This is a genomic window from Nonomuraea rhodomycinica (genome assembly GCF_013363995.1).
In the GTDB taxonomy this organism is placed as follows: domain Bacteria; phylum Actinomycetota; class Actinomycetes; order Streptosporangiales; family Streptosporangiaceae; genus Nonomuraea; species Nonomuraea rhodomycinica.
The window spans coordinates 1,187,222-1,242,544 of sequence record NZ_JABWGO010000001.1 but is presented as its reverse complement, the minus strand read 5'-3'; the positions used below and the strand labels follow the sequence as shown (position 1 = coordinate 1,242,544).

Annotated in this window: 55 protein-coding genes, 1 tRNA gene and 1 pseudogene (1 of these 57 running past the window's edge); 22 read left to right on the top strand and 35 right to left on the bottom strand. The window is 71.2% G+C overall.

Going from position 1 to position 55,323, the window contains the following annotated elements; genetic code table 11:
* The 3 genes from HT134_RS05760 to HT134_RS05750 form a co-directional block, all read right to left on the bottom strand.
* Positions 1-815, bottom strand: partial view of an acyl-CoA carboxylase subunit beta gene (locus tag HT134_RS05760; protein WP_312888076.1) — the 5' portion only. 619 nt of this gene lie to the left of the window's left edge; 815 of the gene's 1,434 nt are visible here — the first part of the coding sequence; it begins with the start codon at positions 813-815; the stop codon falls past the left edge of the window.
* A gap of 266 nt (positions 816-1,081) precedes the next feature.
* Entirely contained in the window at positions 1,082-1,915 is an 834-nt protein-coding gene (locus HT134_RS05755) for an ABC transporter permease (protein ID WP_175599149.1), read from the bottom strand.
* Entirely contained in the window at positions 1,912-2,853 is a 942-nt protein-coding gene (locus HT134_RS05750; RefSeq protein WP_281387373.1) for an ATP-binding cassette domain-containing protein, read from the bottom strand. The genes HT134_RS05755 and HT134_RS05750 overlap by 4 nt, the downstream gene beginning before the upstream one ends.
* A 222-nt stretch (positions 2,854-3,075) precedes the next feature.
* On the opposite strand from HT134_RS05750, the gene rdmE reads away from it, so the two are divergent.
* Positions 3,076-4,698 carry an aklavinone 12-hydroxylase RdmE gene (gene rdmE / locus HT134_RS05745; RefSeq protein WP_217707200.1) on the top strand — a complete coding sequence of 541 codons (1,623 nt, stop codon included), beginning with the start codon at positions 3,076-3,078 and terminating at the stop codon, positions 4,696-4,698.
* Positions 4,699-4,717: 19 nt separating this feature from the next.
* Here the strand turns inward: rdmE and HT134_RS05740 are convergent, their stop codons facing one another.
* Positions 4,718-5,704, bottom strand: coding sequence for a helix-turn-helix transcriptional regulator (locus HT134_RS05740; protein ID WP_175599146.1), 987 nt, complete (start codon positions 5,702-5,704; stop codon positions 4,718-4,720).
* Positions 5,705-5,878: 174 nt separating this feature from the next.
* On the opposite strand from HT134_RS05740, the gene HT134_RS05735 reads away from it, so the two are divergent.
* From HT134_RS05735 to HT134_RS05725, 3 genes are read left to right on the top strand one after another with little or no spacing between them, the layout of a single operon-like run.
* The gene (locus tag HT134_RS05735) at positions 5,879-6,946 is read left to right on the top strand and encodes a glucose-1-phosphate thymidylyltransferase (RefSeq protein ID WP_175599145.1); all 1,068 of its coding nucleotides are present in this window, start codon (positions 5,879-5,881) and stop codon (positions 6,944-6,946) included.
* On the top strand, positions 6,943-7,896 hold the full coding sequence (rfbB, locus tag HT134_RS05730; RefSeq protein ID WP_246363547.1) for a dTDP-glucose 4,6-dehydratase: 954 nt from the start codon (positions 6,943-6,945) through the stop codon (positions 7,894-7,896). The genes HT134_RS05735 and rfbB overlap by 4 nt, the downstream gene beginning before the upstream one ends.
* 38 nt (positions 7,897-7,934) lie before the next feature.
* A complete protein-coding gene (locus HT134_RS05725) occupies positions 7,935-9,464 on the top strand; it encodes an FAD-binding oxidoreductase (protein ID WP_217707199.1) in 1,530 nt (509 codons plus the stop codon).
* 105 nt (positions 9,465-9,569) lie between these two features.
* Here HT134_RS05725 and HT134_RS05720 read toward each other — a convergent pair whose 3' ends face one another.
* Both HT134_RS05720 and HT134_RS05715 read right to left on the bottom strand, forming a co-directional pair.
* Entirely contained in the window at positions 9,570-10,787 is a 1,218-nt protein-coding gene (locus HT134_RS05720; protein WP_175599144.1) for a class I SAM-dependent methyltransferase, read from the bottom strand.
* 37 nt (positions 10,788-10,824) lie between these two features.
* The gene (locus HT134_RS05715; RefSeq protein WP_175599143.1) at positions 10,825-11,604 is read right to left on the bottom strand and encodes a cyclase family protein; all 780 of its coding nucleotides are present in this window, start codon (positions 11,602-11,604) and stop codon (positions 10,825-10,827) included.
* 189 nt (positions 11,605-11,793) lie between these two features.
* On the opposite strand from HT134_RS05715, the gene HT134_RS05710 reads away from it, so the two are divergent.
* Genes HT134_RS05710 through HT134_RS05700 form a run of 3 tightly spaced genes read left to right on the top strand, consistent with a single transcriptional unit; the run spans position 11,794 to position 14,500 of the window.
* Positions 11,794-12,969 (top strand): acyl-CoA dehydrogenase family protein, encoded by a 1,176-nt coding sequence (locus HT134_RS05710; protein WP_175599142.1) that lies wholly within the window; start codon positions 11,794-11,796, stop codon positions 12,967-12,969.
* Positions 12,966-13,574: a dTDP-4-dehydrorhamnose 3,5-epimerase family protein gene (locus HT134_RS05705; protein ID WP_175599141.1), complete on the top strand. Its 609-nt coding sequence runs from the start codon at positions 12,966-12,968 to the stop codon at positions 13,572-13,574. Before HT134_RS05710 ends, HT134_RS05705 begins: the two co-directional genes overlap by 4 nt.
* The gene (locus HT134_RS05700; protein ID WP_217707198.1) at positions 13,562-14,500 is read left to right on the top strand and encodes an NAD-dependent epimerase/dehydratase family protein; all 939 of its coding nucleotides are present in this window, start codon (positions 13,562-13,564) and stop codon (positions 14,498-14,500) included. The genes HT134_RS05705 and HT134_RS05700 overlap by 13 nt, the downstream gene beginning before the upstream one ends.
* Positions 14,501-14,581: 81 nt before the next feature.
* Here HT134_RS05700 and HT134_RS05695 read toward each other — a convergent pair whose 3' ends face one another.
* The 3 genes from HT134_RS05695 to HT134_RS05685 form a co-directional block, all read right to left on the bottom strand.
* On the bottom strand, positions 14,582-15,691 hold the full coding sequence (locus HT134_RS05695; RefSeq protein WP_175599140.1) for a DegT/DnrJ/EryC1/StrS family aminotransferase: 1,110 nt from the start codon (positions 15,689-15,691) through the stop codon (positions 14,582-14,584).
* A gap of 12 nt (positions 15,692-15,703) precedes the next feature.
* On the bottom strand, positions 15,704-16,495 hold the full coding sequence (locus HT134_RS05690) for an AfsR/SARP family transcriptional regulator (protein WP_175599139.1): 792 nt from the start codon (positions 16,493-16,495) through the stop codon (positions 15,704-15,706).
* Between the two features lie 529 nt (positions 16,496-17,024).
* Positions 17,025-17,993 (bottom strand): GlxA family transcriptional regulator, encoded by a 969-nt coding sequence (locus tag HT134_RS05685; RefSeq protein WP_175599138.1) that lies wholly within the window; start codon positions 17,991-17,993, stop codon positions 17,025-17,027.
* A gap of 97 nt (positions 17,994-18,090) precedes the next feature.
* Here HT134_RS05685 and HT134_RS05680 point away from each other — a divergent pair, with 97 nt between their 5' ends.
* Entirely contained in the window at positions 18,091-18,909 is an 819-nt protein-coding gene (locus tag HT134_RS05680) for a hypothetical protein (RefSeq protein ID WP_175599137.1), read from the top strand.
* A 14-nt stretch (positions 18,910-18,923) separates the two neighbouring features.
* Here the strand turns inward: HT134_RS05680 and HT134_RS05675 are convergent, their stop codons facing one another.
* Positions 18,924-19,337: a VOC family protein gene (locus HT134_RS05675; RefSeq protein WP_175599136.1), complete on the bottom strand. Its 414-nt coding sequence runs from the start codon at positions 19,335-19,337 to the stop codon at positions 18,924-18,926.
* Positions 19,338-19,406: 69 nt separating this feature from the next.
* Complete coding sequence (locus HT134_RS05670; RefSeq protein ID WP_175599135.1) at positions 19,407-20,264, bottom strand: helix-turn-helix domain-containing protein; 858 nt, start codon at positions 20,262-20,264, stop codon at positions 19,407-19,409.
* Positions 20,265-20,311: 47 nt separating this feature from the next.
* On the opposite strand from HT134_RS05670, the gene HT134_RS05665 reads away from it, so the two are divergent.
* A complete protein-coding gene (locus HT134_RS05665; protein WP_175599134.1) occupies positions 20,312-21,076 on the top strand; it encodes a DUF429 domain-containing protein in 765 nt (254 codons plus the stop codon).
* A gap of 111 nt (positions 21,077-21,187) precedes the next feature.
* Here the strand turns inward: HT134_RS05665 and HT134_RS05660 are convergent, their stop codons facing one another.
* The 3 genes from HT134_RS05660 to HT134_RS05650 all read right to left on the bottom strand — a co-directional run bounded on the left by HT134_RS05660 (position 21,188) and on the right by HT134_RS05650 (position 24,571).
* Positions 21,188-21,841, bottom strand: a complete 654-nt coding sequence (locus HT134_RS05660; protein WP_175599133.1) for a hypothetical protein — start codon at positions 21,839-21,841, stop codon at positions 21,188-21,190.
* 138 nt (positions 21,842-21,979) lie between these two features.
* Positions 21,980-23,653, bottom strand: coding sequence for an L-glutamate gamma-semialdehyde dehydrogenase (gene pruA, locus HT134_RS05655; RefSeq protein ID WP_175599132.1), 1,674 nt, complete (start codon positions 23,651-23,653; stop codon positions 21,980-21,982).
* Positions 23,654-24,571 carry a proline dehydrogenase family protein gene (locus HT134_RS05650; protein ID WP_175599131.1) on the bottom strand — a complete coding sequence of 306 codons (918 nt, stop codon included), beginning with the start codon at positions 24,569-24,571 and terminating at the stop codon, positions 23,654-23,656.
* Positions 24,572-24,646: 75 nt separating this feature from the next.
* Between HT134_RS05650 and HT134_RS05645 the strand changes: the two genes are divergently transcribed.
* Positions 24,647-25,699, top strand: a complete 1,053-nt coding sequence (locus HT134_RS05645) for a PucR family transcriptional regulator (protein WP_175599130.1) — start codon at positions 24,647-24,649, stop codon at positions 25,697-25,699.
* Between the two features lie 4 nt (positions 25,700-25,703).
* Here HT134_RS05645 and HT134_RS05640 read toward each other — a convergent pair whose 3' ends face one another.
* The 3 genes from HT134_RS05640 to HT134_RS05630 form a co-directional block, all read right to left on the bottom strand.
* Positions 25,704-26,297: an FMN-binding negative transcriptional regulator gene (locus tag HT134_RS05640; RefSeq protein WP_175599129.1), complete on the bottom strand. Its 594-nt coding sequence runs from the start codon at positions 26,295-26,297 to the stop codon at positions 25,704-25,706.
* Positions 26,298-26,371: 74 nt separating this feature from the next.
* Positions 26,372-27,475, bottom strand: coding sequence for a glycosyltransferase (locus HT134_RS05635; RefSeq protein ID WP_175599128.1), 1,104 nt, complete (start codon positions 27,473-27,475; stop codon positions 26,372-26,374).
* A gap of 234 nt (positions 27,476-27,709) precedes the next feature.
* Positions 27,710-29,542 (bottom strand): SpoIIE family protein phosphatase, encoded by a 1,833-nt coding sequence (locus HT134_RS05630; protein ID WP_217707196.1) that lies wholly within the window; start codon positions 29,540-29,542, stop codon positions 27,710-27,712.
* Positions 29,543-29,600: 58 nt separating this feature from the next.
* Between HT134_RS05630 and HT134_RS05625 the strand changes: the two genes are divergently transcribed.
* On the top strand, positions 29,601-30,320 hold the full coding sequence (locus HT134_RS05625; protein ID WP_175599127.1) for a GAF and ANTAR domain-containing protein: 720 nt from the start codon (positions 29,601-29,603) through the stop codon (positions 30,318-30,320).
* A 14-nt stretch (positions 30,321-30,334) separates the two neighbouring features.
* Here the strand turns inward: HT134_RS05625 and HT134_RS05620 are convergent, their stop codons facing one another.
* Positions 30,335-30,667: an STAS domain-containing protein gene (locus HT134_RS05620; RefSeq protein ID WP_312887986.1), complete on the bottom strand. Its 333-nt coding sequence runs from the start codon at positions 30,665-30,667 to the stop codon at positions 30,335-30,337.
* Positions 30,668-30,867: 200 nt separating this feature from the next.
* Between HT134_RS05620 and HT134_RS05615 the strand changes: the two genes are divergently transcribed.
* Together HT134_RS05615 and HT134_RS46755 are read left to right on the top strand one after the other, a co-directional pair.
* Positions 30,868-31,638 (top strand): SigB/SigF/SigG family RNA polymerase sigma factor, encoded by a 771-nt coding sequence (locus HT134_RS05615; protein ID WP_175599126.1) that lies wholly within the window; start codon positions 30,868-30,870, stop codon positions 31,636-31,638.
* Positions 31,639-31,654: 16 nt separating this feature from the next.
* Positions 31,655-32,074 carry an ATP-binding protein gene (locus tag HT134_RS46755; protein ID WP_175599125.1) on the top strand — a complete coding sequence of 140 codons (420 nt, stop codon included), beginning with the start codon at positions 31,655-31,657 and terminating at the stop codon, positions 32,072-32,074.
* A gap of 58 nt (positions 32,075-32,132) precedes the next feature.
* Here the strand turns inward: HT134_RS46755 and HT134_RS05605 are convergent, their stop codons facing one another.
* The gene (locus HT134_RS05605; protein ID WP_175599124.1) at positions 32,133-32,330 is read right to left on the bottom strand and encodes a hypothetical protein; all 198 of its coding nucleotides are present in this window, start codon (positions 32,328-32,330) and stop codon (positions 32,133-32,135) included.
* 7 nt (positions 32,331-32,337) lie between these two features.
* Positions 32,338-32,913 carry a hypothetical protein gene (locus HT134_RS05600; protein ID WP_175599123.1) on the bottom strand — a complete coding sequence of 192 codons (576 nt, stop codon included), beginning with the start codon at positions 32,911-32,913 and terminating at the stop codon, positions 32,338-32,340.
* Between HT134_RS05600 and HT134_RS05595 the strand changes: the two genes are divergently transcribed.
* Positions 32,914-33,492 (top strand): hypothetical protein, encoded by a 579-nt coding sequence (locus tag HT134_RS05595; protein ID WP_175599122.1) that lies wholly within the window; start codon positions 32,914-32,916, stop codon positions 33,490-33,492.
* Here HT134_RS05595 and HT134_RS05590 read toward each other — a convergent pair.
* Positions 33,441-33,986, bottom strand: a complete 546-nt coding sequence (locus tag HT134_RS05590; protein ID WP_175599121.1) for a hypothetical protein — start codon at positions 33,984-33,986, stop codon at positions 33,441-33,443. The two genes, HT134_RS05595 and HT134_RS05590, sit on opposite strands and share 52 nt — an antisense overlap.
* 228 nt (positions 33,987-34,214) lie before the next feature.
* A complete protein-coding gene (locus tag HT134_RS05585; protein WP_175599120.1) occupies positions 34,215-34,643 on the bottom strand; it encodes a hypothetical protein in 429 nt (142 codons plus the stop codon).
* A 90-nt stretch (positions 34,644-34,733) separates the two neighbouring features.
* Between HT134_RS05585 and HT134_RS05580 the strand changes: the two genes are divergently transcribed.
* Positions 34,734-34,810: transfer RNA gene (locus HT134_RS05580), tRNA-Pro, on the top strand.
* Between the two features lie 75 nt (positions 34,811-34,885).
* Here the strand turns inward: HT134_RS05580 and HT134_RS05575 are convergent.
* The 3 genes from HT134_RS05575 to HT134_RS05565 are packed head-to-tail and all read right to left on the bottom strand — an operon-like array spanning position 34,886 to position 37,757.
* Positions 34,886-36,031 carry a tyrosine-type recombinase/integrase gene (locus tag HT134_RS05575; RefSeq protein ID WP_175599119.1) on the bottom strand — a complete coding sequence of 382 codons (1,146 nt, stop codon included), beginning with the start codon at positions 36,029-36,031 and terminating at the stop codon, positions 34,886-34,888.
* Positions 36,028-36,228, bottom strand: coding sequence for a helix-turn-helix domain-containing protein (locus HT134_RS05570; RefSeq protein WP_175599118.1), 201 nt, complete (start codon positions 36,226-36,228; stop codon positions 36,028-36,030). Before HT134_RS05570 ends, HT134_RS05575 begins: the two co-directional genes overlap by 4 nt.
* Entirely contained in the window at positions 36,225-37,757 is a 1,533-nt protein-coding gene (locus HT134_RS05565; protein WP_312887985.1) for a replication initiator, read from the bottom strand. The genes HT134_RS05570 and HT134_RS05565 overlap by 4 nt, the downstream gene beginning before the upstream one ends.
* A gap of 67 nt (positions 37,758-37,824) precedes the next feature.
* Between HT134_RS05565 and HT134_RS05560 the strand changes: the two genes are divergently transcribed.
* Positions 37,825-38,670, top strand: coding sequence for a GntR family transcriptional regulator (locus HT134_RS05560; RefSeq protein WP_175599117.1), 846 nt, complete (start codon positions 37,825-37,827; stop codon positions 38,668-38,670).
* A 153-nt stretch (positions 38,671-38,823) separates the two neighbouring features.
* Here the strand turns inward: HT134_RS05560 and HT134_RS05555 are convergent, their stop codons facing one another.
* Both HT134_RS05555 and HT134_RS05550 read right to left on the bottom strand, forming a co-directional pair.
* Positions 38,824-39,111, bottom strand: a complete 288-nt coding sequence (locus tag HT134_RS05555; RefSeq protein WP_175599116.1) for a hypothetical protein — start codon at positions 39,109-39,111, stop codon at positions 38,824-38,826.
* Positions 39,112-39,127: 16 nt separating this feature from the next.
* A complete protein-coding gene (locus tag HT134_RS05550; protein WP_175599115.1) occupies positions 39,128-39,700 on the bottom strand; it encodes a pentapeptide repeat-containing protein in 573 nt (190 codons plus the stop codon).
* Positions 39,701-41,133: 1,433 nt separating this feature from the next.
* On the opposite strand from HT134_RS05550, the gene HT134_RS05545 reads away from it, so the two are divergent.
* The gene (locus tag HT134_RS05545) at positions 41,134-41,910 is read left to right on the top strand and encodes a hypothetical protein (RefSeq protein WP_312887984.1); all 777 of its coding nucleotides are present in this window, start codon (positions 41,134-41,136) and stop codon (positions 41,908-41,910) included.
* A 114-nt stretch (positions 41,911-42,024) separates the two neighbouring features.
* Here the strand turns inward: HT134_RS05545 and HT134_RS48020 are convergent, their stop codons facing one another.
* The 4 genes from HT134_RS48020 to HT134_RS05525 all read right to left on the bottom strand — a co-directional run bounded on the left by HT134_RS48020 (position 42,025) and on the right by HT134_RS05525 (position 44,370).
* Positions 42,025-42,372: a tyrosine-type recombinase/integrase gene (locus tag HT134_RS48020; RefSeq protein ID WP_217707194.1), complete on the bottom strand. Its 348-nt coding sequence runs from the start codon at positions 42,370-42,372 to the stop codon at positions 42,025-42,027.
* 800 nt (positions 42,373-43,172) lie between these two features.
* The gene (locus tag HT134_RS05535) at positions 43,173-43,790 is read right to left on the bottom strand and encodes a multicopper oxidase domain-containing protein (protein ID WP_217707193.1); all 618 of its coding nucleotides are present in this window, start codon (positions 43,788-43,790) and stop codon (positions 43,173-43,175) included.
* The gene (locus HT134_RS05530) at positions 43,787-44,155 is read right to left on the bottom strand and encodes a hypothetical protein (protein ID WP_175599113.1); all 369 of its coding nucleotides are present in this window, start codon (positions 44,153-44,155) and stop codon (positions 43,787-43,789) included. Before HT134_RS05530 ends, HT134_RS05535 begins: the two co-directional genes overlap by 4 nt.
* 8 nt (positions 44,156-44,163) lie before the next feature.
* A complete protein-coding gene (locus tag HT134_RS05525; RefSeq protein WP_175599112.1) occupies positions 44,164-44,370 on the bottom strand; it encodes a hypothetical protein in 207 nt (68 codons plus the stop codon).
* A gap of 116 nt (positions 44,371-44,486) precedes the next feature.
* Here HT134_RS05525 and HT134_RS48015 point away from each other — a divergent pair.
* Positions 44,487-44,813, top strand: a pseudogene (locus HT134_RS48015) (DUF2255 family protein); the annotation flags it as partial.
* A 9-nt stretch (positions 44,814-44,822) separates the two neighbouring features.
* On the opposite strand, the gene HT134_RS05515 reads toward HT134_RS48015, so the two are convergent.
* Positions 44,823-47,489, bottom strand: coding sequence for an AAA family ATPase (locus HT134_RS05515; RefSeq protein ID WP_175599111.1), 2,667 nt, complete (start codon positions 47,487-47,489; stop codon positions 44,823-44,825).
* A gap of 110 nt (positions 47,490-47,599) precedes the next feature.
* On the opposite strand from HT134_RS05515, the gene HT134_RS05510 reads away from it, so the two are divergent.
* The 3 genes from HT134_RS05510 to HT134_RS05500 are packed head-to-tail and all read left to right on the top strand — an operon-like array spanning position 47,600 to position 50,708.
* Positions 47,600-48,934, top strand: coding sequence for an MFS transporter (locus tag HT134_RS05510; protein WP_217707192.1), 1,335 nt, complete (start codon positions 47,600-47,602; stop codon positions 48,932-48,934).
* Positions 48,934-50,271, top strand: a complete 1,338-nt coding sequence (locus HT134_RS05505; protein ID WP_175599109.1) for a carotenoid oxygenase family protein — start codon at positions 48,934-48,936, stop codon at positions 50,269-50,271. Before HT134_RS05510 ends, HT134_RS05505 begins: the two co-directional genes overlap by 1 nt.
* Positions 50,268-50,708 carry an SRPBCC family protein gene (locus tag HT134_RS05500; RefSeq protein ID WP_175599108.1) on the top strand — a complete coding sequence of 147 codons (441 nt, stop codon included), beginning with the start codon at positions 50,268-50,270 and terminating at the stop codon, positions 50,706-50,708. Before HT134_RS05505 ends, HT134_RS05500 begins: the two co-directional genes overlap by 4 nt.
* A 225-nt stretch (positions 50,709-50,933) precedes the next feature.
* Here HT134_RS05500 and HT134_RS05495 read toward each other — a convergent pair whose 3' ends face one another.
* The 3 genes from HT134_RS05495 to HT134_RS05485 form a co-directional block, all read right to left on the bottom strand.
* Positions 50,934-51,371, bottom strand: coding sequence for a VOC family protein (locus HT134_RS05495; RefSeq protein WP_175599107.1), 438 nt, complete (start codon positions 51,369-51,371; stop codon positions 50,934-50,936).
* Positions 51,372-52,026: 655 nt separating this feature from the next.
* On the bottom strand, positions 52,027-52,665 hold the full coding sequence (locus tag HT134_RS05490; protein WP_175599106.1) for a hypothetical protein: 639 nt from the start codon (positions 52,663-52,665) through the stop codon (positions 52,027-52,029).
* Between the two features lie 367 nt (positions 52,666-53,032).
* On the bottom strand, positions 53,033-53,236 hold the full coding sequence (locus HT134_RS05485; protein WP_175599105.1) for a hypothetical protein: 204 nt from the start codon (positions 53,234-53,236) through the stop codon (positions 53,033-53,035).
* Positions 53,237-53,928: 692 nt separating this feature from the next.
* Here HT134_RS05485 and HT134_RS05480 point away from each other — a divergent pair.
* Positions 53,929-55,119, top strand: a complete 1,191-nt coding sequence (locus HT134_RS05480) for a cytochrome P450 (RefSeq protein ID WP_175599104.1) — start codon at positions 53,929-53,931, stop codon at positions 55,117-55,119.
* The last annotated feature ends 204 nt before the right edge of the window (positions 55,120-55,323 follow it).

Below are 55,323 nucleotides of genomic sequence, written 5' to 3'. Positions count from 1 at the left end.
GCGAAACGCGACTGCAGCTCCAGAAAACTGTCGGAGTCCACGATTCCCGCGATCACCTGCCGGACGTCATAGGGGACGCGGGGGCTGTCCGGCAGCCGGGGCATCGCCCCGGGAGGCGCCGGCATGCCCATCGGCACCTCGTCCCAGCACGAGTCGGGCAGGTAGGACAGGACCCGCCGGGCCAGGTCCATGGCCTCCGCCGGGCTGGAGGCGACCAGGTGGGCGACGCCCGAGTGGCGGGTGTGGACCTCGCTGCCGCCGAGGTCGCTCGGGCTGACGTCCTCGAAGGTGACCGCCTTGACGACCTGCGGGCCGGTGAGGAACATGTGGGCGTTCTCGCGCAGCATGATGATGATGTCGGTGAGCGCGGGCGAGTAGACGGCGCCGCCGGCGCACGCCCCCAGGATGAGGCTGAGCTGCGGCACCCGGCCGGAGAGCTGCACGTTGGCCCGGAAGATCGCGCCGTAGCCGTCGAGGGCCGCGAGGCCCTCCTGGATGCGGGCGCCGCCCGAGTCGAGCAGCCCGACCACCGGCATCCTGGCACGTCCGGCCTGCCGCAGCACCGCCACGATCTTGGCGGCGTGGATCTCGCCCAGCGAGCCGCCGAGCGCGGAGGGGTCCTGGGCGAACACCCCGATCGGGCGGCCGTCGACCGTCGCGTGCCCGGTGACGACGCCGTCGCCGGCCGGGCGCTTGGCCTGCATGCCGAAGGCCGTGACCCTATGTCGGGCCTGGCTGCCGAATTCCACAAAGGAGTCCGGGTCGGTCAGCGTGTCGATGCGGTGCCGGACGTCCGCGGGCCGGGACCGCGACACCAAGGAGGATGAGGAAAGCGGAGGTCCAGTCATTGTCACTCCATTATTTCGAACATTCCTTCTTTCGTGCCCCACATGAAAGAAGACGATTCAAAATTGAATCGTCCTCAGCTTTCCATGATAGGCTAAATATGTGCCGTCTCACCTGTCAAGCCCATCCGGTAAGGCTCAAGTGCTAGTATGTAAGTGATCGCTTACTTAACGTGTTCAGCGCCCCATCGCGAATATCCACGACGGGGCGCTGCAATGAACGGCGTCCCGCCCGCTCAGCGGGTGTTCTTGTTCCGGTACAGGCGCACGGCGAGCGGCGCGAACACCACCGTGATGAGCGCCGAGGTGATCAGCGCCCACATCACGTCCCAGAACCCGGCCGTGCCGTGCATGAGCGTGCGCGACGCCGTGGCCGCGTGGCTCAGCGGGTTGACCTTGACCAGCACCTGCATCCACGACGGCATGGTCTCGGGCCGGACGAAGATGTTGCTCATGAACAGCAGCGGATAGATCACGATCATGCTGGTGCCGGAGACCCGCTCCGGGACGCTGGCGACCACGCCGATCGCGGCGAAGATCCAGCTCACGCTGAACGCGAAGACGATCAGCACCGCCATGGCCGCGAGCACGCCGAGGACGCCGCCGCCCGGCCGGAAGCCCAGCGCCAGCCCCATGCCGATGGTCATGGTCAGCGCGATCAGGTAGCGCAGGACGTCGCCGACCAGGTTGCCGGCGATCGCCGCCGGCTGCCAGAACGGCAGCGTGCGGAAGCGGTCGAAGACGCCCTTGTTGATGTCGGTGTTGATCGCGGTGCCGGTGTAGACGGTCATGAGGATGACGCTCTGCACCGCGATGCCCGGCAGGAAGAACTGGAGGTACTGGCCGGGCGAGCCGGCGAAGGCGCCGCCGAACAGGTACGTGAACAGCAGCAGGAAGATCGCCGGCAGCAGGATGATGTCGATGAGCTGGGCGGGGAAGTGCTTGAAGGCCATGATCCCCCGCCACAGGTGGGTGATCGTCGCCGACAGCGGGCTGGCCTTCGGCGGCCTCTCGTGGGTGGCCAGGACGGCCATCACCCGGTCGTCGACTCCCTCGATGGAGGAGGTCATGCGGCGTGCTCCTCTCCGGCTTCCCCGGCGGACTGGTCGTCGGCCTTGTGGCCGGTGAGCGTCAGGAACACCTCGTCCAGGCTCGGCCGGGTCACGGAGAACTCGGCCGGCTCGATCGAGGCGCGGGTGAGGGCGCCGAGCCCCTGGAGCACCCGCGAGTTGTCCTCCACCCGGGCGGACATCTCGGCGGGGTCGGCCTCCAGGTGCACGGGGACGCCCAGCTCCTGCGTGAGCAGGTCCTCGGCCTTGTCGCGCTGCCCGGGGTCGCGCAGGCGCACGTGCAGGGCGACCTGGCCGACCGAGGCCTTGAGCTCGTCGGTGGTGCCCTCGGCGATGACCTTGCCCTGGTCGACCACCGCGATGCGGTCGGCCAGCTCGTCGGCCTCCTCGAGGTACTGGGTGGTGAGCAGGATCGTGGTGCCGCCCGCCAGCAGCGCCCGCACGATGTCCCACACCTGGTTGCGGCTGCGCGGGTCGAGGCCGGTGGTCGGCTCGTCCAGGAACAGCAGGTCGGGGCTCACGACGATGCTGGCCGCGATGTCCAGCCGCCGCCGCATGCCGCCGGAGTAGGTGCTGACCAGCCGCCCGGCCGCGTGGGTCAGGCCGAAGGCGTCCATCAGCTCGCCGGCCCGATGCCTGGCCTGCGGCCAGGTGTAGCCCTGGAGCCGGCCCATGAGGACGAGGTTCTCCAGGCCGGTCAGCGCGTCGTCCACCGAGGCGTACTGCCCCGTCACGCTGATGCGCCGGCGCACCGCGTCGGAGTCGCGCACCACGTCGTGGCCGAACACGCTGGCCGTGCCCCCGTCGGGCCGCAGCAGCGTGGCCAGCATGCGGATCAGCGTCGACTTGCCGGCCCCGTTCGGCCCGAGCACGCTGTACACGATCCCGGGCGGCACCTGCAGGTCGACGCCGTCGACGGCCTTGGTCTGCCCGAACATTTTCCGCAGGCCGGAAGTCTCTATCGCGAGTGTGGGTGGGGAGCTCATCGCAGGCTCCCGTCGCTCCCGCCGTTTTTCGTCATGGCCAGGACGATAACGAGCAGCGCGGTCACCTCCTGACCGCATTGGCCGTGGACCGCGAAATTGTCCAGCCGTTCTCAGTGATTACTTGATTCGCGCCTCAGACCATGAAATTCCGCACGAGTCAAGGAGGCCGCAGTGATGGAACCGGACGTTGACGTGGTGGTCGTCGGTGGGGCACTCGGCGGACTGTCCTCGGCGATGTTCCTCGCGCGGAGGGGCGTGCGGGTGCTGCTCGTGGAGCGGCACGGCAGCACCTCGATCTACCCCAAGGCGGCCGGCCAGAACCCGCGCACCATGGAGCTGCTGCGCATCGGCGGCGTCGCCGACGAGGTCATGGCCGCCACCGACATCCGCGGCCGGCAGGGCGACTTCACCATCAAGGTGGCCGAGACCGTGGGCGGCAGGACCCTGCACACCTTCGCCGAGAGCTTCGAGGAGCTGGTCGGGGCCACCGAGGACTGCACGCCCATGCCCTGGGCCCTGGCCTCCCAGGACCGGGTCGAGCCCATCCTGCTGGCCCAGGCCGAGAAGCACGGCGCCGACATCCGCTTCGGCACCGAGATGACGGACTTCGCCCAGGACGACGACGGCGTCACGGTGCGGCTGCGCACGGTGGCCGACGGCGCCGAGACCACGGTCCGCGCCCGCTACCTCGTGGCCGCCGACGGCCCGCGCAGCGAGATCAGGGAACGGCTCGGCATCCCGCGCCACGGCCATGGCTCGCTGGCCCACTTCGTCGGCATCATCTTCGAGGCCGACCTGTCCGCGGTGCTGCCCCCCGGCTCGACCGGCTGGTACTACCTGCAGAACCCCGCCTTCACCGGCACGTTCGGCCCCACCGACCGGCCCGACCGGCACACCTTCTACGTCCAGTACGACCCGGCGCGCGGCGAGAGGCCGGAGGACTACCCCCCGGAGCGCTGCGAGGAGCTCATCCGGCTGGCCGTCGGCGCGCCGGACCTGCGCCCGGTGCTGCTCGACGTGCAGGCGTGGGAGATGGCCGCCTACATCGCCGACCGCTGGCGCGACGGCCGGATCCTGCTGGTCGGCGACGCGGCCAAGGTCACCCCGCCGACCGGCGGGATGGGCGGCAACACGGCCGTCGGCGACGGCTTCGACGTGGCGTGGAAGCTCGCCGCCGTGGTGGCCGGCGAGGCGGGGGAGGGGCTGCTCGACAGCTACGGCCTCGAACGCGCGCAGGTCGCCCGGCTCGTGGTGGACGAGTCGCTGAGCATCTACGGCGAGCGGATGGCCCCGCACCTGGCCGACAGCCTGCCCCGCGCCCGGGGCATGGCCGAGGTGCTCATGGGCTTCCGCTACCGCTCCGGCGCGGTGGTGGCCGAGGACGACGACCCCGAGCCGGTCGAGGACCCGCTGCGCCCCACGGGCCGCCCCGGCTTCCGCGCCCCGCACGCCTGGGTGGAGCGGGACGGAGCCCGCGTGTCCACGATCGAGCTGTACGGCGACGGCTGGGTGCTGATCGCCGGGCCCGAGGGGAAGGCGTGGGGCGAGGCCGCCGCCGGTGCCGCACGCGACCTGGGCGTCCGCCTCGACGTCCACGTCCTGGGCGCCGGGCTGCGCGACCCGGACGGCGAGCTGACGCGCCGCTACGGGCTCGGGCCCGCGGGCGCCACCCTGGTGCGGCCCGACGGGGTGGTCGCCTGGCGCTCGGCGGGCGCCGCGCCGGACCCCGGGGCCGCCTTCCGCGCCGCCCTGGCCACGGTGCTGTCACGGGTGCCCGCGGAGGCCGCGCATGGCTGACCCACGGGGCGCCACCGCGTCACCAGGGGACCGGCGGAGCCGGCTCGGCGGGCGCGGCCACCGCGCGGCCGAGGCGCGCCGACAGCTCCAGGACGTACTCCTTGAGCTCGGGCGGCTCGTGCACCTCGAACTCGATGTCGAACATGCCGATGGTCAGCGCCAGCCACTGCAGCGAGTCGGCCGCGGTGCGCAGCATGCACGTCTTGTCGTCGACGACCGTGAGGATGCCGTCGCGGGGCCGGATGCGCTCGGCGACCACCGAGACGGGCGCGTGCAGGGTGACCAGCGCCCGGTAGCGGGCCAGCGACGTGGTGATGGACTCGGCCACGTAGGCGGCGACGTCGTCCGACGGCAGCTCGCGCGGCTTGAACCGCTCGCCCGTCGCGTACGGCGAGGACAGCCGGTCCACGCGGAAGGTGCGCCAGTCCTCGCGCTTGAGGTCCCAGCACATCAGGTACCACTTGCGGGCGACGTTGACCAGCCGGTACGGCTCGACGTGCCGGTTGCTCTCGGCCCCCTCACGCGTGCTGTAGGCGAAGCGGAGCCGCTCGCGGTCGCGGCACGCCTGGGCCAGCAGCGTGAGGACCTCGGGATCGACGGTCGGGCCGTTCGCGATGAGCGGCACCGTGTAGTTCTGCAGCGCGTTGACCCGCCGGCGCAGATGGCCCGGCAGCACCTGCTCCAGCTTGGCCAGGGCGCGCACCGAGGTCTCCTCGATGTCGGCCACCGTGCCGCCGGCCGCCGTGCGCAGGCTGATCGCGATCGCCACCGCCTCCTCGCCGTCCAGCAGCAGCGGGGGCAGGGCGGTGCCCGCCTCCAGCCGGTAGCCGCCGTGCGCCCCCGGCGTCGCGTGCACCGGGTAGCCGAGCTCGCGCAGCCGGTCGATGTCCCGGCGCAGGGTGCGCGGGCTCACCTCCAGCCGCTCCGACAGCTCGGGACCCGACCAGTTCCGGCAGTTCTGCAGCAACGACAGCAAACGGAGCATGCGCAACGGCGTGTTGGCCATGCTCGCATCGTGTCATGTGAAGCGGCCAGATTGTGGCCGCATTGCCACCGGGTTAAGGAGGCGGGGCATCACGATGATGTCTTCACGAAGAGGTATGAATAACGCTCTTGACCGAAATCAACAGCGACCAGTAAAAGCTGTCCGGACAATACCCGTCGAGAAGGGGCGAATCCCGTGAAGGGGCTCGTGCTGGCCGGGGGATCCGGCACCCGATTGCGCCCGATAACCCACACATCCGCGAAACAACTCGTCCCGGTCGCCAACAAACCCGTCCTTTTCTACTGCCTGGAGGCCATCGCCGCCGCCGGCGTCTCGGAGATCGGCATCATCGTGGGGGAGACCCACGCCGAGATCGAGGCGGCCGTCGGCGACGGCTCGCGCTTCGGCGTCGAGGTGACCTACCTCCACCAGCACGCGCCGCTCGGCCTGGCCCACGCGGTGCTCATCGCCCGCGACTACCTGGGCGACGACGACTTCGTCATGTACCTGGGGGACAACTTCCTGCTCGGCGGCATCGACGACCTCGTCGGGCGCTTCACCCGCGACCGGCCGTCGGCCCAGATCATGCTCACCCGGGTCAGCGACCCCCGCCAGTTCGGCGTGGCCGAGCTCGACGCCTCCGGCCGGGTGATCGGCCTGGAGGAGAAGCCGCGCGAGCCGAAGAGCGACCTCGCCCTGGTCGGCGTCTACCTGTTCACGCCGGACATCCACGAGGTCGTGGCCGACCTCAAGCCCTCGGCGCGCGGCGAGCTGGAGATCAGCGACGCCATCCAGCGGCTGATCGACGAGGGCCGCCGGGTCGAGTCGCTGGTCGTCTCCGGCTACTGGAAGGACACCGGCAACGTCAACGACATGCTGGAGGTCAACCGGCTCGTGCTGGAGTCGCTGGAGGGCCGCACGGACGGGCGGGTGGACGAGGACAGCGAGCTCATCGGCCGCGTCGTCGTCGAGGACGGGGCCGTGGTCGAGCGCTCCCGGGTGCTCGGCCCCGCGATCATCGGCGCCGGCTCGCTGGTGTCGGGCAGCTACGTCGGGCCGTTCACCTCGATCTCGCGCGACTGCGCGATCGTGGACAGCGAGATCGAGTACTCGATCGTGCTGCCGCGCTCGTCGATCACCGGCGTGTCGCGGGTCGAGGGCTCCCTGATCGGCCACGACGTGCAGGTCACCCCGGCCGCCGGCGCGCCCCGGGCCCACCGGCTCGTGCTCGGCGACCACAGCAGGGTCCGGATGAGCTCATGACGTCCTCCCGCATGACGTTCTCCCGCGTCCTGGTCGCCGGCGGGGCCGGGTTCATCGGCTCGGCGTTCGCCCGCGCGCTGGCGGGCGACGGCGTCGAGGTGACGGTCCTCGACAAGCTCACCTACGCGGGCAACCGCGCCAACCTGGCGGGCGTCCCGCACGCGTTCGCGCACGGCGACATCTGCGACGCGCGGCTGCTGGCCGACGTCGTGCCCGGGCACGACCTGGTCGTCAACTTCGCCGCCGAGTCGCACGTGGACCGCTCGATCGCGGACGCCGGGCAGTTCGTCCGCACCAACGTCCTCGGCACGCAGACGCTCCTGCAGGCGTGCCTGGACGCGGGGACGCCGCGCGTGGTGCAGGTCTCCACCGACGAGGTGTACGGCTCGATCGCGTACGGCTCGTGGGACGAGAGCGCCCCCCTGGCCCCCCGCTCGCCGTACGCGGCCTCCAAGGCGGGCGGCGACCTGATGGCCCGCGCCTACGCCGTCACCCACGGCCTCGACGTCTCGATCACCCGCTGCGGCAACAACTACGGCCCCCGCCAGTACCCGGAGAAGGTCGTCCCGCTGTTCGTCACCCGGCTGCTGCAAGGTCAGAAGGTTCCCCTGTACGGCGACGGCGGCAACGTCCGCGACTGGATCCACGTGGACGACCACTGCGCGGCGATCCGGCTGGTGGCCGAGGCCGGCGAGCCCGGCGAGGTGTACCACGTCGCCGGCACGGCCGAGCTGACCAACCGCGAGCTGACCGGGCGGCTGCTGGCCGCCTGCGGCGCCGGCTGGGACATGGTCGAGTTCGTCGAGGACCGCAAGGGCCACGACCGGCGCTACTCCCTCGACGACTCCCGGCTGCGCGCGCTCGGCCACGCCCCCAAGGTCGACTTCGAGGAGGGGCTGGCCGAGACCGTCCGCTGGTACGCCGCCAACCCCGGCTGGTGGTCCTCCTGACCCGACCGTCCCATCCATCCCCGCTCACGAGGAGTCCCGTGGACGACATCACCCGCACCGCTCCGGCGCCGTGGCCGGAGCCCGTCACCATCGACAAGGCCGACCCCCGCTACCCCGACCTGGCCGGCCGGGGCATCAACGCCCGCTTCCCCGCCGCCCCGGCCGCGATCGGCCTGCCCGCCACCCCCCGGCACGTCGCCGAGCTGGTCCAGGACGCCGTCGGCGCGGGCCGGCGGCTGGCCGTGCGCAGCGGGGGGCACTGCTTCGAGTCGCTCGTCGACCACCCCGAGGTGGACGTGGTGATCGACCTGTCGGAGATGAAGGCGGTCGGCTACGACCCCGAGCACCGGGCCTTCGCCGTCGAGCCGGGCGCGAGCCTGGGCGCCATGTACCGGACGCTCTTCCTCGGCTGGGGCGTGGCCGTCCCGGCCGGGCGCTGCCCGGAGATCGGCGTGGGCGGGCACGTGCCCGGCGGCGGGGGAGGGGCGCTCTCGCGCCGGCACGGCCTGTCCGTCGACCACCTGTACGGCGTGCAGGTCGTGGTGGCGGACGGCTCCGGCCGGGCCCGCCTGGTGACCGCGACCCGGGAGCCCGGCGACCCGAACCGCGACCTGTGGTGGGCGCACACCGGCGGCGGCGCCGGCGCCTTCGGCGTCGTGACCCGCTACCTGTTCCGCTCCCCGGACGGGGCGGCCGGGGACGGCCGGCTGCTGCCCGCCGCGCCGGCCGCCGTCACGAAGAAGACCGTGCGCTGGTCGTGGGACGACCTGGACGAGTCCCGCTTCGTCGCGCTGGTGCGCGCCTTCGGGCTGTGGCACGAGCGCAACAGCGCGCCGGGCGATCCCGGGGCGCAGCTCGACAACAGCCTCACCCTGCCCCGGGCGGGTGGCGGCGAGGTCACCCTGGAGACCGCCTACGACGCCGGCCGCCCGGACGCGGCCGAGCTGGCCGACGCCCTCATCGCCGACCTGGGCCGGGCCGCCGGGTCGTCGCCCGAGGTGGCGGCCGAGACGCGGCCCTTCCTCGCGGCGGTGCTCGTGCCCGACGAGTTCGCCGGGGTGAAGGGGCGCTTCAAGTCCAAGGCGGCGTTCCTGCGCTCCTGCTGGCCGGAGGACGTCGTCGCGCGGCTGTACCGCCGGCTCACCGACGGGACCGGCTACCGGAACCCGGCCGCGGCGTTCTACCTGCTCTCCCACGGCGGCGCGATCAATGCGGTGGGCCGTGAGGAGACGGCCATGGCGCACCGCGACGCGGTGCTCAAGGCGTACGGGTCGGTGTTCTGGTGGGACCCGCGCGAGGACGAGACGCACCTGGGCTGGATCCGGGACACCTACCACGAGCTGTTCGCCGACGCGGGCGGCGTGCCCGACCCCGATCGCGGGTACGGGGGCGCGTTCGTCAACTACGCCGACGCCGACTTCGCCGATCCGGAGCTGAACCGCAGCGGGGTGCCGTGGCACCGGCTGTACTTCCGCGGCAACTACGCGCGGCTGCAGGAGGTCAAGGGCCGCTGGGACCCGGGCGAGGTGTTCCGGCACGCGCTGTCGGTGCGCCCGCCGGGCGCATAGGGCGTCCGGGCGTCCGGGCGTCAGGGCGTCAGGGCGTCCGGACGGACAGGACGGAACGCCGGACGACCCCGTCGCCCGGCGTTCCGTCCCGTCATCCGCCCGCCGTCACAGGACGCGCACACTCGGCACGTAGACGATCCACCTGCCGCCCTGCTCGGTGAAGCCCGTCTCCCGGGCCAGGATCTCGTCGGTGTGGTTCCAGGCGAACAGCACCGCGTAGTCCGGGTACGGCCGGCCGAACTCCGCCGCGGACCGGATGGGGATGTGCGACCCCGGCATCAGCCGGCCGATCTTGGCGGGCGTCGTGTCGTACACGCAGGGCAGCAGGTCCGGGCCGATGCCCGCGTAGTTGAGCACCGTGGCGCTCTTGGCGGTCGCCCCGTAGCCGGCCACCCGCGCCCCCTGGTCGCGCAGGTCGCGCAGCAGCTTCACCAGGTCCTCGCAGATCCGGTCGATGCCGGCGCCGAGCCCCTCCAGGGTCTCCAGGTCGTGCAGGCGCCGCTCGCTCTCCTCGGCGACGAGCCGCTCGACGGCCGGTGAGGGCGTCCTGGCCCCGGCGCGGGCGATGGTGTAGCGCACCTCGCCGCCGTGCACCGGCAGCCGCCGCACGTCGACCAGGTCGAAGCCGAAGCGCCGCGCCACCTCGCGCACCGACGTCGCCGTGAACAGGTAGAAGTGCTCGTCGTAGATCTGGTCGAAGGTGTGCCGCTCGACGATGTCGCCCAGGTACGGGTCCTCGAAGACGAACACGCCGCCCGGGGCCAGCAGGGCGTCCACCCCGCGGAAGACCGAGTCGAGGTAGGGGATGTGGCAGATCGTGTTGGCCGCGTAGATGACGTCCGCGTGGCCCTCCTCGGCGGCGATCTGGGCCGCGGTCGACTCCTCGAAGAAGTCGGTGCGCACCCGCACGCCGTCCTTCCTGGCCAGCTCGGCGACGCCGCCGGACGGCTCCACCCCGAGATGGCGCACGCCCGCGTCCTTGACCACGCCGAGCATGACGCCGTCGTTCGACCCGATCTCCACGCAGAACGGGTCGGGCCCGGTCAGCTCGGTGGCGAGCAGGTCGCGCGCGGTCTGGGCGAAGTGCTCGCGCATGCGCTGCGAGCCCGAGGAGTGGTACGGGTAGTCGTAGTTGAACATCCGCTCACGGGGCACCTCCTCCAGGAGCTGCACCATGGTGCACGACGCGCACACCCCCACGGCGAGCTGGAAGTAGAACGCGCCGGCGACGTCCTCCTCGGCGCGGAAGTCGTCGGACAGCGGCTGCCTGCCGAAGTCGAAGAACTTCCTGACCTGGCCACCACAGATTCGGCATCTGGTCACATCGGGCTCTTTCTACTCGGCCTACTCGGCTAGTCGGCTACTCGGCGAAGATGGCGACCGCGCGGGCCCAGCCCGCCCCGGCGCCGGTGATCTTGATGGGGAAGCACGCGACCTGGAAGCCGTACGGCTGCTCCAGCGCGTCGAGGTTGGCCAGCCGTTCGATCTGGCAGTACTCGCGGCTGCGGCCGATGACGTGCGCGGGCCACAGCACGGAGCGGTCGCCGCTCTCCCGGTAGCGGGCGATGACGTCGCCGAACGGCGCGTCCAGGCTGAAGGCGTCGGTGCCGATCACCCGCACCCCGTGGTCGAGCAGCAGGTGGACGGCGGGGCCGTCCAGCCCGGTGAACTCGGTGAAGTAGCGCGGGGTGCCCGCCCACGCGGACGCGCCGGTGTTGAGCAGCACGATGTCGCCCGGCCGCGGCCGGCGCCCGGCCCGCTCCATGGCCTTCTCCAGCTCGGCGACCCCGGCCACCGACGTCTCGCACCCGGTCAGGTCGAGCAGCAGCCCGGGGCCGTAGAACCACTCCAGCGGCAGCTCGTGGACGTCGCGCGGCCGGCCGTCGCCGTACGACGCGCGCGACCCGTAGTGCGAGGGGGCGTCCACGTGCGTGCCCGTGTGCGAGGTGAGCTTGATCCTGTCGAGCGACAGGAACTCGCCGTCGGGCAGCTCGGCCGGGTCGAAGTGGACGCCGAAGTGCTCGCGCATCTCCTCGGCCATGTGCGCGGCCCCCTGCGCGGGGGTCAGGATCTCGTGCTCGACGGGGTCGGGCTCCCACGCCTTCGCGTCCACCGCGCTGCTGATGTCGACCAACCGCACCGGATCTCTCCTCCCGTCCCGCCCGGTCCCGCGGACCAGCGGGATCGTCGCCTACGAGCACACCGGCGGGCTCTGGAGGGCGGCCCGAGCGCGGGTGGACCAAACAGGCCGAAGCGCTTCTCCAGCGACCTTCCGGCGACGATCAGCAGGCTGAACCCAACGGTCCACCCGACGAGCCACGGAGCGACCATGTCACCTGATCTGCGAACACCGGTGTCCGCCGAGGGGCGGCGCCTGCTCGAACTCCTGCGCCCCTACCTGCCCGTCCTCAAGGAGGAGGCGGCGGCGAACGACCGCGCGGCCGCCCTGCCCGCGCATCTGTTCGCCCGGATGCGCAAGGACGGCGTCATGGGCGCCACCGTCCCCCGCGACCACGGCGGGATCGGGGTCACGCGGATGCACGACGTCGCCGTGGCGCTGCGCGAGCTGGCCCAGGCCGACGCGGGCGTGGCCCTCGCCCTGCACATGCAGTTCAGCCGCGGCCTGACCATGACCTACGAGGCCCGGCACGGCGCCCCGAACGCGCGGCGCCTGGCCAGCGACATCCTGCGCCAGATGGCCGCCGGCGAGGCCGTGGTGTGCGGCGCCGTCAAGGACACCAAGCAGGTGACGGCCCTCACCCGCGGCGACGACGGCACCTACCGGCTCACCGGCCGCAAGACGCTGGTCAGCATGGCGCCGATCGCCACCCACTTCGTCATCTCCGCGCAGCTGCACGAGCCGGGGCAGCCGGTACGGCTGGCCGCCCCCGTGGTGCCCCGGCACACCCCGGGCCTGACCGTGGAGGACAACTGGGACGGCATGGGCATGCGCTCCTCCGGCAGCGTGGACATCGTCTTCGACGCCTGCCCCGTCCCGGAGGAGAACGTGCTGCCGCGCGGGCTGCTCGACGAGCCCAGCGACGCCGCCCTGGCCGGCCAGACGGTGTCCTCGATCACCATGCTCGGCATCTACGTGGGGCTCGCCGAGGCCGCCCGCGACCTCGCGGTGGCCGCCACCCGCAGGCGCGGCGAGCCGCAGTCCGGCGTGCGGACGCTGCTGGCCGAGATCGACACCCGCCTGTACGCGCTGCGCTGCGCCGTCACGCACGCGCTGGCCGAGGCCGACCGGCTGTCCGAGGACCTCAGCGGCGACCCGGACGAGCGCGGGCGTGGCATGATGACCCCGTTCCAGTACGCCAAGTTCCTGGTGAACAAGCACGCGGTGGGCATCGTCGACGACTGCGTGACCGTGGTCGGCGGCGCCGCCTACACGGGCAAGCACCCGCTGTCGAAGCTGTACCGCGACGTGCGCGCGGGAGGGTTCATGCACCCGTACAACCACGCCGACGCGGTCGACTACCTCAGCGCCCAGGCGCTGCGGTGAAGGCGCGCGAGCTGGCCGTCGCCGGCGCCTACGAGTTCATCCCCGAGATCTTCCCCGACGACCGCGGGCTGTTCGTCTCGCCGTTCCAGCACGCCGCCTTCGAGGCCGCGGCCGGGCATCCGCTCTTCCCGGTGCGCCAGACCAACCACAGCCGCTCGCGGCGCGGCGTGGTGCGGGGCGTCCACTACACCGTCACCCCGCCGGGCACGGCCAAGTACGTCTACTGCCCCCAGGGGCGCTCGCTGGACATCATCGTGGACGTCAGGACCGGCTCGCCCACCTACGGCCGGTGGGAGGCGGTGCTGCTCGACCCGCGCGAGTTCCGCTGCCTGTACTTCCCCGTGGGCGTGGGCCACGCGTTCGTGGCCCTGGAGGACGACACCGTGATGTCGTACATGCTGTCCCAGGAGTACATGCCGGAGCACGAGCTGGCGCTGTCGGCCCTGGACCCGGAGCTCGGCCTGCCCGTCCCGGAGGAGCTGGGGGAGCCGATCGTGTCGCCCCGGGACGGGGCGGCGCCGACGCTGGAGGAGGCGCGGCGGGCGGGCCTGCTGCCGTCGTACGCCGCCTCCCTGGAGGTGGAGCGGGCGTTGTGGGGCCGGTGAACGGGGAGGGCGCGCCCGGGCGGGTGATCGTCCTCGGCGGCTCGGGAAGCGTCGGCAGGCAGGTGTGCGCGGCCTTCGCCGGCCGGGGCTGGGACGTGCTCGCGGTGGCCCGCCACGCGGCCCCGCACCTGGAGCCGTACCCGTTCGCCGCCCTGGACGTGACCGCGACCGAGCCGCGGCGGATCGCCGAGCTGGTCTCCACGGCCCGCGCCGTCGTCAACGCGGCCGGCGGGTGGGGCGACACGACCGAGGAGATGACGTACTCGCACATCAGGCTGGTGGACCGGCTGCTGGAGGGGCTCGCCCGGGCGCCCCGCCGGCCGCGCCTGGTGCACGTGGGCTCGGTCCACGAGTACGGCCCGGTGCCGCACGGCACGCTGCTCACCGAGGACGTCGAGCCGGCGCCCGTCACCCCGTACGCGCGGGCCAAGCTGGCCACCTCCCAGGCGGTCCTGACGGCCGTGGAGCGGCACGGGATCGACGCGGTGGTCCTGCGGGCGGCCAACATGTCGGGGCCGTACCCGCCGCGGGAGAGCTTCCTCGCGGCGCTGGCCGGCCGCATCCGGCGGGCCCTGGAGACGGGCGGGACGCTGGAGCTGAGCGTCGCCGACGCGCGGCGCGACTTCGTGGACGTGCGCGACGTGGCCGAGGCGATCGAGCGGGCGGCCCGGGCGCCGGTGGGCGGCCAGGTGATCAACGTCGGTCTCGGGGAGGCGCTGCCGATCGGATGCCTGGTCGAGTGGCTGATCGAGGCCGCGGGCTTCCCCCAGGACCGGATCAAGCACCTCGACCAGGAGGTGCGCAGCAAGGGCGGCGACTGGACGCTGATGGACATCCGGCGGGCCCGGGAGCGGCTGGGGTGGCGGCCGCGCATCGCGCCGCGCGAGTCGATCCGCGACCTGTGGCGCTCCACGGAGGCCGCCTGAGCGGTCGCCCCACGGGGACGTCCGGAGGGCCTTCGGGGGGCCTCCGGAGGGCGGAGGCGGTCCGGCCGCCTCCGCCCTTCGTCATGCGTCGAGCACCGAGCGCAGCGCCGAGATCACCTTGTCCTGGGTGTCGGCCGGCAGCGACGGGTACATCGGCAGCGAGAAGATCTCCCCGGCCAGCCGCTCCGTCACCGGCAGCGACCCCTTGCCGTAGCCGAGGTGCGCGAAGCCGGTCATGGTGTGCACCGGCCAGCGGTAGCTGACGTTCAGGTGGATGTCGTAGGCGTTGAGCGCCTCGATGACGCGGTCCCGCTCGGGGTGCCGCACGACGTAGACGTAGTGGACGTGGTCGTTGCCCTCGGCCAGGGCGGGCAGCACCAGCCCCGGGACGTCGCCCAGCCCCTCCTCGTAGCGCCGGGCGACCTCACGCCGGCGGGCGATGTAGGCGTCGAGCCGCCGCAGCTTGCGCCGCAGGATCTCCGCCTGCACCTCGTCGAGCCGGCTGTTGTGGCCGGGCGTCCTGACGACGTAGTACTGCTGCTCCATGCCGTAGTAGCGCAGCCGGCGCAGGTTGGCGTCCACCTCGGCGTCGGCGGTCACCGTGGCGCCGCCGTCGCCGTACGCGCCGAGCACCTTGGTCGGGTAGAAGGAGAAGGCCGCCGCGTGCCCCATGGTGCCCGCGAGGGTCCCGTGGTGGCGCGCGCCGTGCGCCTGGGCGCAGTCCTCCAGCACCCGCAGCCCGTGCCGCTCGGCCAGCTCCAGCACCGGGCGCATCTCGACGCACTGCCCGTACAGGTGCACGGGCAGCAGGCAGCGTGTACGCGGGGTGATCGCCGCCTCGATCAGCGTGGTGTCCATGAGGTAGTCCTCGGCCCGGACGTCCACGAACACGGGTGTCGCGCCCACCGCGTCGACGGCCACCACCGTGGGCGCCGCCGTGTTGGACACGGTGATCACCTCGTCCCCCGGGCCTATCCCGAGCGCCTGCAGGCCCAGGACGATCGCGTTGGTGCCGTTGTCCACACCCACGCAATGGGGCAGGCCGTGGTACGCGGCGAACTCCCGCTCGAACGACGCCACGCTCCCGCCCAGGATGAGCTGGCCCGACTCGAAGACGGTCTCCACCGCGTCGAGGATGTCGGCGCGCTCCTCGCGATACTCCTGCAGGTAGTTCCACACATAGGTCGACAATGCAGTCGCTCCTTATCCGGCGATCCTCACCAGGTCGAGCTTCGGGTCCGAGCGCAAGATGGCCTGCTGGAGGTGCTGGAGGCGGGCCGACGGCTCGACGCCCAGCTCGCTCACCAGCGTGGTGCGCAGCTTGATGAAGTTCTCCAGGGCCTGGCTCTTGCGGCCCGACCGGTGCAACGCGATCATGAACTGGGCCCAGAAGTTCTCGTGCATCGGGTATCTTGCGGTCAGCGCGGACAGCTCGGCCAGCAGCCCGACGTGCCGGTTCAGCCTGAGGTCGGTCTCGATGCGCGCCTCCAGCACGCCGAGCCTGCTCTCCTCCAGCCGGGCCACCTCGACCCCGATCCGCAGCCCGGCGTGGACGTCGACGAGCGCCTCGCCGCGCCAGATGTCCAGCGCCTCGCGGAACAGCGCCGAGGCAGACTCCCACTGACCGGCCTCGAAGGCCTGCTTGCCGGCGGCGGAGAGCTGCTCGTACCGGTGGACGTCCACGTCACCGGGGTCGATGTCGAGCAGGTACCCGCCGTAGCAGGTCCTCAGGACGTTCTTCGCCGCGTCGGTGCGGGTGGCGCCGAGCGCCGCGGCGATGCCCCTGCGGACCTGGAGGATGTAGGTCTGCAGGGTGGACAGCGCACTCGTCGGCGGATGCATGCCCCACAGCTCCTCGACGAAGGACGACACCGTGACCACGGTGCCGGCGTGCAGCGCCAGGAGCGAGAAGACCTGGCGGGGCTTGCGGGGGATGGGTGTGATCGACATCCCGTTCTGGCACGCGACGAGCGGTCCTAACAGCTTGACTTCCATTGGGAGAGCGTCCCCCTTAACGCACATGTGGAAATTCGGTCACGATCTGGCGGGTCTTCACCCCCCTCGACCCGTCTGATGGGACTCTCCCATTGTGACCATGTCAAGGACATTCCCTCCACAAAAGCGTGAGCCCGACATATCGCTCCGTGAAGAATTCACGAAAGACGCGTGGATCTTTCATGTTCGGTGGGCCGTATCGCGGTGAGGGATAGGGGGCGGACTCTACGCTCCGGCCGCCCGCGACCCTCCGGAGCGGCCCTGATGGCTCGCGAGTGGATCCCCGGAGGCGGCCGGGCGAACTCTTCGCGTACGGCCGGAAGCGGTCCGGATGGGCGAGGCCATGCCGCCGGCCCCGCCGGTCACCGGTAAAGCGTATTGATCGCCGAAGGGCGCCGGCGCGAAATTCAGCGGCCGGTGAAGGAGAGCGCACGGGAAATGCGGAAGGGAGTGGCCGTTTTGCGATGATGACAAATCGGCGGGCCGAATAAAGGTGAGTTCTGCCATGGCTGGAGCGCGATTCAGGCGCTCACCGGGAACGCGCGGACTGGGTCGAGCGATACTGCGACGGCGGCACCCCGTACCGGTCCGTGAACGCCTGCCGGAGCGTCTCGGCGTTGCCGAACCCGCAGCGCGCCGCGACGGCCGTCATCGGCAGCCGGGTGGTCGCGAGGAGCTGGGCGGCGGCCTCGGTGCGGGCCCGCCGCACGAACCGGGCCGGCGTCAGGCCGAGGTGCCGCAGGAAGAGCCGCGACAGGTGCCGCTCGCTCACCCCCGCGCGCTCGGCCAGCCGCGCCGTGGACAGGTCGCCGGCCAGGTCGCCCGTGACGTGCTCCACGACCCGCCGCACGACGCCGTCGCCGGGCGGCGGCCCGGCCGTGAACATGCTCATCTGCGCCTGGTTGCCCGGCCGCTGGAGGTAGGTCACGAGCTGGCGGGCCACCGACCGGGCCACGTCGCCGCCGTGGTCCTCCTCGATGAACGCCAGCGTGAGGTCCAGCGCGCTCGTCACCCCGGCGGCGGTGGCCACGGGGCCGTCCCTGACGAAGATCGGGTCGGGGTCGAAGCAGACCGCCGGGTAGCGCACGGCGAACGTCCGCGCCCACCCCCAGTGGGTGGTGGCCCGCCGCCCGTCCAGCAGCCCCGTGGCGGCCAGGACGCCCGCGCCCGTGCAGACCGACGCCACGCGGCGGCTCTCCCGGGCCAGGCGGCGCACGTGCGCGACGATGCCCCGGTCGGCCGCCGCGGCCCCGTGCCCGATGCCGCCGGAGACGAGCAGCGTGTCCAGCGGCCCGGTGACGCGTTCGAGCGCGCCCTGCGCCTGGATCGTCAGCCCGGTGCCGCAGGTGACCGGCCGCCCCCCGGGCGTGACCACCGTCACCTCGTACGGCGGTGGGGGCCCCTCCAGGTTGGCCATCACCAGCGGAGTGGTGACGCACGCGATGTCGAGCAGCTCCGCCGCCTCGTAGCCCACGATCACGACCCGCCGGACGTCCATGTCTGGAATCTAGGCCAGAAGGACCGCTGTCCCAAGTTTCCGGACACATCCGCGGCCGCGAGTTCCGCCCGGCCGCCCGCGGCCCCACAGTCGGGCCATGACGACCTCACTCCCCCCGCAGGCGATCGGGACCGTGAACCGGTGGCGCTTCCTGGGCCACTTCGCCGAGATGCTCGCCGCGATGATCCTCGGCATGGTGCTCCTCGGCCCGCTCTGGGAAGCGCTGCCGGGCGGGCCCGCCCTGCTCGCCCGCCCGGACCTCGCCGTCCTCGTGATGGCCACGGACATGACCGTCGGCATGTCGCTCTGGATGCGCTACCGCGGCCACGGCTGGGGCGCCATCGCGGAGATGGGCGCGGCGATGTACGCCCCGTTCGCCGTGCTGCTGGTGCCGTACTGGACCGGGCTGCTGTCCGGCCACGCCCTCATGATGGCCGGCCACGTGCTCATGGTCCCGGCGATGCTGCTGGTGATGCTGCGGCGCCGCGCGGAGTACGGCGTCGCGCACCACCACCACCGGACGGCGCGGCGCGGCCTGCTGGAGCGGCGCTGGCCCACGCTGCTCGGCCTGGTCATGACGCTCGCCTGCTGGGTGGACCCGATGCTCCCGCCGGCGCCCGTCCTGCTGGTGCTGCCCGGCACGTACCTGGTGATCGGGCTGTTCCGCCGCACGCTGCGCGGCCCCGGCGTCGTCGCGCTCCAGCTCGCCGCCCTGGCCGGGTACGCCGCCCTCATGGTCGCGGCCCTGGCGGCCGGCCCGGACACGGCCCGCTACCTGATCGCCGCCGGCTGGCTGGCGCACGCCGCGTGGGACGCCGCCCACTTCGTCACCCGCCGGGTCGTCCCGCGCGGCTACGCCGAGTGGTGCGGCGTCGTGGACCTCGTGGTCGGCGTGACGATCCTGCTGGTGCTGTAGGGCGTGCGGTCGCGTCAGACGCGGCGGGGCTCTCCCCGGTACGAGCCGAAGGACCACAGGTTGCCCTCCGGGTCGCGGACCGCGAACTCCCGCGACCCGTAGTCCGTGTCGCGCGGCCCGTACAGCACCTCCGCCCCGGCCTTCGTGGCGCGCTCGAACAGCGCGTCGGGGTCGTCGGTGACGGCGTACGCGCCGAACGTGCCGGGCGGCAGCCACCAGGGGCTCTCCTCGTCGCGCCCGCGGTCGGAGCCGAGCATGATCCCGCCCCCGGGCGGCCAGTCGAGCTGGGCGTGGTCGACGCGCTCGCCCTCGCCGTACACGACGGTCTCCTCGAAGCCGAACGCCTCGACGAGGAACGCGATGAGCCCGCGGGCGTCACGGGCGCGCAGTGTGGGCCAGACCTGGGGTGCCGGTGTCGTCGTCGTCATGGCTGCCATCCTGCGCCGGGGGAGGCCGTTCGGGCTTGGACGTTTCGGAACCCCGCGGAAAACGTCCGGTCAAGCTCTCCCCCGAGGCCCGACTCCTTCGCACAGGCCGGGCTCCTCCGCCGGCCCGGCCTCCTCGGCCAGCCAGCGTGAGGGCGGGCACCCGGCGAGGTCGCGGAACTCGCGGGCCAGGTGCGCCTGGTCGTAGTAGCCGCACGCCGCGGCCAGGTCGGCCAGCCGCGGCGGCAGGCCGCCCGCCACCCGGCGCTGCAGGAGCCGCCGCGCCCGGTCGAACCGGATCACCCGGGCGGCCGCCTTGGGCGACAGCCCGACCTCGGCGGCGAACCGGGAGCCCAGATGGCGGGCGCTCCAGCCGACGTCGCGGGCCAGCTCGCCCACCGGCACCCCGCCGCCGCCCGACAGCAGCGCCTGCCAGGCCCGCCGCACCTCGGCGGGCACCTCCGCGCCGCGCCGCGCGGCCCGGCGCAGCAGCAGCTCGTCCAGGACCGCGAAGCGCGCCGCCCAGTCCGGCGCCGCGTTCAGGCGCTCGTGCAGCTCACGCGCGGCGCGGCCGAGCAGGTCGGTCCCGTCCACGTCCAGCCCGCTCAGCTCGCCCGCCGGCACGCCCAGCAGCGCGCGGGCGCCCAGCGGGCTCAGCGCGAGCTGGACGCCGGCCTGCCGCCCCTCGTGCGTGACCAGGGCGGGCGCGGTGTGCAGGCCGCCGGCCAGCGTGTCGTAGCGTCCCGGGGCCTGCGCCGGGTCGGGGTGGGCGGCGATGACGAGCGGGTCGCCGATGGTCACGATGAGCGTCAGGAACGGCGACGGCAGCCCCCGGTGCACGGCGGGGACGGCGCCGCGCTCGCGGTAGCCGTGGTAGTGCGCGATCAGCGGACGCAGCGGGGGAGCGGGCGTCCCGTACGCCATCTCCATACCGGCACCCTACCCGCGCCGCCGGGCGGCGGACCTATCGTGAGGGCATGCTGACCGTCGGCGTCGACCTGGCCGCCGAGGCCGTGCGGACCGCGGTGGCGTGGCTCGACTGGCGCGCCGGCCGGGCGCGGCTCGTCAGGGCGGAGACCGTGGCGGACGACGCCCTCGTGGCCGAGGCGGTGGCCGCGGCGGCGACGGCCGGCGGCAAGGCGGGGATCGACTGCCCCCTCGGCTGGCCCGACCGGTTCGTCGACTTCGTCACCGCCCACCGGGCCGGGCACGTCCGGGTGCCGGAGGGGCGCGCGGGCCGCGACTGGCGCCGGGACCTGGCGTTGCGGGTCACCGACCAGGTGGTGCGCGAGCGGACCGGGCTGACGCCGCTGAGCGTGTCGGCCGACCGCATCGGGCACGCCACCATGCGCTGCGCCGCCCTGCTGGCCGAGCTGGCGCGGCGGGGCAGCCCCGTGGACCGGGACGGCGGCGGCGCGGTCGTGGAGGTGTACCCGGCGGCCTGCCTGAAGCTGTGGGGGCTGCCGCACCGGGGGTACAAGCGCGCCGCCAACCTCGCCGAGCTGGGCCGGCTCGTGGACCGGCTGCTCGCCGAGGCGCCGTGGCTGGACCTCGGCCCGTACGAGCGGCTCTGCCGGGCCTCGGACGACGCCACGGACGCCGTCGTGTCCGCGCTCGCCGCCCGGGCCTCGGCCCTCGGCCTGGTCACCGTCCCGGAGGCGCGCCAGGCCGGCCCGGCCGCCACGGAGGGCTGGATCGCCCTGCCCACCGCGCCCCTGGACCGCCTGGCCCCGGCCGGGTGAGGCGTCAGGCTGCCGGCTCGCGGAACAGCTCGACCATCGCGGCGTAGCCCTCGCCGCCGTGCCCCGCGGCCGCGTGTGTACGAGCCGTGCGACGCGTGACCGCCGCCGGGGTCAGGGATAGTACGTGGCGATCCGCTTCCTGATCGCGGCGACGGTGTCGTCGAAGGGCACGGGCCGCGGGTCGCCGTTGCGGTAGTCGAGGAGCTGGACGGCGTACACCACGGTGCCCTGGCGCACCACGGCCACCCACCAGTGCTGGGTCTGCGGGTAGGGGTTGAGGCCGGAGGTGACGCGCAGGACGTCCACGCCGTCCGCCTCGCCCGCCTTCGTGACGTCCAGGACGAACGAGCCGGACTCGCCCGGCGGGTTGCGGTCGACACAGGTGGCCAGGTCGGCCCGCCACTGCCGCTCGAAGGCGGCCGCCGCGTCCGCGCTCGGGAAGACCCACACGTCGTCGTAGGCGTGGAACCAGGTCGGGGTGGAGAAGCGGGCGCTGAGGCCCGCGCTCGCGCCCGTGGGACGCCCGTACTGCCAGCAGGTCGGGCCGGTGACGCCGGGCTCGAAGTACGGGTTGATCCACGGCTCGCCGTACGCCTCGCCGACCGGGGGCTGCTCCGCCTTGGTCAGCAGGACCCGGCGGTCGACGCCGTCCTGCGAGACGGCGCTGTGCGTGACGGGGGCGGCGCCGGCGGGGGAGGCGGTGACGAGCATCGCGAGGGCGGCTGCGGCACCGGCCAGGGCGGCACGGGATACGGATAACGGCATGAAAGCGTCCCCATCTCTCGACGACTTGACCCTTTTGATCATCTAATTTCATGACCGGGAGTCAGGTCAATGCGGCGGCACACGAAGATCCCCGGGAGGGCAGGCTCCCGGGGATCCTCGTGTGCCGCGGTCAGATGGCTAGTAGCCGAGCTTCTTGAGGTCGGGCTGCTCGAAGCCGGACTGCGGCACGTCGCCGCGGTACGGGCCGGAGACGACCGGCGCCACGAACGTCTCCTTGATCGTGCGGGCGTTCACCCAGCGGATCAGGTTGAAGATCGAGCCCGCCTTGTCGTTGGTGCCCGAGGCGCGGGCGCCGCCGAACGGCTGCTGGCCCACGACCGCGCCCGTCGGCTTGTCGTTGACGTAGAAGTTGCCCGCCGCGAAGCGCAGCCGCTCCGAGGCCGAGGCGATCGCGTACCGGTCGTTGGCGATGAGCGAGCCGGTCAGCGCGTACGGCGTGATGGACTCCATCTGGTCGAGCACCCGGTCGAAGTCGCCGTCCTCGTAGACGTGGACGCCGAGGATCGGGCCGAAGTACTCCTTGACGAAGACCTCGTCCGTGGGGTCGGCGCACTCCACGATCGTCGGCCTGACGAAGTAGCCGGTCGAGTCGTCGTAGGAGCCGGTGAGCACGTTCGCGTTCGCGGCCTGGCGGGCGCGGTCGATGGCGGCCTTGTGCTTGGCGAAGGCGCGCCCGTCGATGACGGCGCCCATGAACGTGGACAGGTCCTCGGTGACGTCGCCCACGGTCAGCGACTCGGCCATGGCCACGAAGTCGTCGCGCATCCGCGTCCACAGCGAGCGCGGGACGTAGGCCCGCGAGGCGGCCGAGCACTTCTGGCCCTGGTACTCGAAGGCGCCGCGGATCAGCGCGGTGCGCAGACCGGCGACGTCGGCCGACGGGTGGGCGAGCACGAAGTCCTTGCCGCCGGTCTCGCCGACCAGGCGCGGGTAGCCCCGGTAGTTGCCGATGTTCGTGCCGACCGTCCGCCACAGGTGCTGGAACGTCGCGGTGGAGCCGGTGAAGTGGATGCCCGCCAGCTCGGGGTGGGCCAGCGCCACCTCCGAGACGGCCTGGCCGTTGCCCGTGACCATGTTGATCACGCCCGGCGGCAGGCCCGCCTCCTCCAGCAGGCGCATGGTGAAGTGCGCCGCGAACTGCTGCGTGGGCGACGGCTTCCAGACCACGACGTTGCCCATCAGGGCGGCGGCCGTCGGCAGGTTGCCGGCGATGGCGGTGAAGTTGAACGGCGTGATCGCCAGCACGAAGCCCTCGAGCGGCCGGTACTCCATCCGGTTCCACACGCCGGGCGACGACGCCGGCTGGTCGGCGTGCAGCTGGCGCGCGTACGCCACGTTGAAGCGGAAGAAGTCGATCAGCTCGCAGGCCGAGTCGATCTCCGCCTGCTGCGCCGTCTTCGACTGGCCGAGCATGGTCGCGGCGTTCAGCGTCGCCCGCCACGGCCCCGCCAGCAGGTCGGCCGCCCGCAGGAAGACCGCGGCCCGCTCGTCGAACGACAGCGCCCGCCACGCCGGGGCGGCGGCCAGCGCCGTGTCGATCGCCTCCTGGACGTCCTGCGCGGTGGCGTCGTGGGTGACGCCGAGCACCGACGTCTTGTTGTGCGGCTGCACGACGTCGATCGGCGCGCCGCCGCCCATCCGCTGCCGGCCGCCGATCGTCATCGTGAGGTCGATCGACGCCCCGGACAGCTCCTTGATCCGGTTCTCCAGCGTGGTGCGCTCGGCGCTGCCCGGCGCGTAGGAGTACACCCGCTCGTTGGCCGGCGTGGGCACGTTGGTGATGGCGTCCATTTACTTACCCCCAAGGGCACGAAGGAAGAAGGCGACGTTGGCCGGGCGCTCGGCCAGGCGGCGCATGAAGTAGCCGTACCAGTCGTCGCCGTACGGGATGTACACGCGGACGGTGTGGCCGGCCCCGGCCAGGGCCTCCTGCCGGTCGGTCCGGATGCCGTACAGCATCTGGTACTCGTAGTCTCCGACGGAGCGGCCGAAGCGGTCGGCGAGCAGTTCGGTCACGGCGATCAGCCGGTCGTCGTGCGTCGCCACCATGGGATACCCCTTCCCCGCCATGAGGATCCGCAGGCATCGCACGTATGCCCGGTCGACGTCGCCCTTGCTCTGGTGGGCGACCGAGGCGGGCTCCCGGTAGGCGCCCTTGACCAGGCGCACCCGGCTGCCCTCGACGGCCAGGTCGCGGCAGTCCTGGACGCTGCGGAACAGGTAGGCCTGGATGGCCACGCCCGTCGACGGGAAGTCCTCGCGCAGCGTGCGCAGGATGCCCAGCGTGGAGTCGACGGTGGTGTGGTCCTCCATGTCGAGGGTGACGGCCGAGCCGTTCGCGGCGGCGGCGGCGCAGATCTCGCGGGCGTGGGCCAGCGCCAGCGCCTCGTCGAACTGCTGGCCGACGGCCGACAGCTTGACCGACACCTCCGCGCGCGAGCCGAGGCCCAGCGGGCGCAGCGACTCCAGCAGCGTCACGTACGCCTTGGCCGTCGCGGCGGCGGCCCCCGCGTCGCGGGTCTCCTCGCCGAGATGGTCCACGGTCACGGTCAGCTTGGCGTCGGTGAGCCGTTCGATGGCCTTGCGGGCCTCATCGACGCCCTCGCCGGCGACGAACCGGTCGACGACCTTCCGCGTGAGCGGGAAACCGGACACGGAGCGGCGCACCAGAGCGCTCCGGGACGTGGCGAGCAACACTTGACCGAGCATGTATCCAATCTAAAACCCCAGCTCAAAAGGGGCCATCGACGCTCGTAACGCTCGATGTGGCAGGCTGTCATACACATGGACAATTCGGCTGATCTGCAGGACATCGTCGACGAGCTCGCCCGGCTGCTCGGGGCCTCCGCGACGCTGGAGGACCGTTCGTTCCGGCTGCTCGCGTACGGGGCGCAGCACGGCGACATCGACACCGTGCGCCAGGAGTCGATCCTGCGCCGGCGCGCCACGCCGGAGGTCCGCGACTACTTCGAACGCTACGGCATCGCCCGCGCCGGGCACCCCGTCCGCATCCCGGCCGACGCCGACCTCAAGGTGCTGGCCCGGGTCTGCTGGCCGCTGCGGCACCAGGACGTCACCTACGGCTACCTGTGGCTGCTCGACTCGGGCAGCCTCACCGACGACCTGCTGCGGCGCGTCGAGCCGCTGGTCGGCCGCGCCGCCGCCGCGCTGGCCCAGGAGGCGCGCAGCCGCCGCGACGCCGGCCGCGGGCTGCGGGCGCTGCTGTCCGCCGACCCCGAGGAGCGCTCGGGGGCCTCGCTGGAGGTGCCCGGCCCGGTCGCCGCGATCGCGGTGCGCGAGTCGGACAACCGGGTGGCCGCGCTGTGGACGCTGCCGCGCGGGGTGCTGGCCCGCGCCGGCTCGCCCGTCGCGCTGCTCGCCCCCGCCCACCTGGCCGCCGAGGTGGCGCGCACGGTCCAGGCCGCGTACGGCACGGCGGCCGGCATCGGGGCGGTCCGGCGCGACCCGGGGGAGGCGTGGCAGAGCTGGCGGGAGGCGCGGCAGGCGCTGCGGATCGCCGAGCACTTCCCGCGCTTCGCGCCCGTCGCCCGCTGGGAGGACCTCGGCGCGCACCGGCTGCTGGCCCGGCTCGGCCAGGCCGACCTGGCGGAGCTGGCGGCCGAGACCGCCGCGCTGGACGGGGAGCTGGCCCACACCGTCGAGACGTACCTCGACCTGGGCGGCCACGCCCAGAAGACGGCGGCGGAGCTGGGCATCCACCGCCAGACGCTGTACTACCGGCTGGGGAAGGCCGAGCGGCTGCTGGGCCGCGACCTGGGCGACGGCGACGACCGCCTGGTCGTCCACCTCGGCCTCAAGGCCGCCCGCCTGGTGTGACGGCTCAGGACAGGTGCCGCAGTGCGGAGGCGTCGCCGGGGCCGCCCCGCTCCGCCAGGTGACCCGCCACCCGCTCCCGGTGCGCGGCGTCCTTGTGCCCGTCGTACTTGAACTTGCCGCGGACCTCCTCGACCCTCAGCCGCAGCCCCTGGATGCCCGACAGCAGCCGCGGCATCGCGGCGGGGTCGCCCGCCGCCGGGTCGAGGTCCCCGAGCTGGGCGCGGAGGATCTCCAGCTTGCCCTCGGCGTCCTTGACGATCTCGGCGTGGCAGACGAGCTGGACGGCCGAGTAGTAGGTGGTCGGCACACCGAGGTCCGGGTCGGTGCCCGGCTCGGCCCGCCACGACCCCGGGATGTACGCCCAGTGACCGGCGACGGACAGCAGGACCTTCGGGTTCTCCTCGACGGCCGCCCACACGGGGTTGGGGCGGGCCAGGTGGAGCAGGACCGTCCGGTCGTCCTGGAGGAGGAACTGCGTCGGCACCACGACGGGGAGGTCGCGGTCCCGGCCGGCGGCGACGAGCTGCCCGAACGCGTGGTCCCTGACGTAGGCGAGGGCCTGCTCACGCTCGGCGGCGTCCCACGGGTGAATCAGCATGCCGGGACCCTACATGCGCCCGGCCGGACACCGGGGAACCGGGTCCGGCCGAGAGGCACGGGGAATGCTTCGGGTCAGGCGCAGGCCGCCTCGTACACGCGGACGAGCTCCTGGCTGACGCGCTCCCAGGAGTAGCGGGAGCGGGCGCGGTCGGCGCCGGCGTAGCCGAGCGCGGTGCGCAGCGTGCCGTCGGCGAGCAGCTCGCGGGCCAGGCGCGCGGTCTGGGCGGGGCGGTCCGGCGGCACCAGCAGGCCGGTGACGCCGTCGATGACGGAGTCGAGGTGGGCGCCCACGGCGGAGGCGATCACCGGCACGCCGCACGCCATGGCCTCCAGGGCGACGATGCCGGTCGCGGCCTCGCGGGGGACGGTCACGACGGCGTCGGCGCCGCGCATGAGCTTGGGGACGGCGGTGCGCTTGACCTGGCCGAGGAGGGTCACGCGGTCGGCCACGCCGAGCTGCTCGGCCAGGGCCCGCAGCCGGCGCGCGTCGCGGTCGTCGCCCAGCCCGTCGGGGTCGGGCCCGCCGGCGATGACGAGCTCGACGTCCGTCAGGCCCTGCAGGGCGCGCACGATGGTGTGGGCGCCGCGGTCGGGGGACAGGGCGCCGACGTGCAGCAGCCGCTTGCGCGCGCCGCGCGTGGCGGCGGGGCCCTGCCGGTGGAAGCGCTCGGTGTCGACGCCGTAGGGGACGATCGCGATGTTGTTGCGCGGCACGCCGAGCCGGATCAGCGCCGACTCCTCGTCGTTGGAGCCCGCGATGACCGCGTCGGCGCGGCGGCCGAGCGCCCGCTCCAGCTTGATGTGGGCGGCGTCGACCGAGTGGAAGGTCTGGGTCACCGGCACGTCCAGGCCCTTGGCGCCGGCGACGGCGGCGAGCCCGCCGGTCCAGGAGTGGGCGTGGATGACGTCCGGTCGCTCCTGGCTCCACCGCTTGGTCAGGTGGCGGCCGATGTCGTTGAGGTACGGCACGACGTCGTCCGGCGTCAGGTCACGCGCCGGCCCCACGTCGATGTGCTCCACCGTGACCCCCGGGGCCACCCGCGTCCTGGGCTTGCCTTCGGCGCTGTCTCGGCGGGAGTAGATCGTGACGTGGTGCTCACGCCCCAGCTCACGGGCCACGGCGTGGATGTGGTGACGCTTGCTGCCGTTGACGGATGCGACGATCGCGATATTCATGGCACACCTCAGCGTGGAAAGCAGTGTGGAAACAGCCTTCAAGGTGTGCCTGCGTCTTAGGCACGGATATCTGTGCTGAAGACTTTACCCGGAACAGCCCCAGACGCAAACCCCGACAGAACCGACTTCTCGCACAAAAAACGCGAACGGCCAGATGGAGCTCCAAGAAATCGTGACCGAACTCTGAGAGTTGCGGGTGATTGTCCAGGTCGGCGGCCTGGCGCCAGGAGCCGCTCAGGCGCCGCGCAGGGCCAGGATCACGATCTCGTCCCACACCTGGCCGCCCGAGAACGCGCTGCGGTCGGCCTCCACCGCCTTGACCACGGTGGCCGGCGACTGCCCCGCGCACCGCCCCAGCACGTCCGCCAGCCGCTCCTCGCCGTACGGCTCGCCGGCCTCGTTGCGGGAGGAGATCAGGCCCTCGGAGTAGAGGACCAGGGTCTGGCCCAGGCCGACCGTGATCTCCTCGACCCCCGTCTCGGCCGCCGGCGCGATGCCCAGCGGCACGCCGCCGCCCGAGGTGAAGCGCACGCCGCCGTCCGGCTGCAGCAGCGCCGCCGGATGGTGCCCGGCCGACGACAGCCGGATCGTGCGCCCCCGCACGAACCCCGCCACCGCCATCACGAACATGCCGGTGCCCTGCTTGACCAGCGCCTCGTTCACCTTGCGCATGACCACGTCCGGGTCGGACTCCCAGGCGCCCAGCACCCGCAGCCCGCCCCTGACCATGGCGCTGACCGAGGCGGCCTCCTCGCCCTTGCCCACGGCGCCGCCCAGGGCGAAGCCCCAGCCGCTCTCCACGGGGAACACGTCGTAGAACTCGGCGCCCACGGAGGCGCCCGGGTGGTAGATGGCGCTCGCCTCGTACCCCGGCACGTCGGGCAGGTTGCGCGGCGCGACGCTGGCCGACAGGGCGTCGGCCGCCCGGGAGCGCCGCTGGAAGCTGTGCTGCGCCCGTACGGCGAGCCCGAGGTGCAGGCCCACCTCCTGCATGACCCCGAGGTCGGCCAGCGTGAACGGCGGCCTGTCGTGCCCGCGCACCAGCGTCAGCGCGCCCTCGCGGGCGCCGATCGGCACGCACAGCAGCGAGCCCGCGCCCATCGCGGTCAGCAGCGGCCCCTCCGCGGAGAAGCCGAACAGCGTCTCGTCGTCCAGCATCTCGTGCAGCAGCCCCGAGCCGCGCTCCAGCACGTGCGCCACCACCTGGCTCGCGGCCGGCTCCGCGCTCTCCACCTGCCGCACCAGCCCGCCGAGCGGGTGGTCCTTGGGCGCCACCACGACCGAGCGGCGCGGCATCCCGTCGCGCACGACGTCGGCCACCACCCAGTCGGCCCATTCGGCGGCGAGCAGCCGCGTGGCGCGGGGCAGCGCGACCGGCTGCCGCAGCGCCTCCTCGTCCAGCAGCAGCGCGGCCATGCGGGCCAGCAGGTCCTGGCGCCGGCTCGCGGCCATGAGCAGCTCGCCGTCGGACTGCTCCGGCCGCTCCGCCGCCGGGCCGGGGAGCTGGACCTCGGTGGGCAGCGCCACGGCCGCCACCATCTGCTGCGGCTCGCCCGGCATCGTCAGCCGGGTCAGCGCGAGCTGCACCGTGTGCGTGCGCCCCTGGTGCGCCAGCCGCGTCTCGAACGCCGCCGGCTGCCCCGTCTGGAGCACCGACGTCAGGTGGGAGCGGAACGCGGCCCGCCGCGAGACGTCCACCAGCAGCGGGAACGAGCGGCCCACCAGGTAGCCGTCCGGGCTGCCCAGCACCCGGGAGGTCTCGCCGTTGACGCGCCGCACCACGCCGCCGCCGTCCAGCACGATCACCGGCACGGGGAACGCCCGGAACACCTGGCGCAGCAGCTTCAGCTCCCGCTGCGGCCCGTCCTTCTTGCCCTGACGCCGGTCGGTGGCCTTGCGCAGCTCCACGCGCGCCTCGGCCAGCAGCTCGGAGGCGGTGTCCAGCTCGGCCAGCGCCGCGTCGAGAAGGGGAGCCAGCTCGGACGGGTAGGCCGTCCTCGCCTCACGCAGAGACGTGACGCGCGCCGAGAGCGCGTCCAGAGCGTGTTCGAGGTCCGGCACAGTCATGCTCTGACGCTACGCCACATCGGATAATGCTAGCTATAAGGGGTAGGGAGGGGAACTTATGGAATCGACAGTGACGATGATCACTCCCGGTCTCGCCCGTGACCTCGCGGCGCTCGGCCGCCTCGGCGAGGCCACCTCCACCGAGAGCGTGCTGCGCGGCCTGACCACGGCCCTGGCCGACGGGGTGCCCGGCTGCTCCGGCAGCTCCGCCGAGCACTGGCGCGACCAGCGCGTCGTCGTCTCCGGCTCGCACAGCGAGCTGATCACGCTGGTGGACGAGGAGCGCCGCCTGGGGGAGGGGCCGTCCGCCGAGGCCCGCCGCACCGGCGGCCGCGTGATGGTCGGTGACGTGCTCAGCGAGGGCCGCTGGCCCCGCTACGCCGCCCTGGCCAACCGGTGGGCGGTGCGCTCGATCCTCGTCCTGCCCATCCAGGTCGGCCCCGCGCTGCTGCTCGTCGGCCTCTACTCTGTACGGCCCGGCGCGTTCTCCCCGGTCGGCGCGCACACGCTGGCCGACATGCTGACCCAGCAGGTCGGCGTCGCCATGAGCAACATGTGGGACTTCGAGGAGGTCCGCACCGACGCCGCCCAGCTCCAGGAGGCGCTCAACGGCCGCGCCGTCATCGACCAGGCCAAGGGCATCATCATGCAGACCAGCGGCTGCACCGCCGAGGCCGCCTTCGAGGAGCTGCGCCGGATCTCCCAGCACCACCAGGTCAAGGTGGCCGACCTCGCCCGGCTCCTGGTGGACGAGCACCAGCGCAAGTCGCGCCGCTGACGTTCCGGGGGAGCTCAGCCGATCGCGGCGAGCGCGTCGTCCAGCGTGTCGTACAGGGGCAGCCGCTGCGCCAGCCCGGTGATCCACATCACCTTGGACTTGGAGTACTCGACCCCGACCAGCGCGAACCGCGAGCTCGTGGCCAGGCTCGTCTGCCACTGGTGCACGATCAGCCCCAGCGCGCGCGAGTCCATGAACGTCACCCCCGCGAGATCCAGGATGAGGTCCGGCCCCGCCAGGGACAGGTAGTCGGCGAACTGCTCGCGCGTCGTCGCGTCGAGCACCCCGTCGACCTTGACCACAGTGATCTCGTTAACGGTCGACGAGGTCAGGCTCAGGGCTGCCACAGAGCCCTCACCGTTCTCCGGCATTGTCACGAAGCAACCCTACTGTCACCGCGGCAGGGAGGAATACGTCCCGCGGGATGGGGCATACTTGATCTGAAGTCCAGCAGAGGGCTTTCGTCTCGAAGGTAGACGCGAGGCGTGCTTCTGCATGGGCTTTTTCCTGTGGAAGCCGCCCTGCGACCCGTATGAGGAGCAGCGAGATGGCTGTGCAGGACATCGTTCTCGAGGAGCTGACCGCCGAAGAGCTCCTGGCCGAGATGGTCAGGATCGACACCCCCGACAGTCTGCGGGAACGGCTGCGCGAGCGCATCGTCGAGATGCACCGCCCGCTGGCCATGGAGATCGCCCGCCGCTACCGCTACCGCGGTGAGCCGCTGGAGGACCTTCTCCAGGCGGCGTACGTGGGCCTGATGAAGGCCATCAACGGCTTCGACCCGACGCTCGGCCACGCCTTCCGCGGCTACGCCGTCGTCACGATGACCGGCGAGGTCAAGCGGCACTTCCGCGACCGCACCTGGGCCATCCGCGTGCCCCGCCTCTACCAGGAGCGCCGCTCGGAGCTGAACCGGCTGGTCGCCGACCTCAGCCAGACGCTCGGCCGGTCACCGACGGTCGCCGAGCTGGCCGCCAAGATGAACATCAGCGAGGAGGACGTCCTGCTCACGCTCGATGCCTCGGCCGCGTACAGCACGTTGTCGCTGGACGCGCCGCTCGGCACCGACGACGACGCCGCCTCGCTCGGCGACGTCATCCCGGAGGACGACGACACGCTCAGCACCATGGTCGACCGCGAGGCGGTCAAGCCGCTCATCGACGCCCTGCCCTCCCGCGAGAAGCACATCCTGCTCCTGCGCTTCTTCGGCAACATGACGCAGGCGGAGATCGCGGCGGAGTTCGGCATCTCCCAGATGCACGTGTCCCGGATCCTGCGCAAGGTCCTCGACCAGCTGCGCGCCGAGCTTGTTGGCTGAAAGGGCGGGTCGCCGGGTGCGCGAGGACGGGCATCCTCCTGACGCGGGCCTCACCGGCCCGCCGCCCGGCACGCCCGCAAAGAAGATCGTCTACCGGCTGCCGGACCTGCCACGGGTCCGGCAGTTCGCCGAGAACGAGGCCCGCCGCGCCGGCATGCCCGACGAGGCCATCGGCGACTTCGTCATCGCCGTGAACGAGGTCGCCACCAACGCCGTCACCCACGGCGACGACGAGGCCAGGGTGCGGCTGTGGGTCGAGGACGGCGACGTCGTGGTCGAGGTGCACGACCACGGCACCTGGAAGCCCGGCCCCATGCCCGGCTCCGTCGGCGGCATGGGGCTGTGGGTCGCCCGCATGCTCTCCTCCGACCTGCACCTGCGGGTGGGCGACGGGGGCAGCACGGTCGTGATGCGCTTCCCGGCCAAGTCCTCGTGAGCCGTCGCAGGAGAAAGGCCCCCGCTCCGGGGGCCTTTCTCCTGTCCCCTGCTGTGGCTCACCTTCTCGTGCGTCCGCGCCAGCCGCTGTAGCCGCCGCGGATGCTCGCCGTCCCCACGCCCGCCTGGTGCAGGGCGAGGAACATCAGCCCCAGGAGCATGAACGTCGTACCGGAGATGCCGCCCGGGATCCGGACGTTGACCAAGTCGAGCAGGAACCCCAGCCCGAACACGATCGCCGCGACAACCGCGAGCATGAGCCTCTCACCTCGTCCCTGTGATGGTGCCGGTGGCCGTGCCGCCGCCCGTGCTGCTGGCCGCGCCCGTGCCGGCGGTGTCGCCGGTGAGGGCCAGCAGGCGCTCCAGCACCGTCCGGTATTCGCGCAGCGCCAGGCGGAGCTGCTCGGTGTCGTGGTCGTCGGAGCCGCTCCAGCGCTGCCGCAGCTCGCCGGTGCGGGACGTCAGCGCGCTCGTGAGCGCCTCGACTACCTCGCCGACCAGCCCGTCGGCCCGCCTGACGGCCTCACCCGGGTCGTCCACGAAGCCGGCCTGCAGCTCGCGCCAGCGCGCCTGCACCTCGGCCGGGTCCCGATCGAACAGCACGATGTCGGCCGGGGCGGCGTGGGACGGCTTGGCGCCACCGTCCGCGCCGGTGCCGGGGGTGTCGTCGCCGGTCGCCGGGGGAGCGTCGTGGGCGGTGCGAGCGGGGCCCGCCACGTCCTCGTCGACGGCGGGGCCGGGGCCGGTGGAGACGCCGGTGGCGTAGGGGTCGCGCCGCGCGTTCGCGTCGTTCGGCCCGGTCAGCTCGGTCGAGCCGTACACGTCGTTCGAACCGCGCACGTGTCCGGGACCGGCCAGATCATCGGTGTGATGGTCATTGCTGCGGTGGTCATTGCTGCGGTGGTCATCGGTATGGCGGTCGTCGGCGCGCCCGTCATCGAGGTGACCGTCACCGTCGCGGTCGTCACGCAGGTCGTCACGCAGGTCGTCGCGCGAGGCGTCACTGCGGCCGGGGCCGCCCGTGAAGCCGCCGTCATCGGGACCGTCGCCGTCGCCGCGCGTACGGCGGACATCCTCACCGCCGGCCACCAGGACGTCGTCACCGGTCGTCGCACCCCGCGCCGGGTCGTGGGCCATGCCCGTCAGCCCGTCACGGTCGCTGTCGCGATCACGGCCATGGTCATGACCGCGGTCGTGGTCGTGGTCGTCATCGACGATCACGCGAAGGTCGTCGTCCTCCGGCCGCGCCGCCCGTACGTCGTCGTCGCCGCGTACGTCGTCGAGCGCGCCGCGACGACGGTCGTTCCACCGGTCGTCAGGGTGGTCGCCGCGCTGCGACGGCACCCGCATCTCTTCACCCACGTCCTTCACCGTCCTCGCGTCGTCTCTTCGAGCAGTTCCTCAAAAAGCGCTCGGTAGTGGACCATCGCCTGCCGGAGCTCCTCGGTGGAGGCCTCCTTGCGGGCCGCGCGCCCGCTGATCTCATGGGCCTTGCGGTAGTGGTCGAGCGTCGAGGCGTGGGCCACGGACAGGTCGGACAGCCGCTGCTCGAAGTCGTCCGTCGGGTAGCCGCGGTCGGACATGACCGACGTCACGAGCTGGTCCGCCTCGGTCACCGCGAAGCCGGGCGCGTCCACGAAGCGCTCCTGCACCTCGGTCCACCGCTTGGCGTAGCTGTTGCGCGTCTGCTCGGAAAGGGGCCGGATGTCGAGCTCCGCGTGCCGCTGCTCACGGGCCAGCAGTTCCTGCTCGGCCTCCTTCTTGCTGTCGTGCTCGGCCATCAGACGTTCGTACTCGGGGCCGAAACGGGCGCGGAGGCGGCTGCGGCGCTGTTGCTGAAGCACCACGTAGCCGACTGCGGCGAGCGCCACCACCGCGACCACGACGACGGCCACCCAGATCAAGGTGGACATGTTCTTCGCCTCCGGTCTCTGTGTTGAGACCAGCGTCTGCCCCCGAACGGGCGCTCGAAACGCTCAGGGACGGCGTACAGGCCCCTGTCAGCCACGACGCGGCCAGGGAGGGCATCGGGCCCCGGACCGCGGGGGAGAGGCTGAGCGGGGCCCTCAGGCGCGTTCCGAAGGGGAGATCGCCAGAGAGCCGCCGCGTGAGACGAAGCTCGCCGCCCGGCGGATCGCGATTCACTCGACGTGGAGCGCTTCCCGCGCCTCGGCCAGCACCATCGCCACATGGGATCGACCGCTCGGGTCGGCGGGCACCTCCCGGAACCCCTCCTCGGGGTCGTACGCCACGTCGAGCCCCGCGTCGACGAGCCGCTGCGCCCACCGCAGCGCGGTGTTCAACCGCTCGGACGCCGGCGGCTTCCCCTGGGCGGCGGCGGACAGGTTGCGCAGGTTCGTGGCGGGCCCGGACTGGATGTGCGCCCGCGCCACCTTCCACGGCACGGCCCGGCTGTGATCGAGCGTCGGCTTCACCAGCCCGGCGGCACGCTTGGCCTGGAGCACCCCGGACTCGCTCACGCCGAAGTGCGCGGCCAGATCCCGCACGTTCCACCCCTCGGCCACGAGCCTCGCCAGCTCCCCGCGGTCGATCGCCGGCCTACGCCCCAAGGTCCCCTCCGCTCCCGCCCGCGATGTGCACGGGCGCCTCCGATGTGCGCTAAGGTTATGACGTCTCGCCCCGCAGGGACGGACACACACCGGGACGTAGCGCAGCTTGGTAGCGCACTTGACTGGGGGTCAAGGGGTCGCAGGTTCAAATCCTGTCGTCCCGACCAGTTCGACACTGGTCGAGCAGGGTGTCATCCATCAGGATGGCACCCTTTCGCATTGGTGAGTGACTAACTGAGTGACTACCGGGCGAAGAGGGTGTCCATCGCCGCCGCTCCTTGCAGGAGTACGGGGCGGATCTGCTTGCGGTAGACGGCTTCGGTGACCGCTGTCCCGCTGTGGCCGACGAGGCGGGCGATGTCCTCCAGCGGGACGCCGGAGTCGGAGAGCAGCGAGACGAAGCTGTGCCGCATCTCGCGGGGTGTCCAGTAGTACGCGGGCATCCCGGCATCCTTGACGATCTTCCGGAACGCGCGTCGGACATTGTGGGCGTCGAGTGGTGTGCCGACGAGCGAGGCGAAGACGAGCCCGTGATCCTGCCACTTGTCGCCCGCCGCCTTCCTGTCCTTCCGCTGTTGCTCGCGGTGCGCCTTCAACGCTTCCACGCAGCGCTTGGGCAGCGCCAGGGAGCGCCGTGAGCGCTTGGTCTTGGTGTCGCCTCCTTCGCGTACGGAGCGCCACACGGCGATCCACGGTGGGATGTCCCTGTCCGGGTCCCCGACAAGATCGACCTCCTTCCAGGTGAGCGCCCGCAGCTCCTCCGTACGGGCACCGATCAGCAGCGAGAGGACGACGTAGGCGTACAGGCGCGTCCCCTCGGCCGCGTCGAGGAGGGCCGTCGCCTGGTCGAGGGTGAGGGACTTGGACGGACGGCCTTCCTTGCCCTCGGGGATCTCGCAGAGGCCCACGACGTTGCGCTTCACCTTGTCGCGGGCCTGGGCGAACTTCACCGCGCGGTTCAGGCACGAGTGGAGCAGCCGTACTGTGCGGGCGCTGAGTACCTTGGCCTTGCCGACGAGCCATCGGTCCACGTCCTCGGCGCTCAGTTCGCGCAGCTTGCGCGCGCCAAGGTCGGGGATGATGTGCTTGTCGCACAGGGTTCGGTAGTTGATGACCGTGTTCTGATTACGGCCGTGGAGGCCGTAGGCGAGCCAGCTCGTCACGGCATCCGCCACGGTGTAGTTCGCCGGGCCGCTGGCAAGTCCGTCCTCGTGGTCGCGGATGATCTCTTTGAGCTTGGCCTTGGCTTCGGTCTTGGTCTTGCCGCTCGCCTTCTTGACGATGCGCTTGCCGGCCGGGGTGTAGCCGACCGTCACCGAGGCGATCCAACGTTGCCGCTTCTCGTCCCAGTGCAGGCCGCCGTCTCCCCGGCTGCGTCGTTCGGTCATGAAGCCTCCTGTTCGAGTAGGGAGATGTAGTCCTCTATGGCTGAGGCGGGGATGAGGCGCGTACGCCCCTGGGTGACGGAGCGGAGCCGTCCTGAGCGGATGAGCTCGTAGATCACGCTCCGGCTGAGGCTGAGCAGGTGCATGGCGTCGGTGACGCGGTAGAGCCGCCGATCGTGGGCGGATGGGGCTGGTGTCATCCGTCCTCCGCCTCTGCCGCGATCTTTCGGGCGGTCTGGACGCGCTGCCGGATGTGCTCGGCCATGATGGCTTCACCTGGTGTGTAGCCGATCCCGGCGAACCGCCAGTGCCCGAGCACGAGCGTGGTCGCATCGCCGACAGCGGGCAGGCCATGATGCTCCCGCGCTTCGGCGGCCCGATGCTGGGCGCGTGCGCTGCGCAGGTCCCCGAGGGTGGTGGAGTAGCGGCGGCTCTTGGTGGAGAAGTGTCCCCGGAACCCGAGCATGTGCGCCCAGGGGCGGAGCCGGAGGGCGGCGAACTCGGGGCGCGCGCCGAGGTCCCAGCAGGTACGGATCATGCGTCGGGCGTGCTCGGTGACGGGAAGGGCGTCGAGGTGGAGACCGGGCTTGAGGCCGGTGCCGTGGCATAGGCCGCAGGTGGCCATCAGACTCAGCCGTCCTCGCCCTGCGCAGGCCGGGCACGACAGGCGATGGTCAACGGTGCCGGAGGCTTCGGCGCCCTTGGTGGCGTACTTGGCGATGTAGCCCGCCACTGCTCGTTCGCTCAGACCTTCGGCGTTCGGGTCGAGCAGGATAGGCCGGATATCCAGTTGGTCACCCCACCGCAACTCCCACCGGCCAAGAGGACTTGGGGGAGTGACAAGCCGGACCCTCTGGACGGCAGCCGAAACCGCGCGGACGAGGAGAAGGTGATCGGCCCAGTCAGGGGGCGGTTCCTGTGAACTGCCGGGGCCGTCCAGGCGGATGACGGCGTGGAAGTGAACCAGGCCGCGCCGTTGGTACTCGGCGACCTTGGCGAACGACACCCGAACGAGACGGCTGAACTCCCGGCGGCTCATCCCTGCTCCGCTGGCCAGGCTGCGGCGCACTTCCAAGGTGAAGCGATGCCACAGCCCGCCCGCGTGCGCCTGCCAGAGGACCGCGCCGGTGTAGTCGTAGCAGTCCGGGCAGAGAGGCTGGCCGAGCCGTGGATCGTGCCGATCGTGGCGGACGTGGCACCCGACCGGGCGCTGGTGCTCGCAGAGCTTGTCGCGCCTGCGGGGACGGCATGGCTTGCCGTCCCGTTCCGAGTGGACTGGTCCGAACGACGGGGCGGTGAGAGTGACGAACGCCCGAGGATGGGCGCTGACCGTCTCTGGCGCGCCCTTGCCTCCAGACAGCCCGGCGCGGATGAGCTGGAAGGTGTCGGCGCGATAGACCTCTGAGCAGGCCGGGCAGACCGAAGCACGGCGATTGCCGCAGGCGACCAGGAGCCGCCCGGACGGTTCGTCATCGGTGCGGTAGGTGTGCAGGACCTCGCCGGTTCGCGCGTCCACGATCAGGGATTCGCCTGCGAGGTGGATCGGGTGGGAGCAGCCGCCGATGGCGGCGACCATGGCCTTCCACCTGCGGTAGCCAGGGGAGTTGACGACCCGAGCCAGATCGACCAGCCAGTCCGGCTGGTCGTGTGCGCTTTCCTCCTTGCTGATGATGACCTCCTTCGCCTCGTCGCCTACATGTGCTTCAACACGTGCTACGTCTTGGCTCACATGGACATGGTAGCCAAGACGTGCTACGTCTTGTAAAGAGCAAACGTGGGAAGGGAAGCAAAGAAGCATGACAGACGAGAAGGCAGCCGCCCGGTGGCGCATCATCGCCGACCTACTGCGCACCGACGTCCTGCAAGACCACTACAAACCAGGCCAGGCCCTACCGGGTGAGGCATTCCTGGCGGCTGAGTACGCAACGTCTCGCCCCACGATCCGCAAGGCCATCGCCCAACTCGTCGGCGAGGGACTTCTAACCGTCGCCCATGGCCGAGGCACCTTCGTCCGCCCTACGCCCGACCGGCGCCTGATCCAACTCGGCGGCACCGAGCGCGAAGATCTACTCAGCCCCGGATACGATCCCGCACAGCAAGGGTGGGAGCACGTCACCGTCGCCAGCGACGCCGAACGCATTGCCGCAGGGCTCCCCGCCATCGCGCCGATCTTCATGAGCATCGAAGGCTCAAGAGCCGACATCCTGGGCGTGCGCCGAGGCCGCATGAGCATCTACCGCTACGCCCACTGGCAGCACAGCAAGACCCATGCCCGGATCCACCTCAGCTCCTATGTCATCGCAGACCACGTGGGCACCGTCACCGCTGACGAGAACGGCCGGCCCTACCTGGATGACGAGATCCCATGCGAGGAGTACTACGCCCACCTGGAACGTACTTACGGTCCGCTGCGCTGGATCACCACCGTCCACGCGCAGATGCCCTATGGCGAGACCTGGGAAGACCTCAACATGGAACCCATAGGGACTCCGCTCCTGATCGTCCGCCGCGTCATGCTCAGCAACGACCGACGGCCCCTGGAGTACACCGAGATCGAAGCCCCCGCCGACCGCTTCGAAGCCCTCCCCGCCGCCGAGATCGAACAGGCCGGGGGCGACAGCCAGATCATCCTGCGCGTCTGATGGGCTCAAATCTTCTTCACTGGTTCAAGGGCTCGCTTCGCTCGCCGCGCCGCCGCCCGCTCCGGGCGGCCAGCGCGCCGGGCTGCGGCCTGGGGGCCGGTCCCGGCGCGCACCGCCCCGCTCTACGGCGGCGAGGCGTCAACGATGGAAGCTTCAAAGCCTAAGGGCGTCTGCCTTCACGAAGTCATCGAGCTCCAAGATCGCTCGGCGAATTGCTCTCAGATCCTGCGTGGGCACCTCAACGTAGCCGCCATCATCGTCGGGGTCGTTATCGCCGAACTCATCCAACGGCAACATTCCCTGCGGCTCGTATTTGGTGTGGATTAGATCGACATATGCGCCGTAATCGGTAACGTAAACGTCATAGTGTTCGCCCGGCTCGTCTTGTTCAGAATAGCCTCTGCGAACGATATGAAGGACTCTTGCATCGAAGGGGGCCATTAGTAGCGATGGGCTATTAGAACCGATCATTCGTCATGACACGCAGCGACCCACCTTTGAGTGTGAGCCATTCTTCGAGCGCGGCACCGGAGAGTTCGCGGGAAATCACATTTTCAACGATCACCGCAGGCCCGAAAACGGACCCAGATGCACCAACGAGCTTGGTGTTGTGGTCCAACGTGACCTTGAATGAATTTTCTTGAAACACAGCATTACTGAGATCTGCGCAACGAAGATTTACCCCCAGCAACGAAGAGCCCATGAACTGCGTTCCGCGACAACTTGCCCCTGATGCGTCAACACCATAAAGAGACGCCTTCGCCAAATTCGCTCCGTCAAGGATAGCCCCTCGCATGACCGCGTCATCAAGGTTGACTCGCACCAACGAGCATTCCGTCAGATCTGCTCCGCTGAAGTCGGCACCGTGGGCGTCCGAGCGGTACAACTCCGCTCCTCTCAGCCGCATGTTCACCAGCTTTGCGCCGGTGAACCATGATTCGGAGAAGTCGCCGTGGGAGAGGTCGGCGCCGGAGAGGTTGAGCCCTACGGCGTCCAGTCCCCCCTCGCCGGCATCGATCCACTCGCGCACGCGCTGGGCTGCGATGCCGTCCTCAGGGGGCCTGGCAGGAGTCCAGTGATTACGGGTACCAGATGACATTGTCTTCTCAGCCGTTCTTGTCGACGATGCATTTGATGGCGTCAATCGCTGCCTGTTTCGCGTTTCTGGCATCCAGGATAACAGTGCGCTGTTTTTATGGCGATCTGCTCGGACAATATTTTGATCCATCGACCATTGAGTCTTTTCATCCCGCCTCGCAGAGCTGAAGGACGAGGATGGCCTTGACGAGCTCACCTGCGAGAAGAGGGCAGCACTCCTGAAGATGCTTTGCTTTTGGTCGACAACGCATCTACCAGGGGCTTCTCTGCTTGCGGGTCCTTGCCGTGCCGATCGCACATGGGCGCGGGCTGAGGTCCGTACCCCGCCCCCGATATCGCATTGTTCGTGTCCCTCGGTCGGCGTCAACCCCGTCTGTGCGGCATGGCGTGGGGTCGCGTGGAAGCCGCAAGGGCACGGCATCGGAAGACGGGGTTGACACCTCGGTCGGGCCACACAATCGGGCAGCTATCGGGGGTGGGGGAAGAGTGGCCGTGGGATGCAACGGCCACTGGGGGAGGCGACAGCATGAGCCGGGGAAGCTCGGCGCACCCGGTAGCGCCGAGAGGTCGATCATGCCGCCGCCTCGTCTATGAGGCCGTCCTGACCAGGTGGGAGCACTCCGGGCACGCCCTGGCCGCCGTCGCCTTGAAAGGCAGAGACCAGCCGCACATGGGCAGCGGATGGGCCAGCGCTCCACATGCACCGAACACCGTGCCGGGTCGTACGGCGTGATGGATCGCTTCGCGGCCGCTACCAGTCAGCCCGAGCCGATAGTCCTCGGCGGGCTCGTCAGGGCCCGGCTGAACCGTGTATACGAGCAGGTCATCCCAGTGGACCGGCCAGCGCCGTACTCCGCCTGGAAAGACGCTCGGCCCGTCGTCCAGTTTGAGCAGCGCCAGTGTTCCGTTCCTGAGCACGCCCACCACGGTTCCGCGCTGGCCCAAGAGCCATTCGGCCGAGGCTCGTGTCCGCGCTGGGCTGTGCAGCATGTCCACGATCTTGGCGCGGCAGCCCACTCGGGACGGAGGGGCGTTCATGGGGCCTGCTCCGCCGCTTCCTGTTCCCTCAACTGCTCGGCGAGTTCGGCGACGTCGTCGGCGTCGAGGGTCTGGCAGAGGCCGTGATCTATCTCTGTCTTGGATAGGCGCCGGCCGTTTCGAGTTGCCCATAGACGCCCAGCAGAACTTCGCCAAATACACCAACCGGGAAAGGCTGCTTGGAGGTCTTCGAGAATCACCGGCGTTGACATGAGATCAGCGTGCTTACTTACCCGTGACGAACCCACCGCGTTATCGAGACGTCCAGGACGTTACGGCGTTACGCTCAAAACGTCCCTGACGTCCTTCGCCCCCCCGAGGTGTACCGTGGCCAACGTCGCCCTACGCCGCGCCATGCTGAACGCCCAGGTCACGAACCAGAACTTGGCTGATCGGTGTGGGGTGGACGTCAAGACGGTAGAACGCTGGTTGCAAGACGAGACTCGCGTTCCGCACCTGCGGCACCAGTGGGCCGCCGCAGAGGCACTAGGAGTTGAGACAGCCGTGTTATGGCCAGACGCAATTCGCAATACGGTAAAAACGGGACCCGACAAGGAAGTGTTGACCGTTTATCCGTATCGTTCCGCATGTCCGAAGTCGATCTGGCGGAACCTCATCACCGCGGCGCGCAACGAGATCGTGTTCGCCGGTTACACGAACTACTTCCTGTGGCTGGAACACCCCAATCTCGCCAAGGTCCTCAAGCGGAAGGCTCAGCAGGGCTGCAAGATACGGTTCCTCGTCGGCGACCCCGAGAGCGAGGTCACCCGACGCCGTGAGGAGGTGGAGAACGTCCCGTTGACGGTCTCCACACGTATCCGGATCACCCTGTCGGAGATCGAGCAACTACGCGACGTCCCAGGAGTCGAGGCCAGGTACGGTGACGAGCACATCGCCATGAGCGTCTTCCGGTTCGACTCGGAGATGCTCGTCACGCCTCATCTGGCCAAGCTCGTCGGACACGACTCGCCGATGCTGCACCTGCGGCGGTACCAGGATGACGGCCTGTTCGACCGGTTCGCGTACCACGCCTCCGAGCTGTGGAGCAACGGGCGTGATGTGTGGCAGCAGCCCCAACCGGCAGCCCAAATGCTGGGTGACTAACTGAGTGACAACCGTCCCGGACGGTCATGGACTCCTGAGGACCGTACGGGACCGTAAGCCCAGGCGGGGGCGGGTATCGTCCATGATCCCGCCCCCTCATGATGTGCCTGGGGGTCAAGGGGTCGCAGGTTCAAATCCTGTCGTCCCGACGGTGAAACAAGGCCGGTCGGCCTGGGTGAAAGCCCAGGTAGGCCGGTCTTTCTGCTTCTCTCCGCGATCATGCTGATCATCTACACCACCCGGAGCTTGGGACCAGCCCTGGTTGAGATGGGCGCTCAAGGCGTTGCTCGCCGCCACGAGGGAGTTGCTGTCCAGGGGGAGATAGCGCTGAGTGGTGGTCAGGGGCCCGTGACCGGCGATCTTCCACAGCACGTGCACCGGGCCCCCGGCATCGGCCATCCAGGTGAGACCGGTGTGGCGGAGATCGTGCCGGCGGAGGTGTTCGTAGCCGAGCTTCGCCACGACCTCGTCCCAGTGGGTAGCGTCCCGCAGGACCGCGGTGGTGATGCGGCCCTCTGGGAGCAGTGAACAGCCGAGCGGTCGGGGCGTTGCCGGCGGCCTCAAGACGCCGCAGCACCAACTCTCGGACCTCGGCGATGATCGGGACCTTCCTGGCCCGCTTGCCCTTCGTCCCTTTGTCGGCGAGACCACCCGGGCCTGGCGTCGTCTGCCTGCGGACGGTCCAGGTCCACGTCGTGGTGTCGATGTCTCCGACACGGACTCCGGAGACCTCGCCGATGCGCGCCGCCGTGCGCGCCACGAAGATCACGACTTCACCCCACCCTTTGTAGCAATCAGTGGAACGTTCCACAGGCGCCTCCGCCGGTCGCTCCAGCGACGCCCAGTTGGGCAGCGCGGAGGGGCTGTCCCCACTCGCCGATCGGGCCAGGCATTCGAGCTGATGGTGGAGTTCGTCGTCTCGGAGATCGCGTGGGAGGCCGACGACGCGCGCGTCACCCCCGACATGACCTCGCACCACGTGGGGCTGTGGGCGATGGCGTGGCGGGCGCAGTCGGCTCGCTGGCTGTGCGTAACCGCAGGACGCTGGTCAACGCGCTGGCCTGTCGGACAACCGGGAAGCGAAGCGTGCGTTGGCCTCGCAGATCTGCCCGGTGCGTGATCGCTATCTTGCCGGATAACGACGGTTATCCAGGAAGCAATGCTGGGTGAGCGCACGGCGCTGGACCATGCCGGCGCCACTTGGGTGGCGCCGATCTCACCGGTTGCGGCCAGAACGGCTCCGGACTCGCCGAGAGCCACTGTCACGCCCAGCTCCCTTGCACCGGACACAGATCAGGGCCTCGCCCAGTCACATCCGCTGCGGTCAGCCCGAGCAACTCGCTGGCGGGCGTCACCGTCCTGATGGCCAGGCACAGCTCGCCATCACTGCCACCATGCACATTGTTGCCGCCTTGGCCCGCCGACGCATCCGTCGTCGGAAGCTCAGGTGCTGCGCGCCGCAGCACAACTGTCAGCGACGAGGCGCGATGGGTGTGGTACCAGAACGTGCCGGTGCAATTGGGCACGAACCGGTAGACGTGCTTCTGGCCAGGCATGACGGCTTCCTGGGTGACGCCGGGCACGCCGTCTTCGGCGTTGGGCACGTCGACGCCGTGCCAGTGCAGCGTCACGCCCTCCTTGACGTCGGTGTTGAGTAGGGTGACCTCAAGCAGTTGGCCCTTCTTGGCCCGGATTTGCGGGCCGGGGGCCTGGCCGTTGAAGGTCAGCGCGTCGATCTCGCGGCCGGAGGCCAGCTTGATCTTGCTGTGCGCGGCGGTCAGGGTGACCCGCACATCGGGCGTTCTGTCTCCAGGGCCGGTCAGGTCGGCGACGCTCGTGCCCATGTGGTGGTGTCCGGCCATCGTGTCCGACGCGGTCACGTTGCCCTGGTAGGCCAGGGTGAGGACGACTGCCGGAGCGGCGAGGAAGCCGAGTGGGCGTAGGGGAAGAACAGCCATAGAGCGGATAGCCCCGCGCCCACCGCTGCGGGACGCCGAGCTTCCGACCGGAAGAAGGCCAGGGCAAGGGGGATCGCCGCGAGGGGCACCTGGAGGAGAAGCCGTGGACCGGCCAGCGGCAGCCCGCCGGTGAGCAGCAGGGCCGCCACGGCGAGCCGGGCCAGGACGAGAGCCGCTGTGCTGTACAGGATCGGGCGGGACCGGCCGGCCCGGAGGCCGAGGGCCGCCGCGGCGGCCATGACCGCGAGAGCCAGCAGCATGTCGGTGAGGAAGAGGGGTTCAGACATGGGGCGTGTCAGTCCCACAGGGTGATCGCGGCGAGCAGGGCGGCCGCGGGGAGCAGCAGCCACGGCTCGGCCAGCACGAGCACGGCCGTGAGGAGCAGCGCGAACCACGCCAGCCCTTTCGCCGTACGCCGCCTGGCCTTGTTCTTCTTCGCAGGCTTGGGGTCGCTGGTCTGCTCGCCGGAAAGCGTGGACGAGATGGTGTCAGTCGTTGTCATGACGCTCACTGTGGCCGCGCGGCCCTGCCGCTCGCGTCGGTGAAACCTGCCTATGCGGGAGAGGTAGGCAGTCATCGCCGACGCGGTTCCGACGGGGTCGTCGGCACTGTGGGGCCATGGACGGATGCGCCGAGGCAGTGGAGATCGTGATACGCGTGCAGCACGCGGACGGAAGGTGGTCGGCCAGGCCGATCTGGGTGGTGGCGATCGACGGTGCGGCGTATGTCCGCTCTGCCTTCGGTCACCGGAGCGGGTGGTACCGCAGGGCGCTGGCGGGCGCGGATACGGAGATCGAGCTGGACGGTGTGACCGTGCTCGTACGGCTGGCGCCCGTGGACGAGCCCGCGCTGATCGAGCGGGTCTCCGGCGCCTACCGGGCCAAGTACGGGCTGAACTGGCCCGGCCCCGTGCTGACGATTACGGGGCCGGAGGCCGCGCGGGCCACTATGCGGCTAGCGGATGCCGGGGAGGTCTTTCAGCTGCCTGCGCGAGGTGAGGCCGAGCTTACGGAAGATGTTGCGCAGGTGCGCGTCCACCGTGCGTGGGCTGAGGAACAGCTTGGCCGCCACCTCCTTGGAGCTGGCACCGTCGGCGACCAGCCGGGCGATGTGCAGCTCCTGCAGCGTGAGCTGGTCCGACGCCTGCGAGGAGCGGCTTCTCGCGTGCTCGCCGGTGGCGCGCAGCTCAGCCGCCGCGCGGTCGGCGAACGCCTGCGCGCCGAGGTCGGACAGCAGCTCATGGGCCGTGCGCAGCCGCTCGCGGGCCTCGCGCCGCCGTCCCTGACGGCGCAGTGACTCTCCGTACAGCAGGTGCGCGCGGGCGCGGTAGATCGCCATCGGGGTGGCGTCGAGGTGTTCGACGGCCTCGTGGTAGGCGTTCTCGTCCTCGGTGACCAGGGCGCGGGAGTACGCCTCGACGCCGAGGCCCCACGCCTGCCTGCCGGCTCGGGTGCGTTCGGAGAGCGTACGCAGGGCAGAGGCGGCCAGCTCGGTCTCGCCGCAGCGTACGGCAGCCTCGACCAGCTCGGGCAGCGCCAGCCCGGACAATCCGAGGTCGCCGTGCGCGACGGCCTGCCGGGCGGCCTCCAGCGCCGCCCGGTAGTCGGCCAGTCCGTTGTTGAGCACGCTCGTCGCCCACTGGACGCTGAGGCTCATCCGCTGGCTCGCCGCGAGCACGCTGTCGAACAGCTTGACCGCCTCCTCGCGGCGGCCGCGCATGGCGGCCAGGTGGAGGCGCGGGTAGACCAGCGGCGCGGCGCCGGTGGCCGCGGCGATGGCCTCCTCCTCGGAGATCATCTCCGTGGCGGCGCCGAAGTCGCCCGCGTGCACGGAGGCCGTGGCCAGCATCGCGAGCCCGATCGGCAGCAGGTGGAACGAGCCGGATTCGCGCCCGGCCGCGACGACGCGGGCGGGGACGCCGTGCAGGGCGTCGTGGTCCCACAGCTCCACGGCCAGCATGAAGCCCATCGACGGCCAGCGGGCCCACACCTCGTCGCCCGCGTTCCCGACGACCGGCCCGAGCACGGGGGCCGCGGCCAGGTGCCCGTCGGTGACCAGCGTGACCAGGCCGTCCAGGACGGCGTCGGCACTGGAGGGCGGCTGAGGCGCGGGCGGGGCCTCGCGGGCCGCCGCCGCCACCGGACCGAGCCCGCCGACCAGGATGCCGGTCTCCATCGCGTCCAGATAGCAGGCCCGTGACCAAGCCGGATCGAGATCGGCCAGCCGGGCGGCCGCGCTCAGCAGGTACGTCGTGGGCCCCTCGCCGCCCCGGCGCCGGGCGAACGACAGCTTCCCGTGCAGCAGGTCGATCCTGGCCCGTTGCCGCTGGTCGAGCGGGGCGGTCTCGGCGGCGGTGAGGAGCTCGGCGGCCACGTCGTACGCGCCGACCGACAGCTTGGCCTGGGCGGCGGCGAGCACACGCTCGGTCCGGAGATCGGGGGTGAGGGTGAGCGCGGCGGACCGTTCCAGGAAGGCCGCGGCGGCGGCCACGCCGCCCCTCGCCTGGGCGCGGGCCGCCGACCGTTCCAGCTCGGCCGCGACCTCCTCGTCGGGGCCGGTGCTGGCCTCGGCGCGGTGCCAGGCCAGCCGGTCGGGGTCCGCGGCGGGGTCGGTCACCGCGGCCAGCGCCTCGTGCGCCCGTCGCCGGTCGTCCGCCGAGGCGGCGCGGTAGGCGGCCGACCTGGCGAGGGGATGGCTGAAGCGGATCCTGGTGCCGAACTCGACCAGCGCGGAGGCCTCGGTGCTCGCCGACGGCTCGATGCCCAGGAGTTCGGCCGCCCGCCACAGCAGCCCCGGATCACCGACCGGGTCGGTCGCAGCGACGGTGAGCAGCAGCCGGGCCTGCGGCGACAGTAGCTCCAGCCGGGCACGGAAGCTCTGCTCGATCACGCCCGGCGCGGACGGAGGCAGGGCGAAACCGCCGGCCATCCCGGCCAGGCCGGCGCTCCTGGGCAGCTCAAGCAGCGCCAGCGGGTTGCCGCGGGCTTCGGCGAGGATGCGGTCGCGTACGCGCTCGTCCAGCGGGGCGCGGATCGCGGCTGCCAGCAGCGCGCGGGCATCGAGCTCGCCCAAGCCCTTGAGTGTCAGGCTCGGCAGCTTGTCGAACTCGGGAAGCCGGTACGGCTCGCGTACCGACAGCAGCAGGGCCACCCGCTCGCCGGCGACCCTGCGGGCCAGGAAGGCCAGCGCCCTGGCCGAGGCGTGGTCGAGCCACTGCGCGTCGTCGACCAGGCAGAGCAGCGGACGTTCCGGGGCGACCTCGATCAGCAGGCCGAGGGTCGCGACGCCGACCAGGAAGGGGTCGGGGGTGCCGGTGTCCAGACCGAAGGCGATCTCCAACGCCTTGCGGTGGGGGACGGGCAGCGCCGTCACGTTGCTCAGGATCGGCGCGCAGAGCTGGTGCAGGACCGCGAACGGCAGCTCCATCTCGAACTCCGCGCCGAAGGCCCGCATGACCAGGAAGTCGCCTGCCGCCTGTTCCGCGTGCCGCAGCAATGAGGTCTTGCCGATGCCGGGCTCGCCGCGCAGGACCAGGGCTCCGCCTTGCCCCTGCCGGGCCGCGTCGAGCAGCGCGTCCACGCGTGCGATCTCTTCTTGTCGTCCGACCAGCGATGCATCCATATGCTGGCAATCCTTCCGTAATGACGTAGGTCATACGTAGGCGGCGCGGCCCCCGGATAGGTGAGAACCACCGACGCGAGCATTCCCCGGCCGCTGCGAGTGTCATGGCCATGAGCAGCGCTTCCGTCTCCCCGGCCACCACCACGACGGGCTGGACGCCGCTGGCGGTCCTCGCCACGGCTCAGTTCCTCGTGGTGCTGAGCACCTCGATCGTGAACGTCGCACTGCCGCAGCTGCGCACCGGGCTCGGGCTCGATCCCGCCGGGCTGTCGTGGGTGGTCAACGCCTACGTGCTGGCCTTCGGCTCGCTGTTGCTGCTCGGCGGCCGCTCCGGTGACGTGTACGGGCTGCGCCGCGTCTTCCTGCTCGGTACTGCCCTGTTCGCCGCCTCCTCGCTCGGCGCGGCGCTTGCGGACGACGTCGTCACGCTCATCGCGGCCAGAGCCGTCCAGGGCGTCGGCGCGGCGCTGCTCGCGCCCACCGCGCTGGCCATGGTGCTGACCCTGTTCCACGACGGGCCACGACGCGGCGCCGCGCTCGGCGTGTGGGGCGCTGTCTCCGGCGTCGGAGGGGCGGCGGGCGTGCTGCTCGGCGGTCTGCTCAGCGACACCTACGGCTGGCGCTCGGTGTTCTGGGTCATGGTCCCGGTGGCCGTGGCCGTGCTGGTGGCCACCTGGCGGCTGCTGCCCGCCGACCGGCCACGCGGCGGCCGTCTCGACCTGCCGGGCGCGCTCGCCGTCACCCTGGGGCTGACCGCCCTCACGTACGGGGTGTCCGGCGGCGTCTGGCCCGCCGTGGCCGCGGGGATGCTGCTGCTCGGCCTCTTCCTCCACCTGCAACGCCGGTCGGCCGACCCCCTGGTGCCCCCGCGCGTCTTCAAGGTCGGCTCGGTCGCCGCGTCCAATGTGCTGATGGCGTTGCTGGGCGCGGTCTGGCTCGGCCTGTTCTTCTTCCTGCCGCTCTACCAGCAGCGCATCCTCGGTTACACGCCGATGGAGGCGGGGCTGACCCAGCTCCCGCTCGCGCTGATGATCACCCTGGCCTCCTGGGCGACTCCCCGGCTGACCCGGCGGTTGTCTGGCCGGGTCGTGCTGGCGGGCGGGCTGCTCCTGCTCGCCGCCGGGCTCGCCTGGCTGGCGCGGGCCCCGTCCGACGGGACCTTCCTGAACGCCCTGCTCGGCCCCTCGGTGCTTATCGGCGCCGGGCTGGGAGCGGCGTTCGTCCAGCTCACCGCGCTGTCGGCGGCGGGCGTGCCGGCCGCCGACAGCGGTCTCGCGGGTGGGCTGGTCAACGCGACCCGGCAGATCGGCGGCGCGATCGGCCTCGCCGTCCTGACCACCGTCTCGCTCACCGGCGGCTACCGCGGAACGTTCGTAGCCGCCGCCCTCATCACCCTCCTGACCGTATTGATCACCCTTGTCACGATCCGAAAGGACGACCTTTGATGACGGAACTGCCCAAGCCGTACCTCACCGGCCATTTCACCCCGGTAACCGATGAGATCACTGCTCGCGAGCTCACCGTGCACGGCACGCTGCCGCCGGAGCTGAACGGCCGCTACTTCCGCAACGGCCACAACCCCAAGCCGGGCATCACCCCCAGCCACTGGTTCAGGGGCGAGGGCATGATCCACGGCGTGCGGCTGTCCGGCGGGCGCGCCGAGTGGTACCGCAACCGCTGGGTACGCACCCCGTTCCTGGACGGCGTGCCGTTCACCGGCACCGAGCTGGAGGTCAGCGCCGCCGCCACCAACATCATCTTCCACGGCGGTCGCTACCTCGCCCTCCAGGAGGCCAACCTGCCCTGGGAGGTCACCGCCGACCTCGACACCGTCGGCGTGTACGACTTCGGCGGCAAGCTCACCAGCGCGATGACCGCTCACCCCAAGGAGGACCCGGTGACCGGCGAGCTGCACTTCTACAGCTACAGCCCGTTCCCGCCCTACCTGACCTACCACGTCGCCTCCGCCTCCGGGGAGATCGTCCGCTCGGAGGTCGTCGACGGGTCGGGCCCGTCGCTCATGCACGACTTCGCCATCACGCGCGAGCACGTCGTGTTCCTCAACTCGCCGGTGGTCTTCGACCATGCCGAGCACTCGGGCATCCCGTACCGGTGGCACGACGACGTGCCGTTCAGGATCGGGGTCATGCCGCGTACCGGGCCGTCGCGGGTGACCTGGTTCGAGGTCGAGCAGGCCGCGCTCCTGCACGTCACCAACGCCTACGTCGACCGGCACGGACGCGTCGTCGTCGAAGGCCCGCGCTACGACCGGTCGTCGTGGGAGAGCTCCTGGAAGTGGTGGATCGGCGCGCCGGGGTACGGCGTCAGCCCCGACGCGGGCTCGACCCTCCACCGCTGGATCCTCGACCCCGCCACCGGCAAGGCCACCGACGAGCCCCTGGACGACCTCGCCACCGAGTTCCCCTCCATCAACGACGACCTCACCGGCGCGACCAACCGCTACAGCTACGCCGTCGCCTTCCCCGGCGCGGGCCTGTCCGGCTACCACACCATCAAGTTCGACACCGCCACCGGACGCCGGCAGCTGCTGTCACACGGCGAGCACCGCATGCCGGGCGAGGCCGTGTTCGTCCCCGCCGAGGGCGCGACCGGCGAGGACGACGGCTACCTGCTCACCATCGTCAGCGACCTGCACGCCGACGCCTCCCAGCTGCTCGTGCTCGACGCCACCGACATCGCACGCGACCCCATCGCCATCGTGGAACTCCCCCGCAGGGTGCCCGCCGGCATCCACGGCCACTGGATCGAGGACAACAAGTGATCACCGGAATCGACACCTCCGCCCCCGTCGTCGCCCGCCACTCCATCACCATCGACGCGCCTCTGCGGCGGGTCTGGGACCTGCACACGGACGTGTCCGGCTGGACCTCCTGGCAGAGCGACATCACCGCCGCCTCCGCCGACGGCCCTCTGGTCCCCGGCTCGGTCTTCCACTGGACCACGTTCGGGATGGAGATCGCCTCCACCGTGTACGCGGTCGAGGAGCCGTACCGCATCCTCTGGGGCGGCCCCGCGCACGGCATCGACGGGATCCACCAGTGGACGTTCACCGAGGCCGACGGCATCGTCCAGGTGCACACCGAGGAGTCCTGGGACGGCGACCCCATCCGCGCCGATGCCGAGAGCATGGCCGCCGCGCTCGATGCCTCGCTGACGGCCTGGCTGGAGCGCCTGAAGAAGACGGCCGAGAACGCCTGAAAACAGTTTCCAACGCCGCGCCGTTCACGAACGACGCGGCGTTCTGCTTCCTGTGTAGTGCGTTTCGCGGAGCGGCTGCCCGGAGTCGCCCTCACCCCGCCGGCACAACCGTGGAGCCGACGCATGTGCCGGAATTCCCGATCATGGCGCTCAACAATCTCCGCGTTGGGCTGTCCGGCGTGGCGTTCACGCCGACACCGCAGGCGGGGGCTCCTGCCTCCCCACTCAGGCGAGGCAGAACTCGTTGCCCTCGACGTCCTGCATGACCAGGCACGACTCGTTGTCCTCATCGGCCGGTAGGAGCCGCACGCGGACCGCACCGAGCGAGATCAGTCGCGCGCATTCGGCCTCAAGGGCCGCCAGGCGCTCTTCACCCACCAGCCCGGTGCCGACCCGCACGTCAAGGTGCAGCCGGTTCTTAACAACCTTGCCTTCCGGAACGCGCTGGAAGTACAGGCGCGGACCCACGCCCGAGGGGTCGGTGCACGCGAACCATGAATCCCGCTGCTCAGGCGGCAGCGTGCGAGTGAAGTCGTCCCAGTTGGCAAACCCCTCCGGTGGCGGCGGCGCGACGTATCCCAGCACTTCGCACCAGAAACGACCGACGCGCTCAGGTGATGCGCAGTCGAAGGTGACTTGAACCTGCCTAACTGATGCTCCCATGCATCAATCTTCCCATAAATAGACATATGGCACGATCGCCGCGGGCTGATGAGGGACCGGCCCGTTGATCGAGCTTGCGACGTCCTATTCGGCGATCATGACGGTTGACGTACTCGCTGCACACGGCACTTCGATCGCGGCTCTCGCCCGCGCGCATGGAGTGAGCCGGGCCGCCATCCGAACTGCGCTGACCGGGCTACTGCCCGGCCGGCCGAGTCCGCCCGCGCTTATCCCGACCGAGGGCCCTGCCGAAGCGTCCAGGCGGCGGGTGGCCGACTGATGAGCTGGCCGCGGGTGCCTTGGTCCATTGCTGTCTCTCTCACGGTGTCTCTGTTTTAGATCTCTCCTGTCGCAGGATTGGTACGGATGTCGCAGCGGCGATCGCAGGATTGGTCCGGACGTCGCAAGGTTCGCGCGGAACAGACAATGAGACCCAGCCCGGGCGGGTGGAGCCTCGTGCATCGCGTAGCGATACCTGGGTACTCAGCGTGATCTTGACCTTGAGAAAGGGTGGCATCGCCGCCGGGATGCCGCCGAGTGGACCGCGATCAAGACCCGCTGGCAGCTGAGCATGGCTCAGCTGCGTCACCCGGGAGGTCTTCGATCGCGTAGGGCCGCCTGCAGTCGCCCTGGCAAGCCTCTGACTGCTCTCCCCTCAGTCGGCCAGGTAGGAGATCGAGCGAACCTCGTAGCCGGCGTTCCTGGAGCCCCGTACGTGCATCAGCATCGCACCGCCCTCATAGGAGTAGGCGCACGAGTAGCCCCGCGGCTCCTTGCTGCAGCCCTGGAAGAAGTAGGTGACGCCGCGCGGGTCGTAGGTGACCTTGAACAGCTTCTGCACCGTGGCGGAGGTGGCGACCTCGAGCCCGCCGTACTCATCGCCCCGCTTCCAGGCGGCGAAGAGATGCTTGGCCACGGTGGGCGGCTCGGTGATGTGCCGCGACAGGTAGACCTTGCTGACCTTCGAGCCGGTGACCACCATCGCGATGCCGTCAAGCCCGCCGGGCACGCGCACGCTTGTGTGCACGAACCTGCACACGTTGCCGGAGCAGCCGTCGAAGCGATCGGGCGCGCGGTAGGCATAAGTGAAGATCGTCTTGACCGCGGCAGGGGTGGCTGCCTTCGCCGCGGCCGCGCGGTCGGCGGCCAGCCAGGCGCGGAACAGCTTGTTCGCCACCTTGCCGGGCGCGGGCGTCCCGGCCGAGGCGCGAGCGGCGAAGGCGGGTCCGGCGGAGGCGAGCGTCAGTGTCGTAGCCGCGGTGAGAGCGGCGCCGAGGAGCAGTCGTTTGAACACGCTGCGACGCTAAGGGCGGCGCCTTGCGCGGGAATTGATCCCGGCTTGCAGTGGTCCGGGCGCCTTGCGGCGGTTGCGATCATCCAGCCGGCACGCGCTGACTGTGCGGCTCAGCGTGGCGTCGAGTCCGGCGAGATCGCACCTGCGGATCAGCGCCGCCACCCGGATCTCCACGTCGTCGATCGTGGCGTGGCCGACCTCCGATGACCTCGTCCGGCTGCGCCAGGCCTGGGGGCTGCCGCTCCTCGTCCGAGTCGCGGCCGCGACCCGGCGTCTGGGCGAGCGGCGCTGCACCGGCTGCCCCCGGCAGACACGCTGCCCTTCGTCAAGAGATCAACGGTGCCTGGTGGAGAGGCGGATCGAACGCTCAGAAGTGCGGGCAGGGGTGCTGGTCGCCCGGGTGGCGGGTCTCCGGTTCGCGCAGGGCAAGAGTGCCGAACCCGCAGCAGTGCCACTCGGGCGAGAAGCTGATCTTTTTCAGTAGGCCGACGCCGCAGTGCTTGCAGATCGCGTACTGGACGCGCCCGAGTGAGTAGTCGCCATCGGCGGCGATGGAGAACTCATACGACACGGTCGGAGCGTCGTCCGCTCCTCGACGGCGGCTGGGCGTGGCGTTGGCACGCGCGATCGTCTCCGATCTGGCCTGGCTGGCCGCGGCGTACAGACTCCACCCGAAGCCAGGCGAGCCTTCCACGCATCGGCGAACTCGGCCGGCCCGCGATGCTCGCTGTCCTGCTCGGCGACCGTCTGCTGGAAGGCCTCGCGGACGATCGCCTGCGTCGCCGCCCGCCGCACCCGCCGCTCGACATCGTCGCGCTGCGGTGCACCCGCGGCCATAGCCCGCAGCCGGGCGACCAGGCCGCGCAGCCCAGTAAGCCGCTCGGGCGCTGTTGCCGGCCACGACTCGGGCAGAGGCTTCCACAGCAGGCGCAGCAGCATGCCGGCACCGTAACCCACGCGGGGTCCTGGAAGCCCTCATGTGCACTCACCGTGAAATGCCATTTCACCTCCGAGAAAGCGCCCGGCGGCGCTTTCTCGGAGATATAGCGCCATCTTCCACACGGCCGGCAATGACATTATGACACAGTGCATTCATTGCCGAAATTCCTCCGATTCTGTAAGTTCAGTGGCGATACTCCTCACCGTTCACTTATTAACCGGCACTATTCCTGATTTGGTGTCGTCCTTGCCGCCGTCACCGCGTACCGGCAGGCGGCGGGCGTGCGCGTACACCCGAGATCACGGATGCATGGGCAGGTGGGAATGACGACGGTCGGAGAACCGGATCGGGCCGCTCCCGGCGGGACACGGCCGTGGCCGCACGGGGCGGCGCGGTGGTATCGGCGGGACCCCCTGGGGTTCGTCGAGCACGCGGCCCGCGAGCGGGGCCCGGTGTTCCGGTTGCCTGACGACGGGTCGCTGTGCGTGGCCGACCCGGCGGAGGCCCTGCGGGTGCTGCACGACGATGAGGGCCACTACGACGACGTGTCGGACTTCTTCCACGTCCGCGGCGGCCGGCTGGAGCCGCGGGAGACGCAGGTCGCGATCGGGCGGGCGGCCCGCGCGACGTTACGCGCCCATCTGGCCGCGCATCGGGAGCGGCTGCCCGCCGTGGTGGCGGAGCTGGGAGAGGTCAGCGAGTGGCCTTCGGCCGGGCGGGCCGCCGCGTACCGGTTCCTGGCCGAGGTGCTGCTGCGGCCGGACAGCCCGCCGCTCTTGCGGGAGCTGATGGAGCAGGTGGTGTGGAACGATGTCCTGATCCGTCCCAGCGGCCAGCTGGCGAGCGTGATGCGGCGGGCCCTGTGGGCACGCGTGGTGCGGGCGCTCACCGGCGAGGTACTCGCCCGCCGGGCCGGCCCGCGGCCCGGCGGGCAGGGCGACCTGCTGGACGCCGTACTCGAGGCCGCCCCGCCCGATACGCCTGCCGCGCACCTCGCCCAGGTGTATCTGCTGCTCTTCCGAACCTCGGTGGCGCCGGTGGGCCACGTGGTCGCCTGGGCGCTGCTGGCAGCCGCGACCGACGGCGTCGACCTGGCGGCCGTGCCCGCGGAGTCGGCCGTACGGGAGTCGCTGCGGCTGTGGCCGGTGGCGTGGCTGCTGGGCCGCCCCGTACTGCGCGCCCATCAGGTCGGCGGCGTGCGGCTGGAGCCGGGGGACAGCGTGTCGGTCTGCGCCTATCTGCTGCACCGCGACGAACGGCACTGGCCCGAGGCCACCCGGTTCCGGCCCGGCAGGTGGGACGGCCCCGGCCCCCGCGGGCCCTACCTGCCCTTCGGCGGCGGCCCGTTCACCTGCGCCGGCGCCGTCGTCGCCCGCGACCTGGCCTGCGACCTGCTCGCCGCCGTGACCGACAGCGCCCGTCTTGAAGTGCGCGGCGGTCGCGGACAGCCCCACGTGGCGGGCATCATCACCCCTCCTCCGTTCCAACTGCACCGGACCCCCTTCGCTCGTTGAGAAAGGAGGTGAACTCCATGAGGAAGCTGCTGCGCCGCGTCACCGGCCGCCGGATCAACCGGCAGGCCTGGTACATCTGGTAGTCCATCTCCGGCAGCCGTGGCGGGCCCCCCGGCCCGGCCCCGCGCCCCGCACCCCGAGGGGGGGCCACCCCCCCCCCGGGGCGGAGAGGACGCGGGGGGGTTTGTAGCTGGGGGCCGAGGG

Excerpts from the sequence above, each read along its gene's own strand:
- HT134_RS05645 (WP_175599130.1), top strand. The coding sequence starts at position 24,647 with ATGGACAATTCGGCTGATCTGCAGGACATCGTCGACGAGCTCGCCCGG.
- HT134_RS05670 (WP_175599135.1), bottom strand. The coding sequence starts at position 20,264 with ATGGAGATGGCGTACGGGACGCCCGCTCCCCCGCTGCGTCCGCTGATC.
- HT134_RS05525 (WP_175599112.1), bottom strand. The coding sequence starts at position 44,370 with ATGACAACGACTGACACCATCTCGTCCACGCTTTCCGGCGAGCAGACC.
- HT134_RS05480 (WP_175599104.1), top strand. The coding sequence starts at position 53,929 with ATGACGACGGTCGGAGAACCGGATCGGGCCGCTCCCGGCGGGACACGG.
- rfbB (WP_246363547.1), top strand. The coding sequence starts at position 6,943 with ATGACGTCCTCCCGCATGACGTTCTCCCGCGTCCTGGTCGCCGGCGGG.
- HT134_RS05615 (WP_175599126.1), top strand. The coding sequence starts at position 30,868 with ATGGCTGTGCAGGACATCGTTCTCGAGGAGCTGACCGCCGAAGAGCTC.
- rdmE (WP_217707200.1), top strand. The coding sequence starts at position 3,076 with ATGGAACCGGACGTTGACGTGGTGGTCGTCGGTGGGGCACTCGGCGGA.
- HT134_RS05640 (WP_175599129.1), bottom strand. The coding sequence starts at position 26,297 with ATGCTGATTCACCCGTGGGACGCCGCCGAGCGTGAGCAGGCCCTCGCC.
- HT134_RS05650 (WP_175599131.1), bottom strand. The coding sequence starts at position 24,571 with ATGCTCGGTCAAGTGTTGCTCGCCACGTCCCGGAGCGCTCTGGTGCGC.
- HT134_RS05560 (WP_175599117.1), top strand. The coding sequence starts at position 37,825 with ATGACAGACGAGAAGGCAGCCGCCCGGTGGCGCATCATCGCCGACCTA.
- HT134_RS05555 (WP_175599116.1), bottom strand. The coding sequence starts at position 39,111 with ATGGCCCCCTTCGATGCAAGAGTCCTTCATATCGTTCGCAGAGGCTAT.
- HT134_RS05660 (WP_175599133.1), bottom strand. The coding sequence starts at position 21,841 with ATGCCGTTATCCGTATCCCGTGCCGCCCTGGCCGGTGCCGCAGCCGCC.
- HT134_RS05635 (WP_175599128.1), bottom strand. The coding sequence starts at position 27,475 with ATGAATATCGCGATCGTCGCATCCGTCAACGGCAGCAAGCGTCACCAC.
- HT134_RS05685 (WP_175599138.1), bottom strand. The coding sequence starts at position 17,993 with ATGGACGTCCGGCGGGTCGTGATCGTGGGCTACGAGGCGGCGGAGCTG.
- HT134_RS05625 (WP_175599127.1), top strand. The coding sequence starts at position 29,601 with ATGGAATCGACAGTGACGATGATCACTCCCGGTCTCGCCCGTGACCTC.
- HT134_RS05510 (WP_217707192.1), top strand. The coding sequence starts at position 47,600 with ATGAGCAGCGCTTCCGTCTCCCCGGCCACCACCACGACGGGCTGGACG.
- HT134_RS05505 (WP_175599109.1), top strand. The coding sequence starts at position 48,934 with ATGACGGAACTGCCCAAGCCGTACCTCACCGGCCATTTCACCCCGGTA.
- HT134_RS05665 (WP_175599134.1), top strand. The coding sequence starts at position 20,312 with ATGCTGACCGTCGGCGTCGACCTGGCCGCCGAGGCCGTGCGGACCGCG.
- HT134_RS05740 (WP_175599146.1), bottom strand. The coding sequence starts at position 5,704 with ATGGCCAACACGCCGTTGCGCATGCTCCGTTTGCTGTCGTTGCTGCAG.
- HT134_RS05680 (WP_175599137.1), top strand. The coding sequence starts at position 18,091 with ATGACGACCTCACTCCCCCCGCAGGCGATCGGGACCGTGAACCGGTGG.
- HT134_RS05575 (WP_175599119.1), bottom strand. The coding sequence starts at position 36,031 with ATGACCGAACGACGCAGCCGGGGAGACGGCGGCCTGCACTGGGACGAG.
- HT134_RS05755 (WP_175599149.1), bottom strand. The coding sequence starts at position 1,915 with ATGACCTCCTCCATCGAGGGAGTCGACGACCGGGTGATGGCCGTCCTG.
- HT134_RS05530 (WP_175599113.1), bottom strand. The coding sequence starts at position 44,155 with ATGTCTGAACCCCTCTTCCTCACCGACATGCTGCTGGCTCTCGCGGTC.
- pruA (WP_175599132.1), bottom strand. The coding sequence starts at position 23,653 with ATGGACGCCATCACCAACGTGCCCACGCCGGCCAACGAGCGGGTGTAC.
- HT134_RS05750 (WP_281387373.1), bottom strand. The coding sequence starts at position 2,853 with ATGTTCGGGCAGACCAAGGCCGTCGACGGCGTCGACCTGCAGGTGCCG.
- HT134_RS05710 (WP_175599142.1), top strand. The coding sequence starts at position 11,794 with ATGTCACCTGATCTGCGAACACCGGTGTCCGCCGAGGGGCGGCGCCTG.
- HT134_RS05570 (WP_175599118.1), bottom strand. The coding sequence starts at position 36,228 with ATGACACCAGCCCCATCCGCCCACGATCGGCGGCTCTACCGCGTCACC.
- HT134_RS05590 (WP_175599121.1), bottom strand. The coding sequence starts at position 33,986 with ATGTCCACCTTGATCTGGGTGGCCGTCGTCGTGGTCGCGGTGGTGGCG.
- HT134_RS05495 (WP_175599107.1), bottom strand. The coding sequence starts at position 51,371 with ATGGGAGCATCAGTTAGGCAGGTTCAAGTCACCTTCGACTGCGCATCA.
- HT134_RS05515 (WP_175599111.1), bottom strand. The coding sequence starts at position 47,489 with ATGGATGCATCGCTGGTCGGACGACAAGAAGAGATCGCACGCGTGGAC.
- HT134_RS05690 (WP_175599139.1), bottom strand. The coding sequence starts at position 16,495 with ATGGAAGTCAAGCTGTTAGGACCGCTCGTCGCGTGCCAGAACGGGATG.
- HT134_RS05675 (WP_175599136.1), bottom strand. The coding sequence starts at position 19,337 with ATGACGACGACGACACCGGCACCCCAGGTCTGGCCCACACTGCGCGCC.
- HT134_RS05605 (WP_175599124.1), bottom strand. The coding sequence starts at position 32,330 with ATGCTCGCGGTTGTCGCGGCGATCGTGTTCGGGCTGGGGTTCCTGCTC.
- HT134_RS05630 (WP_217707196.1), bottom strand. The coding sequence starts at position 29,542 with ATGACTGTGCCGGACCTCGAACACGCTCTGGACGCGCTCTCGGCGCGC.